Consider the following 57,671-nt stretch of genomic DNA (forward strand, 5'->3'; position numbering starts at 1 on the left):
CGAGCGACTCTGACCGGGAGCATGTTACTCCTTACATCCATCAAAACCGCTCGGGCAACGTTGCTTATGCTCACATTACCCGGGAGGCCGACGCTAGCCGCTTGCGTGTAACTTTAGATACACCCGAAGATTTTGACTTGCTGCACACCTTGCTAGCGCAATACCACGCCGATGACTTGTCAGGTGAAGCGTTGATTGCATTGTTGGAAGCACACCCCGAACTAGTGGCTCTGAATGCGGAAATCGAGCAAAAGAAATATGATTTCACGCGGTAATGTCTTCTACTCTATTTTGGAGAGCTAATTAATGCGCCTTGTATTTCGCGCCGATGGCAATGCCACCATCGGGTTAGGTCATATCGTCCGATCACTAGCCCTAGCAAGCATGGTAAGGGCAGGGGAAAATGACTACGTGTTAGCTCGTAATCCGTCGGGTGTAGTTAAAAACTTAGTTCAGGACGCAGGACTACGGCTGGTAGAACTACCAGAATGTGCGCTACAAACAGAAGCTGATTATTTAAGCGCCCAATTTCTCAATGCCACTGATATAGTTGTCCTAGACGGTTATGCATTTGACTATGACTATCAACAACGCATCAAGAGCAGTGGGTGTCGGCTGGTATGCATAGACGACTTGCATCAAGGACAGTTTGTAGCAGATTTGGTCATAAATCACTCGCCAGGAATAACGGCAGACATGTATCATGGGCTCCCAACAACCCGCTTTTGCTTAGGACCCGCATATTCCTTGCTACGTCCACCATTTCTGCAACACAGTCAGTTACCACGTGCTACAGCTCCTATTCATAGCATACTGCTATGCTTCGGTGGCGCCGACCCCCTACAGTTAACTGATCGTTGTGCCGCAATGCTCCTTTCTGCATATCCCTCTATCCGACGCCTCGGAGTTGTTATGGGTGGGGCTGCTGCAACTTCCTCAGCAATAACAGCCCTACAAGGTGCTTACCCTGCTACAGAAGTAGAAGAGTTTAGAGGACTCTCAGCTGCTGCCATGGTGCAGGTATTAGCGAACTACGATGCCATTATTTGTCCCGCTAGCACTATTCTCATCGAAGCCTTAGTATTGGGGGTTCCCGCTATAACGGGATATTATGTTGATAATCAGCATTCATTGGCTGACTATGTTCAGCAAAATTATCATGCTTATTCGGTCGGTAATTTTGTTTCCTTAACTGATTCCGAACTCCACGATGCCCTGCAGCAAGGACTTGAGTGGCTTACGCACGCGTCTCGGCAACCGTACGTCGGCAATTTATCCCCAGAGCAGTTGCAGTACGAGTTTCGGTTATTACAATCAACTCATTAACTGTTTTTTTTCTACTCCCCTTTACTTTCCTAACACTGTCTTATGAAAGATTCTGATCTGATCAAACTTAACCGCCCATACGAATCAGAACATTTGTTACTCCGTAGCCTCAGACCCACTGACGTGAATGAGGATTTCTTGAGTTGGTTCCAGGACGATGGCCTGATGCGTTTCTATACGAATTCACGCCAGACTCACACTCGTGAGTCTTTGCTGGGCAACATTGAGCAGGGTATTGCTACTGGCACTACTTATGTCTTTGCTATTGTAGACAAAGAAACTCAAGCCTGCATTGGCACTATCAAGCTCGGGCCAATTAACCACGACCACAAAATAGCAGACCTCGTAGTACTCATCGGTGACCGACGGTTTCATGGACGGGGGCTGGCAGTGGAGGCCATCCGGCTAGGCAATGCAATTGCATTTCAAGAGTTTAATATCCGAAAGCTGTTTGGTGGGATGTTTGAAACCAACCAAAGCTCTTTTAAAGCCTACACCCGTGCTGGCTGGGTGGAAGAAGGCAGATTGAAGGCTCACTACCTTGTAGATGGGCATCCGGTAGACCGCATTTTAGTAGCTTGCTTTAATCCAGAAGTATTTCCGGAATTATCATAGGCTGTTTTCTGATATAACTTTCATATTAGGCTATCAGTAGTACCTGTGATAAGCTTTAGCACCGGATTGTCTTGCTTGATGCCGATGTGATGACTACTGCTTCGTATTTTTGCCAAATGCAGATTTCTCTTGGCTCTCGTCTTGTTGGTCCTAATCAACCGCCCCTAATTATTGCTGAACTTAGCGGCAATCATAATCAGGACTTAAATCGTGGTCTGGCCATTGTGGACGCAATGGCTGCTGCTGGTGCTCATGCCATCAAGCTTCAGACCTACACGGCCGATACAATGACATTGCCAGGTGTGCATCGTATTGAAGATCCTCATTCACTTTGGTACGGGCGAGAGTTGCATGATCTTTACCAAGAGGCCCATACTCCGTGGGAATGGCATAAGCCCTTGTTTGACCGCGCGCGCGCGCATGGCATGTTAGCCTTCAGTTCGCCTTTCGATGAGACAGCTGTCGATTTTCTAGAGACGCTCGATGTACCAGCATACAAAATTGCTTCCTTCGAAAATACTGACTGGCCTTTGTTACGGCGGGTAGCGGCAACAGGTAAACCAGTTATTATGAGTACTGGAGCTAGTCAGCTTTCGGAAATAGCAGAAGCAGTGCAAATACTGCGCGAGGCTGGTTGCAAAGACTTGGTACTACTAAAGTGTACTAGCACATACCCCGCAACGCCGGAAAATACAAATCTGCGTACGCTACCTCACTTTCAGCAACTGTTTCCAGATTGCCTGGTAGGTCTTTCTGATCATACAATGGGTGTAGGAGCAGCGGTAGCTGCCGTGGCCTTGGGGGCATGCGCTGTGGAAAAGCATGTGACATTACGCCGGGCTGATGGTGGAGTAGACTCTGCATTTTCCTTAGAGCCTGTGGAGGTAGCTCAACTTGTTACGGAAACAGAGCGCGCTTGGCAATCTTTAGGACAAGTACAATATGGAGTGCAGCGCGCTGAACAGAACAGCCGCCTCTACAAACGCTCTCTGTATGTAGCTCAGGATATTAAAGCAGGGGATCTTTTTACAAAGGAAAACCTGCGTGTTGTGCGGCCTGGTGATGGTTTACCTCCTCGTTATTACGACCAAGTGCTTGGAAAACCTGCTCGTCAAGACTTAAAGGCTAGCACCCCTCTGACCTGGGAAGCCTTATAGCCACCTGCGGCTTTTGTTTTTCATGCTTAATTCTGCCGCTACTCGGTTGCGGGATATTCTGCAACTGCGATTTACTGATCTATTTGCCTCGCTTCCAGTCCATATGTTGGAAGCCATTTCTCCGGCTAGTCCGTGGAAGCGGCTTCTCAAGGTGGCGGGGTATGCCGGTGCGCGGCTGATAGGCAATGTGTTTCGGCCGATTCGTAACTCGGAGGATTTGCGGGGTAAGGTTTGGCTATACGTAGTAAGCCAAAATAACTACGAGGCGCTTTCTTTTCTCCGCGAGGCTCGCCCCGATGCCGTATTAGTGGCTGGGCAAAGCAAACAGATTGGCCGCTATACTAAGCAGGTAAACCGGTTATCGTTGCGGCGCAAATTGCTGTATTATGGGCAATTACCTACTGCTTACGCCGGGCTACGGCAACTGGTAGGACGCCGAGCCTGGCGCTTTTTCGACCTGATCTTCAATGCCGTTGGCTATTACGAAGTATACTGCCGGGCATTGCGCCATTACCAGCCCCGGGCCATTGTATTCGCCAACGACCACAACGACGACGCCCGCGCCCTGCTGCTGGCCGCTCGGGCCTGTGGAGTGCCCACGGCCTACGTACAACATGCCAGTGTGAGCACCAACTTTCCCCCGCTCGGTTTTGATTTGAACCTGCTGGAAGGCCAAGACGCGCTGGATAAGTACCGGCAGTGTGGCCCCATTGCAGGCCGAACTGAACTGGTAGGCATGCCCAAGGCCGATGCTTTTCTGGCTACCAAAAACCAGAATCCTACTGTGCGCGGGGTGGCCGTGGCTATCAACATGCTGGATAACATGCAAGCCATAGCCACAACGTTGGCTCACGTGCTAACTACATTCCCAGCCCTCACCTTTACCCTACGCCCCCACCCCGGCGACACGCGCGACTTCTCCTTCCTGCGCGCTCAGCATCCTCAGCTGGACTTTTCAGATGCTCGCCAGGAAAATGTGTTTGCGTTTCTGCTGCGTCATGATGCCTTACTTGCGGGGGATACGAGTACGCATCTGGAGGCCACCCTACTCAACTTAGCCAGTATATACTTCCGCTTCGGTGACCATGGTGTAGCAGAGGACTACTACGGATACGTGGCACATGGCCTTATTGGGCGGGCGCACACCCTAGCCGAGCTTACCGAGCAGTTGCAGCAGTACTCTCAGCATAAGCCTGCCGATTTGTACCGCCGGGCAGCCTACTATAACGCTACGCTGGGTACTCCCGATGAAGGCCACAGCCAGGAGCGGGCAGTCCGGCTGCTTCAGGAATGGCTGGGATACTAGCCGATCAGAATAGTACGCCAGCAGCTACGAACTAGGCTTGCGATAAACGCGGAAGTGTGCTTTAGAACTTACTTTGCCGCTATGACTGCCCCGCCGTTTCCTTGCTCTCCCGTGCCGGTTTCCCCCGAAATACGGTTGACCTACGTACTACAGCACTTCTGGCAGGCCTACGAGGCGGTGCCGCCAGTTTCTATTGGCTACCCTAGTCACCAGCCTCAGATTGAAGTAGCCGAGGCAGCAGGCCCTTTCTTTGAGCAGCAGCATCCCTATCCTCCCGCCCCAACGTGGCGGCAGTGGCAAGGCCGTACCATTCCCTTCTTTTTCGATTCCGCGCCGGACAATCCATTGATTGAGTGGCGCCCCAATGGCCAGGCCATTATTCATGCCGACATTATTTCTGCCGCGTTCTATTTGCTCAGCGGCTGGCAAGAGTACTTCTCGGAAGAGCGAGACCAGCACGGCCGCTTTCCTTACTCGGCCAGCGTGCAGCACCGCTACAATTTCGTAACTATCCCGGTTGTCAACTACTATTTCGACGTGCTGAAGACTGCCGTAGAGCACGCCATCGGCCAGCCGCTACGGCTGCGCCGTTGGGCTGGCAAGGCTACCTGGGCGTGTTGTATCACCCACGATATTGACAACCTGTACAGCGCCTGGAAAGCGCCTGCTAAAGCTGCCCTGCGGCAGGGCAACCTGCGGCACTTTGGCCGGCAGCTATGGCAGCACTTTACTACCCATGATACCTGGGACAACCTAAGCCAAGTACAGCAAATGGTAGCTGAATACGGGGCCAAAAGCACTTTCTTCTTTCTACCTGAATATCGCAAGGCCGCCAACGGTACGCCCAATGCCGACTACAACATTCAGAAAGTGTGGGCCCACGCGGCAACGGCCATTAGTAGCGCCGAAGTTGGCCTGCATGCCAGTGTGGGTACAAACACACAGGGTGGACAGCTAAAAGAGGAAGGCCACCGGCTGCAACGTCTTAGAAACGGCGTGAAGGCCGATGGCATCAGGTTTCACTACTTGAGTTGGGAGCCACGTATCACCCCTGGCCTGCTCGATGAGTTGTTATACACGTATGACTCTACCCTCGGGTTTGCCGAGCATTTCGGGTTTCGCAACAGCTACTGCCTGCCCTTTCATCCATTCGATTTTCAGCAAAGGAACGCCTTCCTATTCCTAGAGATTCCGCTCAACGTGATGGATGCAACCCTTCATCACCCACGCTACCTTCAGCTAGCCCCCGAGGAAATAGCGCCGGCTCTGACGCCCATGCTCCAGGAGATTGAGCGGTTTGGGGGCGTGTGCACGGTACTGTGGCACAATGAAAACTTTGACCCCGCCAACACCCACAACGGCCCGCAAGAGTTCCATACCCTTATGCAGTACCTTTGCAGCCGTAATCCGGCCTTTCTTCACGGCCAAGATATTGTTTTGCACCTGGAGGCGGAGAAGTAACTATCCCGCTTCAGCCTGCGCTACTTCTCACTTTTCATTTTTCCAGATTGGGTATTGTTCAGCGGCAAGGGCTACGTAACACTATTATTTCCTACATCGGGCTGGCGCTGGGCTTTATAAACACGGCTCTAGTGCTGCCCAAATTCTTGGAGCCACAGCAGCTTGGCCTCACGGGCACGCTAGCTTCCATTGCTACCATCTATGCTCAGGTAGCCGCCTTTGGTTTCGCCAGCGTGGGCATTCGCTTCTTTCCGTACTTCCGCAACCGGGAGGCCGGCCACCACGGATTTTTACCGCTGCTGCTTGGCATTCCGCTGCTAGGTTTTTTGGTGGTAACGGCTCTTTACTTTGCCGGCGAGCCACTGATGCTGCACTGGTACGCTAAGGATGCCAACGCACTAGCCCCTTACTACGCTTGGGGAGCGGTGCTGGCCTTGTTCACGCTGCTGTACTCTATCCAGGATGCTTACCTCAAGGCCTTATATCACACGGCTTTTTCTTCCTTCGTGCAAGATATTCTCTTGCGGCTACTGATAGTCGGGGGGGCACTACTATACGCCCAAGGATACCTCTCGTTTCATGGATACGTACTGTGGTTTGTGGGGGTAAACAGCGGAATTGCTCTGCTCTTGGCGGGCTACGTTGCTGCTATTGGCGAACTACATATGCGGCCCACACGGGCTGTGCTGGCCGTACGCCCCCTGCGAGAACTCCTGAGCGTTGGGGGGTTTACGTTGCTGAGCAGCCTATCCGGAGCCATCATCATGTATATTGATACGCTCATGGTCGGCGCCCAGGTAAACCTAGCGGCCGCAGGTATTTACCAAGTAGCATTCAACATTAGCACGGCGCTGGCCATTCCGGCCCGCTCCCTCAACAAGATTGCTTTTCCCCTGCTAGCCGATTATTGGAAGCAGCAAGATTTGGATCGAATGGCTGACTTCTACCGTCGCACCACCCGGCTCAACACGTTGCTGGGTTGCTTTCTGGCGCTGGGCATTGGCCTCAACCTCGACTTCATTTATTCGCTCATGAAAGCTCGCTACGCAGAAGGCACCATAGTTGTGCTCCTGCTACTAGGTAGCCGGCTGTTTGATGGCATTACGGGGGTCAACGGGCTGATTGTGGTTACCTCTCCGCGCTACCGCTACGACCTGATTTTCAATACGTCCTTAGCCGTACTTACCATCATACTGAATACGCTTTTGATTCCGCGGATGGGCATTTCGGGTGCGGCGGTGGCGGCGGCAGTAGCGCAGGTCAGTATCAACTTGGCGCGTACCTGGTTTGTGTGGCACAGCTATGGCATGCAACCCTTCACTTGGCGTATTCCACTTATTCTACTCATTGCCGCCCTAGCCGCAGCCGCAGCATGGCTGGTGCCCACGTTTCCATCTTTGCTGGTTACTACGCTGGTGCGCTCTGTGATGCTTACTGCCGTCTATGGAGGACTCACCCTGCTTACCGGCACGGCCCCCGAAGCCACGCAACTGCTACGCACCCTTCAAGCTCGCTTAGCCCGGCGTTGACATAGCATCGTTTTTCTTTGAAAAATTCAATCCAATAGCTATTATCGGTTGGCAGCTGCTTTAGTTACTGAATGGCTAATCTGAGCTTTATACAGTAAGAAAACAACCCTTATTTAGGACAGTTGTCTTTCTCAATCACCAGACATACAACTAAATACTTGCTTATAACAAACCATATTGAAAATTATTATCGAACGATAGTTTTCATATAAGTAAGTGATAATGCCAAAATCCTGTTTTCAGGATTTTGCTTTTTTGGACAAGTACTTCTTGCCAAAAGAAAATTTGGAACTATTCAAGCTCTGTTCCTATTTTTGCGGTACCAATTCTTTACCACCAAAGGATTGTTTTTATACAGAGGCGTGGAGAGACAGGCTCTACGAAACGCCGGCAACCCTCAGAGTATCTGAAACGGTGCCAAGTCCTGACCATATAAAAACAACAAGCCGTGAACTTCTTCAACTGCACCCTCGCCGCATCTACTACTCGCATTGCTGTACAGCATGGATGTTGTAGCATGATGGAAATGGCCGTCTGTACCGAGCGGGCCATGCAGTGCTGTTGTTAGTACCTCACGCGTAGTTCCTTTTTGGTTTGCGTGCTGCTTGAAACACTTAGGCCCCTTTATTGGTCACTAGGTTTCTTTCCTACACGCGCCGCCGTTTTGCCCGGTAGTAGTTCAGCTGGTCACGCATAGCGCCTCGCTTCAACACCAAGGCAATTTCCGGCCGGACCCTTGCCCCGACCGGCAAGTTTTTCTCCTAGAACACGTCTATTTATGTCCGCAGCTTCTACTGCGCAGGCCGTTCCGAACTTGGACGCCTTGCGCTTACCGCTGACGCAAGCTTCTGCCCTTGAGCGCCTCCGCTTAGTAGCAGAGCATTTTCCCGGCACAGCGGTTTTTTCTACTTCGTTTGGTTTAGAAGATCAAATCATAAGTCATTTGATCTTCAGCAACGACCTTCCTATTCGGGTGTTTACGCTGGATACCGGCCGTAACTTCCAGGAGACCTATTCTACTTGGAACAAAACCCTGATCAAGTATCAGAAGCCCATTGAGGTATTCTTTCCCCGCCAGGAAAGCGTGCAGGAGCTTATGCTTGCCAAAGGGCCCAACAGCTTCTACGAAAGCGTTGACAACCGCAAGGAGTGCTGCTTTATCCGCAAAGTAGAGCCCTTGAACCGGGCGCTAGCGGGGCAGCAAGCCTGGGTAACGGGTATCCGGGCTGAGCAGTCGCAAAACCGCCAAACCATGGACCCGGTGGAGTGGGATGCAGCGCACCAGCTCACGAAGGTGCACCCTCTGTTCGACTGGACGTGGGAGCAAGCGGTGGAGTTTGCCCGCGCAAACAGCATTCCCGTAAACCCGCTGCACCAGCAGGGTTTTGTGAGCATTGGGTGCGCGCCGTGCACCCGTGCCATTCGTCCCGGCGAGGACTTCCGCGCTGGCCGGTGGTGGTGGGAGGACCTGTCCGCTAAGGAATGCGGCTTGCACACCACGGCCCACCACGATGGCCCCGACCCCGTGGTAGAGCCCGTACCCTCCCCTTCCCATTAGTAACCTTCTACGGCCAGTCGGCCCTCTTTGTAGCCGACCTACACGCCCAACTAAATATGAGTACCCCCCAATTTGATTACCTCGACCGGCTGGAAGCCGAAGCTATCCACATCCTGCGGGAAGTAGCGGGCCAGTTTGAACGCCCCGCGCTGCTGTTCTCAGGTGGCAAAGACTCTATTGTACTGACGCGCTTGGCAGAAAAGGCGTTTCGTCCGGGTCGGTTTCCTTTTCCACTGGTGCACGTAGATACGGGCCACAACTTCCCCGAGGTGCTGGCTTACCGCGACGAGTTGGCGGCCCGTTTGGGCGAGAAGCTAATTGTGCGTAAGGTGGAAGACACCATTAAGCGGCAGCGTCTGCGGGAGCCGAGCGGTAAGTTTCCGAGCCGTAACCCCTTGCAGACGTACACTCTGCTAGAAGTAATTGAGGAGTTTGAGTTTGACGCTTGCATTGGCGGGGCCCGCCGCGACGAGGAGAAGGCCCGGGCCAAGGAGCGCATCTTCTCGGTGCGGGACGAGTTTGGCCAGTGGGACCCCAAACGCCAGCGCCCCGAGCTGTGGAACGTGTACAACGGCCGTATTCAGAAAGGCGAGAACGTGCGCGTGTTCCCCATTTCCAACTGGACGGAGCTGGACGTGTGGCGCTACATTCAGCGCGAGAATATTCAGCTTCCCGATATCTACTTCGGCCACGAGCGCACCTGCGTAGTGCTGCCTTCCGGCCAACTTCTGGGCCTTTCGGAGCACCTGCGCCTTGATGAGGACGATGAGATTGTGACCCGGCAGGTGCGCTTCCGCACCGTGGGCGACTCTACCTGCACAGCGGCGGTAGAAAGTGATGCCGCCACGGTGGAGGACATCATTCAGGACTTGCTACTAGCCAAAGTAAGTGAACGGGGTGCCACCCGCCTCGACGATAATATCTCGGAGGCGGGCATGGAAGACCGTAAGCGCAACGGCTATTTCTAAGCGGTGAAATTGTGAGCGGGGAGGCGACGAGCAAGCAAAGCCGACCGCCTCTCCCCAACAAAAAGCACCATTTCACCACTGTACAATTTCACCTCATGGACCTTCTCCGTTTTATTACCTGCGGCAGCGTCGACGATGGCAAGAGCACGCTCATCGGCCGCCTTTTATATGATTCCGAATCGGTTTCGCTTGACGTGCTGGCTGCCCTGGAAAAGCGCCAAGCTTCCAATGGTACCGTTGACCTAGCCCTCCTCACTGACGGCCTGCGGGCCGAGCGGGAACAGGGCATCACCATCGACGTAGCCTACAAGTACTTCACTACCCCGCGCCGTAAGTTCATCATTACCGATGCACCAGGCCACGTGCAGTACACCCGCAACATGGTGACGGGTGCCTCCAATGCCGACCTAGCTATTGTGCTGGTGGATGCGCGCCAGGGAGTAATTGAGCAAACCCGCCGCCATACCTTGATTGCCGCTCTCTTGGGCATCCGTCGCTTTGTACTGGCCGTGAACAAGATGGACTTAGTTGGGTACGATCAGGCGGTATTCGATCAGATTGCAACCGACTACGCCGACCTGACCAACCACTTCCACTTGCCAGCGGCCGTGGCCATTCCGCTCAGCGCGCTGCAAGGCGACAACGTGGTGACGCCCTCCACGCACATGCCGTGGTACACCGGTACCAACCTGCTGGCGCACTTGGAAAGCGTGCCGGGCTCGGAGGAAAAAGCAGCCGATCCTCGCTTCCAGGTGCAGTACGTTATCCGGCCTCAGACACCCGAGCTACCCGACTACCGGGGCTACGCCGGTCAGATCCAGAGTGGTCAGTATCGGCGGGGCGACCGGATATTGGTGCTGCCCTCGGGCCTGGAGTCGGAGATTGAAGCCCTTGAGGTCAATCAGCAGGAAGTAGAGTCCGCTTCGGCCCCGCAGGCCGTTGTTATTCGCCTGCGCGATGACGTAGATGTGAGCCGTGGTGACACCATTGTACCCGTGGCGCATCAGCCCACGAGCACGCGTGAACTGGAAGCTACCCTGTGCTGGATGAGCGAGCAGCCGCTGGCTCCTGGTCGTAAGCTGCTGCTCCAACACCACACGGCCCTCGTGAAAGCGGCGGTTCCTACTATCCTCTACAAGGTGAACGTGCAGACGTTTGAGCACATCGCCGCCGACACGGCCCAACTCAACGACATCGTTCGGGTGCGCATCAAAACCGCCCTGGCTCTGGCTGTTGACAACTACCAGGATAACCGGGCTACCGGTTCCTTTATTCTGGTAGATGAAGTCAGCGGCGATACGGTAGCTGCCGGCCTGGTAGAAGCTGCCAACTCCGAGTACTTCACGGCACCCATAGCGCCGCCGGTGGTCTTTTCTATCTAGCCAGAAGGCGCCGGCTGCTTCGCCCTCACTGCTTCGGCAATGCGCTGGAGCCCCCTACGCTGCTTTCCGCTCCCTTTTCCACTATGCCAATCACCATCACTCCCCGTCTTACGGTGCTAGGCGCCGGCCCCGGCGACCCGGAACTGCTCACGCTGAAAGGGGCGCGGGTGCTGAGTGAAGCTGATGTCATCTTATATGATGCATTGGCCAACAACGACCTGCTGCAGCACGCCCGCCCAGAAGCCCTCAAGGTATTTGTGGGCAAGCGCCGGGGCCTACGCAGCTACTCTCAGGACGAAATCAATGGGCTCATTGTTGAGCACGCTCTGCAGTACGGGCACGTTGTGCGTCTTAAGGGGGGCGACCCATTCGTTTTTGGGCGGGGTCGGGAGGAAATGTTGTATGCCGAGCAGCACGGCCTGCTTACTGACTACGTGCCGGGCATTAGCAGTGCCGTGGCAGCGGCGGGTAGCGTGGGCATCCCCGTTACGCATCGCGGCGCCAGCGAAGGCTTCCGGGTGATTACGGCCACTACTGCTACGGGTGAGCTATCGGGCAGTGTAGCCGAGGCGGCTGGCTCCCGTACCACCACCGTTATTCTAATGGGCTTGGGCGAGTTGGAGCGCATTGTAGAGGTGTTCAGCCTGCATGGGCAAGCCAACACGCCGGCAGCCATTATCCAGAATGGAACCCTACTGACCGCTCGCCTCGTGACTGGCTCCGTAGCCGAGCTACCCGCTCGGGCAGTAGCTGCTGGTATTGGCGCCCCGGCCATTATTGTAATAGGCGAAGTAACGCGGCTTGCTACCCCTGAGGCCTTGTTAATGGCTTTGCCAACTGCCGCATTTACAGCGCCTGCTTCTTACGCTAAAGTAGCCTAGTGCTGCTCCCTCTCTTCTCTGCCAGAACCGAATCGTTACATGTCTTCACCTTCTTTCACTCCTCCCGGCGGCCTTACGGAAGCCAACCTTGAACAACTGGCTACGGGGCTTTCTAGCCAACAGCTGGTTTGGTTGAGCGGCTACTTCTACGGCCGGGCCGCCGGTACTCCGGCGGTGGCGCCTCAGCCGGCGGGCGCTGTTGCAGCAGCCCCCGCCGCGGCCCCCAAGCTCACCATTCTCTACGGCTCTCAAACTGGCAACAGCAAAAAGGCAGCCGGTATTGCGGCCGAAATAGCTCGGCAACAAGGGCTGCACCCCACGGTGCGGGACATGAACGACTACCCCACCAAGGACCTCAAAACCGAGCAGCAATTACTGGTCGTTGTCAGCACCCAGGGAGAAGGCGACCCACCCATTGCGGCAGAAGAACTGCACCAGTTTTTACTGAGCAGCCGCGCCCCCAAGCTACCTAGCCTTCAGTACGCCGTGCTGGCCTTGGGCGACAAAAGCTACCTTCAGTTCTGCCAGACGGGTTTCGAGTTCGACCAGCGCCTAGCCGAACTTGGGGCCCAGCGCCTGACCGAGCGCGTAGATTGCGACGTGGAGTTTGAAGCTGAAACCCGCCAGTGGGCAGAGCAAGTGCTACGCCTGGTCGCCCAGCCTGCTACCGCTTCAGTGCCAGCTAGCGTATCCGTGGGGCAGCCCGCCTTGCAGCCCGCTGGTACCAACTGGGATACTACTACCCTGCCGGAGCCGGAGATATACACCAGCCGCAACCCCTTCGCGGCGCCATTGCTCGATAAAATTCAGCTCAACGGGCGAGGCTCTACTAAGGAGACTTATCATCTGGAATTTTCTCTGGAAGACTCTGGTATTCAGTACGAAGCCGGTGACGCCCTAATGGTGCAGCCGGTGAACCGGCCGGCACTAGTAGAAGATGTGTTGGCGGCTGCCCGCTTGGAGCCTACGGCGGCGGTGCAGGTAGACAGCGCCTCTCTCCAGCTAGGTACGGTCCTCACCGAACGCTTGGAGTTATCGGTGCTGACGCGCGACGTATTGGAGCGCTATGCGGCCCTGGCTCCGCAGCACGCACGACTGCGGGATATTTTGGATGACAAACCTCAGTTGCCCACGTACCTATATGGCCGCGACGTGGCCGACGTACTCACTGAGTTTCCCACTCAGCTGACGGCCTCGCAGCTTGTGGAAGTACTGCGCCCCCTACCCGCGCGTGCCTACTCTATTGCTAGCAGTTTGCTGGCTCACCCGGAAGAAGTGCACCTAACGGTGGGCGCCGTTCGGTACGAAACTTATGGCCGCCACAAGCACGGTGCCTGCTCCGTGTACCAGGCTGACCACTTAGCCGTTGGCGACACGGCCCGCGTGTGGGTTGACCGCAACGAGTATTTCAAGCTTCCTAAGGACAACACCACCGACATTATTATGGTAGGTGCTGGCACCGGAGTAGCACCATTCCGCGCTTTCGTGGAAGAGCGCGCCGAGCTGGGCGCTACCGGCCGCAACTGGTTGGTGTTTGGTAACCCCCACTTCACCACCGACTTCCTTTACCAGACGGAGTGGCAGCAGCACCTGAAAAACGGCACCCTAGACCGGCTGGACGTGGCCTTCTCGCGTGACCAGGAAACCAAGCTCTACATTCAGCACCGCCTGTTAGAGCAGAGCAGCCGCGTGTACGAGCAGTTACAGAACGGCGCCCACTTTTACGTGTGCGGCGACAAAAATCGCATGGCTGCCGACGTGCAACGGGCCCTCATCACTATCATCAGCCAGGAAAGCGGCCAGGATGAAGAGTATGCCGCTGACTACCTCAAGCAATTAAAGAAAACCCGTCGCTACCTCGAGGACGTGTACTAAGCTCCAGGAGCCGTCGTGCGCTGCCCTGGTTGCACGACGGCTCCGGCCTGCTCCCCCTCTTACTTTCCTTTTGCTTCTCCATGCGCGTATTTCAGAACCGATGTTGTAGCTGGTGACGGCCGCTGTGCACTGCACCCAGGCGGCCAACTAGCTTGCTTACTGCCAATGCACGGGTAGCTCAGCCCATGGCCTTGTCCGGGCCGCTGTAGCTCGCTCCTTTATCTTCCTTCTGAAAGTCAACTCCCTATGAAGCACGCGTATGCTTCTCTCCTACTGCCAGCAGCCTTGCTGGTTAGTACTTCCCTCCACGCCCAAGATGCCCTGATTTCCATCAGCGGCACCGTGCGCGAGAAAGGCACCCAACAGCCCCTGCCCGGCGTGAGCGTCAGCGTGAAGGGTAGCTCTACCGGCACACTTAGCGACGGTGAAGGCAAGTTTGCCCTGAAAGCCCGTTTGCGGTTTCCGTTCACGCTGGTATTCAATATCATTGGCTACGATGCCCGGGAATTAGAAATTGCCAGCGGCAGCCAGCCCATTGCGGTTCAGTTGGAATCTAAGGCTATTGCCGTAAACGAAGTTGTCATATCGGCTTCGCGGGTAGAAGAAAGCAGGCTGAAGTCGCCGGTAGCCATTGAGAAGCTCGACATCCGGGCCATTAAGGAAACTCCCGCGCCAAGCTTCTACGACGCCCTGGAAAACGTGAAGGGCGTGCAGATGACCACCTCCAGCCTTACGTTTAAAGTGCCCAATACCCGCGGCTTTAACATCCCCAACAACTTCCGCTTTATGCAGCTGGTAGACGGGGTGGATATGCAGGCGGCGACCCTGGGCGTGCCCCTGGGCAATGCCATCGGCCCCACGGAGCTTGATGTGGCCAGCGTGGAAATTACGCCTGGTGCCGCCTCAGCCCTCTACGGCATGAACGCCATCAATGGCATGGCGAACCTTACCACGAAAAGCCCCTTTGCATATCCAGGCCTAAGCGTATACCAGAAGGTAGGCGTAAACCACGTGGATGGCAAGGATCGGGACCCGAGCGTGCTTACCGAAACGGCCGTGCGCTGGGCTCAAGTACTGGGCAATTCGCAGCGCTGGGCCTATAAAGTAAATGGCAGCTTCCTGCGCGGCACCGATTGGCTATCAGACACACAAAACGACCAGAACCCGCAGAATCTGTCGTCGGCTAACCCCCGCTTTCCGGAGCTGAGCGGCGCCAACAACCCGGCCGCCGACCTCTGGAACCGCTACGGCGATGACAATGCTGGCAACGTGTCCATTCCCATCACCTACAACGGCCGCACCGAAACGTTTAACGTGCGCCGCACGGGGTACTACGAGCGCGACTTGGTGAACCCCATTGTTCGCAACATCAAGGCTGACGCCAGCCTGCACTACAAGCTTTCCGACAAGCTGGAACTAAGCTACGGCTACCGGTTTGGCCTGATGGACGGCGTATTTCAGCGCGGCAACAAGATTCAGCTGGACGGCGTGACGGTGCAAAACCACAAAGTAGAGTTGAAAGGACAGGACTTTACGGCCCGCGCCTATATGCTGGTGGAAAACACTGGCGACTCTTATAACCTGAATCCTCTGGCCCTGAACCTCGACCTACAAAACGGGGCTACGGCTCTCACTGCAGGTAGCGGCCCCAAAACCAGCTGGGGCGACAAGTTTCAGGCGGCACTCCAAAGCCAGGTCAATCAAGGAGTGGGGCTGGCCGCGGCTATGCAGCAAGCCCGTGCCGTGGCCGATGCGGGGCGTGCCGTACCCGGAACTCCGGCCTTCGATGCCCTTAAAAACCAGATTGTGCACACCAACAACTGGGACAGCGGCGTCAATGTAAAAGGCGCGCCCATTCCCGGCGGAGCGGCCCTCACCCAGCGCAGCCATACCTACCATGCCGATGCCGTGTGGAACCTGGGCCAGCGCGTGAAGTTTGCCGACGTGATAGTGGGCGCAGACGCTCGCGTGTACGAAGTGCTCCCCGACGGCAACAACTTTGTGGATTTCAGCCGCCCACTAGCCGAGCGTACCCAGCCGGGAGGCGCAAATCAGTACTACAAGAAAATAGGAGGCTTTGTGCAGGCCACCCGTTTGCTGCTCGACAACCGCCTCAAGCTCACCGCTTCGTTGCGCGCCGATTACAACCCAGAATTCAACCCGAAGCTCAACCCGCGGATAGCGGGCGTATATACACTGGCCGAGAAGCACAATTTCCGCGCTTCCTACCAGAACGGGTGGCGCTTCCCTTCCCTCTTTGAGGCTCTCTCCTTTGTGAACAACGGCAACGTGCGCCGCGTGGGCGGCTTGGCTCGCGTAAATGAAGGCTTGAACTACCTCGACAACTCGTACACGCTGGCTTCTATCTCAACTTTTAATGCCGCGGTGAATGCTTACGTGTCGGCCAACGGCGGCACGGCTTCCCAGGCGGCCTTGCGTCCGGAGATTCGGGGGCTACTAACGGTAGGAAACCTCCCCACCGAGCAGCCCGAGCAGATAAACGCCTTCGAGGTAGGCTACCGCAGTGTGCTGTTTGACAACCGCCTATCCATTGACGCCGACGCGTACTACAACATCTACTCCGGCTTCTTGGGCCAGGTAGAAGTAAGCGTACCAAAAAATGCCACCGGCCAGCAGGTTACCGTAGGATCGGATGAGGCCGTACTGGCGGCCCTGAACTCTAACCGCTCGGCTCGCCAGGACCGCTACCGAGTTTATACGAATGCGCTCAACTCGTACCGCAGCTACGGCTCTACCCTGGGCCTGACTTACAACTTCTACCAGAAGTTCACTGTGGGCGGCAACGTGAACTACAACGCGCTGTCATCTAATAACCAAGCCGACATCTTCGTAACGGGCTTTAATACCCCGCACTGGGTGACGAACGTGAACTTCGGCAACCGCGAAATTGTGCGCAACGTGGGCTTTAACGTGGTGTGGCGCCGCCAGAGCACTTTCTACTGGGAAAGCCCCTTAGCCAACGGCCGCGTACCCGCCTACCAGACGATGGATGCCCAGGTGAACGTGCGTATTCCGGCGGCCAAGACTACCATCAAGGTAGGCGGCGCCAACCTCTTCAATAACCGCTACTACCAGTACGCCGCCGGCCCTACTATTGGGGGGCTGTACTACGTAGCCCTCACGTTTGATAACACGGTACTGCGCTAACGGCTTTAAGCGATGAAACGACTTCTTCCTTTCGGCACATCCTTGCTTCTAGGCTTGCCCGCCCTGGCGCAAAAGCAGTACGTACGCGAGCAGCAAACGTGGGTGGGAGTGTTCAACCAGACCCGCTTCTCTCAACGCTGGGGCTCTTGGACCGATTTGCACCTACGCCTCCACGACCGATACGTGCAGGACCTGTTTCAGGGCGTAGCACGGGTAGGGCTCACCTACTATCTAACCGACGATGTGCGCCTGACTGGGGGCTACGCCTACGTGCATCACTTCCCCGATGGCGCCCGCACTGTGAGCCAGGCCGAACACCGTCCTTGGCAGCAGGTGCAGTGGTTTGCTAAGTTTCCCAAGGCCCGCCTAATGCAGTGGGTGCGGCTGGAAGAACGATTCCGACGCACCATTCAAGGCAATGAGCGCACGGATGACTTCAATTTTAATTATCGAACCCGGTACAACGCAGCGCTGTTTCTGCCGCTAACCAAGAAAGGGTTTAATCCCGGAGGACTACAGGCAGTACTCAACAACGAGGTAATGATGAATTTCGGCAAGGAAATTCGCTATAACTACTTCGACCAGAATCGGTTGTTTGCCGGCGTGGTATACCAGCTCAACCCCCACGCCCAGCTACAGGCGGGCTACATGCACTTGTTTCAGCAGTTGCCTGCGGGCAGCACCTACCGAAACCAGCACACCCTACGGGTGTTTTACTTTCACAACTTTGACTTGCGGCCTACGCCAGTGGCTGCCCCTACTCCTGCTCCATAATTTCCATGATTGATACTAAGAAGCTTTCTGAGGTCGAACACGTCAAGACTGCCAGCAACTACCTGCGGGGCACCTTGGCGGAGAGCATCGTGAATCCCCTCACGGGTGCGCTCAACCCCGATGATACCCACCTAATCAAGTTTCACGGCTCCTACCAGCAAACCGACCGTGACCTGGATAGTGAACGGAAGCGCCAGAAGCTGGAACCCCTTTACTCCCTCATGATTCGGGTGCGCGTGCCCGGCGGCATTGCCACCTCCGACCAGTGGCAGCGCATGGATGAGCTAGCTGATCAGTACGGCAACGGCACGCTCAAGCTTACCACTCGCCAAGCCTTCCAACTCCACGGAGTGCTTAAGCGCAACCTCAAAAAGACCATTCAGGGCTTCAACGATGTGCTGCTAGACAGCATTGCGGGCTGCGGTGATGTGAACCGCAACGTGATGCTTAACCCCAACCCCTACCAAAGCCCCGTGCACGCCCAAGTGTACGAAATTTCGAAGGCTATCAGCGCCCACCTCACCCCACGCACGTCGGGCTACTGGGAGCTGTGGCTGAATGGCGAATCAAAGCACAACAGCTTGCTTAGCACGGGCGGGGAAGATGAGGAGCCCATCTACGGCAAAACCTACCTGCCTCGCAAGTTCAAGATTGCGCTGGCCATTCCGCCTCACAACGATACCGACATCTTCGCCAATGACTTAGGCTTAATTGCCATTGAGGAAAATGGCGAGCTGCTGGGCTTCAACGTGGCGGTGGGCGGTGGCATGGGCATGACCTTCGGCATGGCCGATACCTATCCCCGTCTCGGCGACCTGATTGGCTATATCCCCGCTGACCAGGTAGTAGACTTGTGCGAGAAGGTAGTAACCATTCAGCGCGACTGGGGCAACCGCGAAAACCGCAAGTTCTCCCGCCTAAAGTACACCCTAGACCGCGTGGGCCTGGACACCTTTAAGCAGGAGCTAGACCTGCGCCTGGGTTTTGCGCTGGAGGCTCCTCGCCCCTACGAGTTTCGCTCCTCGGGCGACGCCTTCGGCTGGACTACCAGCCCCGACGGGCAGTCGCACCTGACGCTGTTTGTGGAAGGTGGCCGCGTGGCCGACCGTCCGGGGTATGCCCTGAAGACGGCGCTACGCGAAATTGCCCGCTTCCACACCGGCGACTTCCGCCTCACCGGCAACCAAAACCTGATTATAGCCAACGTGGCCCCGGAGCACCGCCTTTCGGTACAAGCTCTGCTGCAAGAGCATGGCATCGTCCTTGACGCCAACGATGTGCACTCGGCGCTCCGGCGTGGGGCTCTGGCTTGCGTAGCCCTCAATACTTGCTCATTGGCGTTTGCGGAGGCCGAGCGCTACCTACCCCAGCTCATGGACCGGCTAGAAATTATTATCCGGGAGCAAGGACTGGGAAATGAAGGGATTCTGCTTCGCATGACGGGCTGCCCCAACGGCTGCGCCCGCCCTTACTTGGGCGAAATTGGCCTAGTAGGTCGCTCCGTAGGTCGCTACAACCTGTACTTGGGAGCAGCTTTCAACGGAGAGCGGATGAACAAGCTTTATAAAGAAATGCTGGATGAGGACGGTATTGTAGCGGAGCTCACCCCACTACTGGCTGCCTACGCTCAGAATCGCCAACCACAAGAACGCTTCGGCGACTTTGTTATTCGTCAGGGTTACGTGAAGGCGACTACTCACGGGCTGGATTTCCATCAGTAACCCACTTGCTTCGGCCAAGCCAGAGTAACCAGAATACGTGCGCGGGGGCTTTTTAGCCCTTCTAACGCACTTTTGGCACGCGTAGCTTGGCCGAGGAAGTGTATCTTACCCTCGTTACTAGCTCCTACCCCCAACCATCATGCCTTCTTCCAACGAATTGCTACCCCAACCGGAACCGCCGCCGTCTGCCCCGAACGGGGCAAACCGCTTGTTTCCGGTTTTCCTCAAGCTGGAGCAGCTGCACGTGCTGCTAGTGGGGGGCGGGGTCGTAGGTTTCGAGAAACTTTCGGCTATGCTGGCTAATAGTCCGGCCACTGCCGTGACGGTGGTAGCCACCTACTTCTCGCCAGAGCTGAAAGTCCTGGCCGAGCGCCACCCGGCCGTGCAGCTCCGCGAGCAGGCCTACCAAACCACTGACTTAGTGGGCCACGATATTGTGGTGGTAGCTACCAACGACAAGGAACTCAATCTTCGCATCAGGACTGATGCTACGCGCCAGCGCCTGCTCTGCAACGTGGCCGATACGCCCGAAGCCTGCGACTTTTACCTGGGCTCCATTGTGCAGAAAGGCGACTTGAAAATTGCCATCAGCACCAATGGCAAGTCGCCGACTATCTCTAAGCGCCTGCGCGAGATGCTGACCATTGCCCTTCCCAACGAGTTGCATGATGTACTACAGCGCATGTCTATTATTCGGGAGCAAGTGGGGGGTGATTTTGCGCATAAGGTAAAATCCCTCAACGCCGTGACGGCTGAGCTAGCGGGAGGGCCAGCCTATGAGTCGCCGGCGGCGGCGCGGTGGCGCCGCCGGGCTACGGCGGCCCTGGTGGCCTTTGCCGCAATGCTGGTGCTTAATATTCTTTCCTTCTACTTCACCTGGCAGCAGGTGTGGCACGCGGCATCCAATGCTGAAATGTTTTGGATTTTCGTGGCCATCGGCTTTGGTGCCCAGATTGTGGATGGGCTCTTGGGCATGGGATACGGGGTAGTCACGGCCATCAGCCTCATGAGCCTGAACATCACCCCCGCCGCCGTGAGTGCCAGCATTCACACGGCTGAAATGTTTGCCAGCGGGGCCTCGGGCTATCATCATTACCGCTTCGGCAACGTGAATAAGCGCTTGTTTAAAGTGCTACTTATTCCGGGGATTCTAGGAGCCGTTACGGGGGCTTTCCTGCTTTCCAAGTTTGGCGAAACCTACGCTGGCTACGTGAAACCCTTCCTAGCCATGTACCTGCTGCTGCTGGGTATTCGCATTATTTCAAAGGCTTTCTCAAAGCCTGCACCGCGCAAAAAGCACAAAAAGCTGGGGCTGCTGGCTGCGGTTGGTGGCTTCCTCGACTCCTTCGGTGGAGGTGGCTGGGGCCCGCTAGTAACCAGCACGCTCATTGCGGGCGGACGCACTCCGCAGTACGTAATCGGCTCCGTTAGCGTCACTGAGTTCTTCGTAACCTTTGCCAGCGCCGTTACCTTTTTCGCTACTCTGGGCATCTCGCACTGGCAAATTATCCTGGGGCTGATTGTGGGAGGCGTGGCCGCTTCTCCCCTAGCTGCCCGCCTAGCTGGGCGTATTCCCGTGCGCTGGATGTTTGTGGGCGTTGGCTCCATGGTGATTATTTGGAGCTTGTGGGCGCTTCGAAAGGTGGTCATGACTTACCTGCTGTAGTAGCACCTATACAAGGCAAAAAAGCCCCGAAAAAACACTTTTTCGGGGCTTTTTTGGCTATAACCTTATACCGCCCTAGAACGGTCATTATAGGTAGTTGGAGACAGTGCTATTGGTGGCGTAAGGGGCGCCTGTGGCTCCTCGTCAGTAGTCAGTGGGGTAGTAGTCTGCTGCACCCGCCGTAGAATAAGTATGAGTACGAATCCGCTCAGCAATACGAGGCCTGCGTACGCGAAAGGCCACTTAAGCAGCATAGCTTCTGGGGAGTCAGTGCTCTTTCCACCTTCGGTAAGCATAGACCCGAAAGCTACTAGGTTGTTGAGCGCATGCACCGTCATGCACAGCCATAAGGAACGGGTGCGGTAATAAAGCCAGCCTAACAGCATCCCGATAAGAGCGGCATTGATGCTCTGCGCTGGGTTGAAGTGGATTATCCCAAATAGCAACGCCGACTGTCCAATGGCTACCCAGGGCTTATAGGCGCGGAGCAGGCCTTGTAGTATCACGCCTCGAAACACCAATTCCTCTAGCACGGGCGCAATAACGACACCCAGCAGAAAGGCAACTACGGGCGTCCGAACCAATTCCTTGAAGTAGTTACTAGCCAAATCTGGAAGCCCTAGTAGCTGCACAACTGACAGCACGCCGAGCATAGCAAGGACCAGCACTGGAAGCAATGCATACAACCATACTTGCTCGCGGCCGGCAAACTGCAAGGGGCGCCACCGTTTGCCTGCTTTCCAGCGTAGTAAGCCCAGAAAAGCCAGGTTTGTAGCCAAGGTCATGACCATGCCAACTACGGGCTTTGAAGCATGCGCCACGTTCTGAGCAAGAAGCATTACGGGGAGGCCCACCGCTCCGATGGCTAACAAGAACCACCCCAGAGCACCCCAGCTTTCCTTCAATGTGGGGTAGGCGCGCACTGGCGTTGCCAGCGGGCTAGCGGAGGCTTCCAACAAATTATTTTCCACGTATAATGGCGAGAAGTAAGAATACCTAATGCACCAAATCTAGCCAAACAACGGCATAAAAAACAGCAAGCCGAAGCAGTAGCGTCGGCTGGCTGTGGTACTAAATAGAGTAGGTTGAAGCTGGAGGGCTACCCAACCTGGCGCTGAGCTTGCTGCCGGCCCAGTTTACTGTGCTTACGACCGTAGCCGAAGTAGATAGCCAGCCCGATGGCCAGCCACAGGGCAAGACGCAACCATGTTTCCCAAGGTAAGGACACCATCATTACCAAGCAGGTCAGAATGCCCAGAATGGGGACGAGCGGCACCAATGGAGTACGGAAGCCGCGAGGAGCGTTGGGCTCCCGTTTGCGCATAATGAGCACGCCCAAGCATACCATTACAAAGGCCAGCAGGGTGCCGATGCTGGTCATCTCCCCTACCACTGAAATAGGCACGAAGCCGGCAAACAAGGCAATGAACAAGCCAAGCAGCAAGTTGGACTGCAAGGGCGTGCGGAACTGCTCGTGGATGCGCGCAAACACAGGCGGTAGCAACCCGTCTTTGGCCATGGAAAAGAACACGCGGCTCTGCCCCAGCAAGTCCACCAGAATCACGGACGTATAGCCGATGATAATAGCCAGAATTACGGCCGAGGACAGCCAGGCGTAGGGCGTTTTTTCAATGGCAATGGCTACTGGCGCGGCGCTGTTCTTGAACTCGGTGTAGTTGGCCAACCCCGTCATGACGTGGCCAAACAGCACGAATAGCACTGTGCAAATCAGTAGGGAGCCGATAATACCAATGGGCATGTTACGCTGGGGGTTCTTGGTTTCCTGGGCCATGGTAGCCACAATATCGAAGCCAATGAATACGAAGAATACAACCCCGGCTCCCCGCAGGATGCCGCTCCAGCCAAACTCCCCGAACGTGCCGGTGTTCTGCGGAATGTAGGGTTGGTAGTTGGCGGGGTCAATGTACTGCCAGCCCAAGGCAATGAACACGAGCACGACGGCCACCTTCAAGGTGACTACCAGCGCATTAAACCACGCCGAGCCTTGGGTACCACGAATGATGATGAGCGTAATAGCTAACACAATAAGCATAGCGGGCACGTTTACAAAGCCATGCACTACGCTACCATCCGCCAGCGTGGAGGTTTCAAATGGCGACGTCACCAGCTGGGGCGGCAAGTGGATACCGTACTTGCCCAGGAACTTCAGCAAGTACTGCGACCAACTGATGGCTACCGTAGCCGCGCCCACGGAATACTCCAGCACCAGGTCCCACCCAATAATCCAGGCAAATAGCTCGCCCATGGTGGCGTAGGCGTAGGTATACGCCGAGCCGCTTACCGGGACCATAGAGGCAAACTCGGCGTAGCACAGGGCCGAAAAAGCGCACCCCACGGCTGCCACCACAAACGAGAGCGTAACGGCCGGGCCCGCATTGTTGGCGGCCGCAATACCCGTGAGCGAGAATAAGCCCGCCCCAATAATTACCCCAATACCAATGGCAATAAGGTTGAAGCCATTGAGACTTCGTTTAAGCGTGTTGGCGCCCGTTTCGGCCGCCTCCTGCCGTAGCAGTTCCAAGGATTTTCTGAGCATGATATAGCGCCAACTCTGGATTGGCTAAGAGTGAGAAATTCAGTTATTTCTAGCCTAGGCGCACAACAGCTCCTAGCGGTTTATACTAGGCCTTTGCAGCGCACACGCGTAGCGTTTGCGGCTACGCCGCACCAGGCAATGAAAAACTGATAAGGGAAAGCGAAAATCCGCAGCACCGGCAGCTAGCTACGCCGCGCGCCACCAGCATTGCCATGGGGCTTCAACAGCAACAACATCTTTCCCAACTACACTGCCGCGCGCTGACTGCAATACGGAGAGAAGCAGCAAAAACTACAGGATAGTTGAGGGAGCGGAAGCGAAGCACCACGGTACGTTGTTTTTATATGGTCAGGAATTGGCACCGTTCCGGCAGTTGCGGATGGTTGCCGACGCGTCGTAGAGCCTGTCTCTCAGCGCCTCTGTATAAAAACAATCCTTTGGCTAGAAAGAATTGATGGAACAAAGGTAAGGGCCGCTTCGTGGTCCTGCAAGCAGCTCGGCAACTAGTCGGTCGTGCCCCCGGTTTACCTACCGCAGCTAGCCAAAGGCACTCTTCTCTCAACTCACTATCTAGGCTTAGGGGCGTTGCCGCTCTTTTGGTTTATCGTAGAGCCCGCGAAAGCAGACAGAAAAGTGCGGAGAAAAGTCAAACCGTACGTCAATGGGTTCGTACTTGCGCCTACGTTCTTTCTTGTGGTGGCTGCAAGCATGCAGCAGCCCTCCCACCGTTGCCTCTTTTACATGAACTCAGGAATTCAGAAAGCCCTGAAAGCAACCGGCTACGTGGCCGGTTCTGTGGGCGGCGCCCTCGGCCTCTACCTCACAGCTGCCGCTGTACTGTCGCGCATTACGGTACCCAAAGCCAGCACCGATCCGCGGGAGGACCTCGATATCTACATCTTTTCCAATGGTGTGCACACCGATATTGTGGTACCCATCTGCACACCCTACATTGATTGGAGCGAGACTATTCTGTTAGCTAACACCAAATCCAAGACCCCTGGCATGCGCTACATCGGGTTTGGCTGGGGCGACAAGGGTTTCTACCTCGATACACCCACTTGGGCAGAGCTTAAAGCCAGCACCGCCTTCGTAGCCATGTTTTACTTGGGCACCTCCGCCATGCACACTACCTTCTACCAGGACATGCAGGAGAGCGAGGATTGCATAAAAATCAGTATTAGCCACGTCGACTACCAGAAGCTCATTCGCTACATTCAGGAGAGCTTCCGCTACGACGAACAGGGCCTGCCTATTTATATTCCCGGTCATAGCTACGGCTCCGATGACTCTTTCTACGAGGCCCACCGCACCTACGGCTGGTTCTATACCTGCAATACCTGGGCGAACGATGCGCTCAAGTACTGCGGACAAAAAGCCAGCCTCTGGACTCCCTTCGACACAGGCATCTTCTATCAATACCGTTAAAGCGCTTTTCCTACTACTGTTTACTGCACGAGGTGGTACTGATTATCCGCCCTCTTTTCAGTGTTCAGCTAATGCACCTGGCACAAATCAAACTGATGAGTCAGTGTTGAAATAGCGCATGCGGTAGCAGTTCATAGCTGTAGTGCCGAGCTGCTCCAACAGGCGGTAGTTGGCGACGGCTCCCACGGCCGCCCCAATTACGGGTACTAGCTGAGCCATTTTGGCTAAGTCGATGTAGTCCCGGTATTCCTGCTGAAAGGTGCGCCAGTCAAACTCGTTTACATCTTGGGGCAAGGTATGGCGGTAGGTCTCCCAATTGGCTAAGCGCTGATACACCTCATTGCGGGTATGCTGGCTGCTGAAAGCCAGCTGAAAGATGTGCAATAGGTACAGGCGCTCAGTATAGTCTTGCACATCGTGGCCGTAGAGGGCAGCTACATCGTAAAGCAGTTTCAGCTTGATGCCCAATAGCAGCGGAAAATCGGCGAGGCCCAGCAAGAACCCGCCGGCCCCAGTTACGGCCCCTTCGGCCGCAGCCGTATTACGATAATTGCGCACACTAGTGCGCACGGCCACTTCTCGGGCTTGCAAGGTAGCATCGGCCAGGGGCCGGCGCGTAATGTACCCGGAGCCAAACAACACTCCACGCACCATCTGTTTGATAGCGGTGGTGATGGCCGCGTGTACTTTCTCGGGCAGTAGCGCATTCAGCCTCGCTTGCAGGCGGCGCGCCAGCCGGTTCAGCATGGACGGGCGTTGCTGCATTTTGCGTTGCCAGTCTTGCAACTCGGCGTAGGCATCTTGGTCGGAGGAATTCATACGTGCAAGATGCATCTACAGCGTAACCCGTTGCCCAAGTGGCCCTATAGATGGCGCAAACTATAGATTCGCTCAATTATTTCTACCACTTTCATTCCTTCCAGGGCATTGGTAGTAGCGAAGCTGCGCTTTTGCACGGTCTCTACCACGTTGTCAATTACCTGCACGTGATTAGCAGCACTACCCTGATACGGACCGTAGTCGTTGGCAGGGTTGGTGGGCGGTAGTTGGGGCAGTTGATAATCCTTTATATGGCAGTACTCTACCTTGTCCATGTATTGCCCTCCAAGACGAAGGCTGCCGTTTTCTGCCACCACGGTAAGGGAGCTTTCCAGATTCCGGTCCCACACGGAAGTGCTGTACTGTAGCGTGCCGCTACCACCGCGCACTAAGTCAAAAGTGACCAGACCACTATCCTCAAAGTCGGTGATGCTGGCGTGGTTGAAGTCGCAGAAGCGGGCGGAAATATTGGTAATGTCGCCGAACACCCAGTACAACAAATCGACGAAGTGACTAAACTGCGTGAATAAGGTACCGCCATCTTGCTGCTGGCGGCCCTTCCAGCCGCCAGCCTGGTAGTAGCGGGCGTCGCGGTTCCAGAAGCAATTGATTTGCACCAAATACACCTGACCCAGCCGTCCTTCCACCACCACTTGCTTAAGCCAGGCAGCCGGCGGTGAGTATCGATTTTGCATGACGCCAAATACCAAGCGCCCCGTTTGCAAAGCCGTGTGCACAATAGCCTCCGCATCGTGCTTGTGCAGGGCAATGGGCTTCTCGACCACTACGTGCATCCCATGCCGTAGGCCAGCTATAGCTTGTAGCGCATGCTGGTAATTTGGTGTAGCTATAGTTAGAATATCAGCCTCGTAACCACCACATTGCAGGTAGTCCTCCAAAGACGTGAAGAAGGGTATGCCAGGAAACTCAACTGCCAGTGCGGGGGCTAGCTCCGCTTTCACATCAATAAGAGCAACGAGCTGCGCACTAGGATGGCGAGAAACCAAAGCAGCGTGACGACGGCCAATATGCCCTACCCCACAGATAGCAAAACGTACGGCAGCACTGGCAGACACAGAAGAAGCGGGTTGGGATAGCACGCCGCAAGCTCAGAAAAAACTGCGTTTGTTTCTTACAAAACAAAGCCCATAGCTCCTTTTTGAGGGCTATGGGCTTTTTGAGGGGCACAAATTGCGGCGGCACTTGGGGCTAGAGCAGCCGCTTTAGCTCATTGAAGTTGCTATTGTTCACGCTACGGCCAGTGCAGCCTAGCTGCTGGGCACTACGCTGGATGCTAGTGATACGCGAGCCTGGGTTGGGGTGAGTACTCAGGAACTCGGGGGTACCTCCCCCACCGGCCTTTTCAGCCTTGATGAAAAAACCAGCGGCACCGTCGCAAGAGTAGTAGCGGGTACCATTGAGGTATATGGTCGAGTACTTGTCGGCTTCGGTTTCAAAGCCACGGCTGAACTTGAGCTGTCCCAAGCCAGCCGCAATCTGGACCAACTGGCCGGAGGAGCGCTTGCCCAGAATAAGACCAAGCAAGATGCTGCTGCCGTATTGCTGCTGCAGCTGCTGGGTGCTATGGCGCCGGTCGGCGTGGGCAATTTCGTGCCCCAGTACCCCAGCTAGCTGGTTTTCATCATCGAGGTACTTAATAAGGCCCGAAAACACGTAGATGTGGCCGCCGGGAGTAGCAAAAGCATTCTGGGTTGCATCATCCTTGATGATCTGTACATCCCAAGGAAACTGAGTACGGTACTTGATATTGCCGTTGTCGAGGACGCGCTTTACTACACCATCAAGCAATTGGTAGGCCCGGGCGTTCTTGGAGCGCTCCATCAGTTGCCCCTTTGCGCGGTATAACGAATCAGTTTGCTTGGCTACCTGAGCCCCCAGGGCAATATCCTGGTTGATAGAAAACAGGTTGATTCCTTGCTGGGGCGAGGTGAAGGCAGCTGAAGCTAACACAGAAACAGCAGCCAGCGGCAGGAAGAGGGTCAGAAAAGGGCGACGCATGGAAGAGAACAAATGAAAGTAAGCGGACAGTAATACGGTCAAAAGAAAAAACAGTGCCAGCTATCCGCTCAAATACTGAACTGGCACAGGTCTCTACCAGCTTTTAGTACGTCAAACAGGTAGCCATGCCCGGAGCACATCCCCTACGTATGATACCTGATCTACGGTAAGCGTAGGATGAATGGGCAGCGACAGTACGGTACGACACAACCGCTCCGCCACGGGAAACTGACCAGCCTGGTAGCCTAAATGCGCGTAGGCGGGCTGCAGATGGTTGGGCTGAGGATAGTACACTACGCTGGGTACTTTATGCGCCGCCAGGTGCTGTTGCAGCGCCGCACGCTGGCCCGGCTCATCGGGCACCTGCACGGTGTACTGATGGAAAACATGCGTGCTGCGCCCATCCCGCGCCGGGGGCACAATGCGTGGGATAGTAGCCAGTGCCGCATCATACTGAGCTGCTACCTGTTGGCGCGCCGCAGTCCAGGTGGGCAAATGGCGCAGCTTCACGCGCAGTAGTGCAGCCTGTAACGTGTCGAGACGAGAGTTAAGGCCAATATGTTCGTGATGGTACTTACGGGTTTGCCCGTGGTTGGCAAGTTGACGCAGGTAGGTAGCCCGAGCTTCATCACGGGTGAACAGCGCCCCCCCATCGCCAAAACCTCCCAGGTTTTTGCTGGGGAAGAATGAAGTAGTACCCACCTCCCCTACGGTGCCGGCTACCCACGTTGTGCCCTGGCTGGTAGTAAATGTGGCTCCAATGGCTTGGGCATTGTCTTCGATGAGAGCGACGCCCTGGCGCTCGGCAATAGCTCGCAAGGCTTCCAAATCTGCACATTGCCCAAACAAGTGCACGGCAATAATAGCACCGGTGCGGGGGGTGCATGCCGCTGCTGCCGCCACCGGGTCCAGGGCAAACGTATCTGCTCGTACGTCAACGGGTACGGGCACGAGCCCTAATACCGCCGCCGCCTCTAGGGTAGCCACATAAGTAAAAGCGGGCACCAGCACCTCTGTGCCAGGCGGCAGGCGCAAGCTCATCAGTGCCAGTTGAAGGGCGTCGGTACCGTTGGCACAGGGCACTACGTGGGGCCCACCCAGGTACTGGCTTACTTCCTGAGCAAACTGCTGCACGGCTGGCCCCTGAATATAAGCTGCTTCGGTAAGCGTTGCTTGCCAAGCGGCTTCCAGCTCAGCCTGAATGGGTGCGTGCTGAGCAGCAAGGTCGAGCATTTGAATAGGCGAAGGCGGAGCAGAGAGAAGAGTAGGCACAAGCGAAAACCAGAGAAACAGAACCACGTCAAAGATAGAGTCCGGGGTAGAACCCACTGCATATACCCCACGTAACCTGATAGGAAGTGATGCCGTTAATCGCCTCAAGCTCGGCCATAACGGTAGGCTTGCGCTGTTTCCTCCCTCCTATTCCCCAACACTACTATGCTCAGGAAAACTGTCACCCTCCACGCCCTGTCGGCCATGCTGCTGCTCGGGGGCGTTGCTGCTACCACCAGTTGCAACCAAGGTCAGAAACAAGAAATTTCGGCCGAAAGTGATGAAGCGTACAACGACTTCAAAACGTTTGTAGCCAACACAGAAACTGCCGCTGACAGCGTAGGAAATGAGATAGAGGCCGACTACGACCGGGAGACGGCCCAGTTGAAATCAGACTTTGATACCAAGGTAGCCGCAGTAGATAAGTACGCCGACCAGTACGACGACACCCGCCGCCAGGAAATTGAGCAGCTGCGTACGCGCTACACCACCGCTTACGACAGGCGCGAAATGGCGTGGAAAAACCGTCCGGGTAGCACTGCTACTAGCACCAGCGGCAGCACTGCCAACCTAAAGCCCGGGAAATACTACAAGCCCATGTCGCCAGCGGCCCAACTAACGGCAGCTAACGCCCGCACTACCTACGAGTCGTTCGTGAACAACATCAAGCAAAACGAAGACAAGTATGACATTGACGACTGGCGCTACATTAACTCCGAGTGGCGCGCCTTGGATGAGGCCTACGACGACGTCAAGAAAGACATCTCAGCCCGCGACTTGGCCGAGATTCAGAAGGAAAAGTTGAAGTATGCCGCCTTCAAGTCATTCGACAAAGCGGAAGCTCGCGCCGCTCAAGGTGCCGACGCTGTAAGCAGCGAGGCCAAAGAAGTATCGGCCGAAACGGCCGATGAGCGTAGCAAAGTGGGCCAAGCCGCTTCCAACACTGCCAGCGACGTGAAAGAAGCCGGCAAGGACGTAGGCAAAGGTGCCGCGAAAGTGGGCAAGAAAGTAGGAGGCGCCGTGAAGGACGTTTTCGACGGTAAGGACGACAAGAAAAACTAGTCTTCCTTTATAAGTAACTTAGGCTGGGCGCCGGCTTTCCTTTAGGAAGGTCGGCGCTTTCAGTTGGTATTGGAACGGCTGCGTTAGCTCCTCCAGCAACCAGTACAATTTCAAGGCGTCAAGCTGGCGCAGGCTTGGATTCTGGGAAAGCAAGTTGCTACGCACGTGGGCTTCTCGCAGCCGAAAAGCGGTGCATACAGCTTCGCTCAGCCCCCAGCGCTGGAGGCGTAGCGCAGCTTGCAGTAACTTGGTTTCTGCTCCCAGACCTTCTGCCTTATAGAGCTGCACGAGGTTGCGAACGGCATCGTGGGTTTTGGCTAGGAAGACAGTGGCCGGCTCCAGTCCATCATGCAGCACTGGGTTATCCACGTGCACCACATTCACCCCGTGCTGGCGTAGCAGCCACCCAAACTTGGTGTCTTCGTGCCCATAACGAGTCAGGCTTTCGTCGAGCCCAAAGCGCCGGAACAAATCAGTCTGAATCAGGAGGTTGTTGAGGGTCAGCTGGCCGTGGGGGGCCCGCTGACGTACGGCCGCCGAGCGGGCTTCTCGGCTTCGACCATAAAGCCAACGCAACCGCAATGATGCATCGGGCGGGGCACTACCTTCGTAGGCCGTGCCACCCGAAAGCACAGGTGCTAGGTCGCGGGCGGCGGCGTACCGGGTCAGGAAATGACCATCGGGTAGTAGGCTATCATTGTCGAGCAACAGCAGCCACTCATAGCGGGCTTTGGCGGCCAACCGATTGCGCACCGCCGAGCGGCCTACATTATAGCCCAGTTCCTCATACTCAACCCCAGCAATGGTTGTTAGCATCCGATTGCGCAACCGGTACTCTGGCGCCGAGCCGTCATCTAGGCAGTGAATCTCAACGAGCTCGCCCCAAGTAGCCGCCTGCACCAACAACCGACGCACGAGAGGCGTCACGTCGCGGTTGTATACCGGAATCAATACTGAAAGCCCGGGGTGATTCACTGAAAAGGAGCGTTAAAGGGTAGAAGTAGCAGCTAGTAAGCCCAGCTGATCAGGCAGGCTATACCTCTCTCCTTTTAGCTATCTGCGTGCAGATGAAACGGTTTGGTAGCGGAATCTAGTAGCTGGCCCTGCTCACATTTGAGCACGCGCTTAGGGTACTTGTTGATAATCTGGTAGTTGTGAGTAGCCATAAGCACCGCAGTACCTGAGTTGTTGATTTCCACAAACAAGCGCATAATGCTGTCGGCCACATCCGGGTCAAGGTTGCCCGTGGGCTCGTCCGCAAGTAGCAACAGAGGCTCATTGAGCAAGGCTCGGGCTATAACTACGCGCTGCTGTTCGCCCCCGGAAAGCTGATGCGGCATCTTAGAAGCCGCGTTGGCTAGCCCTACTCGCATAAGCACTTCTGAAATGCGCTGCTGCTTGCGCGCTTTACCTCTCCAACCGGTGGCATTCAGGACAAAAAGTAAGTTATCGGCAACGCTCCGATCAAAAAGCAGCTGAAAATCCTGGAAAATGATGCCCAGCTTCCGCCGCAGGTACGGAACCTTGGTGCTACCCGCTAGCTTGGGCAAGGGAAACCCAACTACCGTACCCGTACCCGCGGGCAAGGGCAAGTCGGCATAGAGAGTCTTTAGCAGGGAGCTTTTGCCCGAGCCCGTACGTCCCACTAGGTAGGCGAATTCGCCTTTTTCGAGCGTAAACGTGACCTTCTGCAGCACGGTGTTCACGTCCTGCATCACATACGCATCGTGCAGCTCAATAACGGACATAAGCGGTGGGTTCTTGCGGACTCGGGAGCAGCGGAGGTAGGCTACGTACGACTAGTGTTAGACTTCCAGCTTTTGCAGCTTCCCAAACTCCAGGTTAGAAATGACAGCGGCCAGTTCGGTTTCCTTGTTCTCTAGCCCGTAGCGGTGTAAATCCTTCAGAGGCCGATCAGCGCGGAAATAGGCGATGAGCACAAAGTGCTCATCACGCAGCTGAATGTAATCCGGAATCTTGGCCTTGCCTTTTACTTTGATGATGTACATAAGTACGAAGTGCGAAACGTGAATAAGTGAGAAATGTGACAAGGGCTTTCTACTGCGTTCAGCACATCTCTCACAGTATGCACATTACTTCTCTACCCGTTGACCTTCTTGTGGTCGGCCAGGAAAGTAGCTAAGCCTTTGTCGGTGAGCGGGTGGCTAAGCAAGCCAGTAATAACGTTGAGCGGACACGTCACTACATCGGCTCCAAGCTCAGCGCACTGAATGAGGTGAGGAACATGGCGCACCGAAGCGGCCAGCACCTGCGTGGGGTAGCCGTAATTTGAGAAGATATCTACAATCTGCTGAATCAGTTGCAGGCCATCATGTCCGATGTCGTCGAGGCGACCTACGAAAGGCGACACGTACGTAGCGCCTGCTTTGGCTGCGAGCAACGCTTGGCCCGCCGAGAAAATCAGCGTGCAGTTCGTTTTAATACCTTTCTCGGAGAAATACTTGATGGCCTTGATGCCATCCTTAATCATGGGCACCTTCACCACAATGTTGGGGTGCAGGTCGGCTAGCGCCTCCCCCTCCCGGATGATACCATCGTAGTCGGTAGCAATTACTTCGGCCGAAACATCGCCGTCCACCAACTCGCAAATCTGGCGGTAGTGGCTCATCACTGCGTCCGTACCCTTAATGCCTTCCTTAGCCATCAGCGAAGGGTTGGTGGTCACGCCGTCGAGCACGCCCAGCTCTACGGCCTCCTGAATGTCCTTCAGGTTAGCGGTGTCAATGAAGAATTTCATGCGGGTAGGTTGGAAACAAAGATGCCCCAAAGCTAATCACGGATTTATCGGATTAAACGCATTGTCCGGATTTTGTAGCTGGCTTGTCGTGTACAGCCATAACGGAATGGCCTCGAACGCAGAAAGGCGCCCCTTGCGAAGCGCCTTTCGTTTTGTATGCGAGTAGTTCTCTTTATGCCGCCTAGCTAGCAGACCAGACAAAATGGAACTGTAAGGACAAAAAAAAGCGAGCCAAAATCGCACCGCTCAACCACCTACCCTTGCTACCTTCCGGTCCTGGGGGAGTTCAGCAGGAGCTGGTCGTTCTGACTCGCCGGTGCAAAGGTAAGCACATATTTGGCGGATTAGGACAAGCAGGCTCATATTTTTTTCACAATACTGCTGCCGTTCCTATACTACCTGGATCTTGTTCTGGGAGTAAGTAGCTAGGTAATAATCTACTAGCCAGACTACGCAACCAGGGGCTGCCCAGAAATTTTAGCGCTTCCGATAAGCTTTGTTTGCAGCCTTACTTTGCTGCTTGAGCTGCTGGGCATAATTCCGGATGGGCTGCATTTCCACCGAAACTGGCCGTCCTGAGTCCACAGTTACTTGTACTTGCTGGTATCCGGCGTAGCTCACTATCAGGGTTGGCGCGGTGGCCGTGGTACGCAGCATAAACATCCCGTCAGCATTGGTGCTGCTGGTATGACTTCTTTCCAAGGCTAGCTCTACAGTAGCGCCCGCCAATGGCACTCCACTCGTGCTAAGCACGATGCCACTGATAACGTGCGACGCAGGAGTAGCAGACCCCGCTACCTTGGGCGCTGCGGTAGCAGGCTGGGCGGCTATAGTGGCCATGGCAGCCGGGGGTAACTGGGTAGGCTTGGCCGCTCGGGTTTGGGCGAGCAGGGTCAGCGGCAGCAGCAAAAATAGTGCGAGCAGATAACGTAACGTTTTCATTGCGAGCAGAAATGGAAGGAGAAGGAGCCATCTAAACTACCGAAAAACGAGCTTCGGTTGGCTATGATGTTGAACAATATTACACGGGGCTTTTATTCTACGAATTGAGTTCTCGCCCAATGCACGCAAATCCTATGCGAGCAGGCATTTTAGGGGAGTTCAGATGTAGAAAGAACACGCGCGGATTTTGTACGCCCCGGCCAGGTACTTACTTTTGTGCCATGCCTCAACAAATCCTGATTCTTGATTTTGGGTCGCAGTACACCCAACTCATTGCCCGACGCATCCGGGAATTGAATGTTTACTGCGAAATCCATCCGTATACGCACGCCCCGGACCTCACTGAGGACATCCGGGGCGTGGTGCTTTCGGGCTCGCCCTGCTCCGTACGCGACGCCAATTCGCCCAATCCTGACCTGAGCAAGTACCTCGGCCAGGTGCCCGTGCTGGGCGTATGCTACGGCGCCCAATTGCTGGCGCATCAGCAGGGTGGCGATGTAATGCCCGCCACCATTCGGGAGTACGGCCGCGCCCGCCTGGCCCGCGTACACCACGATTCACCCTTGCTGCACGGCGTGCCTACAGAGTCGCAGGTATGGATGTCGCACGGTGATACCATCAAGACGCTCCCAGCCGGCTTCGACATCATTGCCAGCACCCCCGAAGTAGCAGTAGCTGCCTTCCACATTGCAGGCCAGCCAACCTACGGTATTCAGTTCCACCCCGAAGTAACGCACTCGACGGATGGCAAAACCCTCCTGCAGAACTTTGTGGTGGGCATTTGCGGGCTTGATCAGAGCTGGACGCCGGAGCATTTTGTGGATAGCATGGTAGAAACCCTGCAGCGCACTATTGGCGAGGAAGACCAAGTAATTCTGGGCCTGTCGGGCGGGGTAGACTCTTCGGTGGCGGCTTTGCTCCTGCACCGGGCTATCGGCCCGCGTTTGCACGGCATCTTTGTCAACAATGGCTTGCTGCGCAAAGACGAGTTTGAAGATGTTCTTCACTCCTACCAAGACCTGGGCCTTAATGTGCGCGGCGTAGATGCTTCCCAGGCATTCTATGACGCGCTGGCTGGCCTCACCGACCCCGAGCAGAAGCGCAAAGCCATTGGCCGCACCTTCATCGAAGTATTTGATCAGGAAGCGCAGAAGGTACAGGGTGCCCGTTGGTTAGCCCAAGGTACCATCTACCCCGATGTAATTGAGTCCGTGTCAGTGAAAGGCCCGGCCGTGACCATCAAGAGCCACCACAACGTAGGGGGCCTGCCTGAAAAGATGAACCTCCGCATTGTGGAGCCGTTGCGGGCCTTGTTCAAGGATGAGGTGCGTGAAGTGGGCGACACGCTGGGCTTGCCCCACAATATTTTGCACCGCCACCCCTTCCCTGGGCCTGGCTTGGGTATTCGCATTCTGGGCGATATCACCCCCGCGAAAGTAGACTTGCTTCAGCGCGCCGATGCCATCTTCATCAATGGCCTGAAAGCGCACGGCCTGTACGAGAAGGTGTGGCAAGCTGGCGTGATGCTGCTACCCATTCAGAGCGTGGGAGTGATGGGCGATGAGCGTACGTATGAGCAGGTGGTAGCACTGCGCGCCGTAACCAGCGTGGATGGCATGACGGCCGACTGGGCTCACCTCCCCTACGAGTTCTTGGCCGACGTATCTAACCGCATTATCAATCAGGTGCGCGGCATCAACCGCGTGGTATACGACATTAGCTCCAAGCCACCAGCAACTATTGAGTGGGAATAAGCAACCCCACGGCGTTCGTATAGGTAATTAAAACGGTGAGGTGAATGGTCAGAAGCAAAGCACTGCTTAAGACTATTCACCTCACCATTTTTCTTTTTGGTAGTTTCCAACAGTAACGTAGCACCCTAATCGAGCCAGGCAGCAAACTGCTTGGGCCTGTTGGCTCAATCCTATGCGCTGGGTAGATTTCCCGGTTAGAATAGCCGCCCTACTTCCCCAGATAAATAGGCGCCCTCCTGCTAGCTGTACCGTTCAGCTACTTTCTGCGTAGAAGTGCCGGTACTCACCTTCTCTTGTCTCCCTCCGCTCCGGTATGAAACGCCCTTCCTTCCGTCAACTACTAGGTCTGGGCGTGGTAGTGCTTGTGGTGGCGGTAGGAGTTGTTGCAGGCCTGCTGGGCTCTAGTTGGGGGCGAAGGCAGATAGAACGGCAGGTTCGGGAGCGACTGGCGCAAAACTCCGACCTAGTGCTGGCACCCTTTCAGGTTGATTTCTCGCTGCTGCGCGACTTTCCGCATCTGACAGCCTCTCTGCATCACGTGCAGCTTACCGACACCGCCTACCGGCACTCGGTGCCTGTCCTGCGCATTGGCCGCGCCGATCTGCGCCTAACAGTTAGCCAGTTGCTATGGGGCCGCGTTCAGATCGACCATATTACAGTGGAGGACGCCGAGTTTCGGCAGTACACTGATGGGCAGGGCCGCGACTGGGGCCTGCACGGTCGTGGACCCCGCAAAGCCACTCCTACCATTCCGCCCGACTTTGACTTGGCATCTTTGACGGTCCGCAACCTGCACGTAACGGACCGTAACGACTTGCACCATAGTGGCTACGCGGCGCACGTAGCGCAAGCACAGTTGGTGGCCCGGACGCGCAACGGAGTAGCCCAGGTGCGAGGCACGATGCGGGGGCAGCTGCAATTTCTACGAAGCGGGCGAGGCAACTTGTTTGAGCAGGAGCCCGTGTGGACGCAAATACGGTACGCCTACAACTTTGGGGAGCGCCAAGGTACGTTTCAACGGACCCGAGCGACGCTCAATGGCGACACGGTCCTGATTTCAGGCACCCACAAGGCAGCAGGGCTGGGCGAGCGGCGGGGCACCCAGTTGAATTTAACGTTTGAAGGTACCCAACCACTCTTGGAAGTGCTACGGGTAGCATTGCCTACTAACCTGCACCGCTTTGTGGCAGAGGCCAAAAGCCCTAGCCGCGCGCACATTCGCTACACCATCCGCGGCCTGAGCGGGCCGACAGTCCGCCCGCGTACGGTCTTGTCGTTTCAGCTGCGCGACGCCCAAATTCAATGGGCCGACTCTGGGCGGCGCATTCGGCGGTGGGATGCGCGCGGGGTGTACGATAATGGCCCCGGCCACAACCCGAAGACAACCTACCTTACCTTTCAGCAGTGTCGCCTTTACTCGTCAACTGGAGAGTTGGATGCGGTGCTGACGGTACGAGACTTTACCCGGCCGGCTCTGAGTGGGCAGGTGCGCGGCCGCACCGACTTGCAAAACCTAGCGGCTATTGTGGCTCCCGAATTATGGAGAGCCCGCGGAGGTGAGGCCACGCTGAACCTGCGGCTGAATGGCCCACTACCCGTTCGCCCAAGCCAAGCAACGGCTGATTCCTTGCTGCTTCCGCTGGCGGCGCGGGGTACTGTTACCCTACGAAACGCCTCTTTCACAATACCCAGCCGAGGAGCCGATATGTCGGGGCTGAACGTACGGGTAGGGCTGCGCGACAGTCTCTGGACATTGGAGAACTTATCGGGCAGGCTAAACGGGATGAACGTGCAAGCTAACGCCACTACTACTTACCTACTGGCGTATGCATCGGGCCAGCATCCTACAACTACCGTGACAGGCACGTTTGCAGTTGACAAGCTGTTCCTGCCCCAACTCCGGCGACTGTTGGCTGCACCTTCGCGCCAGCCCAAGCCAACTCCGCCTCCCCTGCCTCCGGGCCGCACCCGCAACCAGCAGCTAGCATCTCGTGCCCTCAATATTTTGCCGCCCGGCCTGCGCCTAAACATCCGGCTGCGGTGTGCGCAGTTCATCTTACCGGCAGACACCCTCTACCAACTTGCCACCACGGTTTACCACGATGGGCACCGCGTGCAGTTACGCAACATTCGCGGCCAGGCCTGGGGTGGGCAGGTAAGCGGAGTCGTTAGCTGGCCTACAGACACTATTCATTTGCAGCCCGTGGCGGCGCAACTACAAGTGCACTTTGGCACGCTGGAATACCGGCGGCTGCTCTCGGTGCTGCGCCGACCTACGCGCACTACCCGCTCTGGTCCTTCCGACCCCACCCTGCGAGAGGTGCTACTGGCCGCCAACGGGCAACTGCTAGCTTCGGTGCAAACAGTGCGCTTACCCGGCAGTGAGTCTTTGCGCAACCTGCGCCTGCGCCTCGACAAAACAGCTACCAGCTTTCATGTGCCCTATCTCACCTTTGCCACTAGCGCGGGTGGGCGGGGGCGCATTACTGCCAGTGCCCGCGTGCACGAAAAACAGCTAGCCGCCGCCACTGCTAACCTCGACCTACACTACGCTACGCTCGATATTCAGCGGTTACTTCAGCTTTTCGCGGGATTAGCACCACCGCCCGCTCCTAACCCGGGAGGAGCAAGCCCAATGGGCCCGCGTAATGAAACGTCGCCGATTCTAGACGGCACTATCAAGGCGCAAGTGCGGGTTTCGGCCAACCAGGTGCGGTATGCCGTTTTACGAGGCAGTGAGTTCCGCTTGACTACTCGCCTGCGGGCGGGCCAGGCTTTACTCGATACTTGCTCGCTCCTTGCCTTTGGCGGTAAGATTTCCTTACGCGGGCGGTTAGAAACTAATAATCCCAATAACCAGCATCCACTGCATGCGCAGATGCGTTTGCAGCAAATTCACCTGCCAGACCTATTTCGGCTGGCGGAGGCTCTGAACTTTGATGTCCTAACGGCGGCCAACATCCGGGGTAGTATGCAGTGTGATGCCGATGTGCACACCGCCCTCGACAATGACTTCCTACCCGATCTGACCTATACCCACGCCTACCTCAAAACCGACCTGCAGAATCTGGAGCTGCTAAACGTAACGGCCATTGAGCAGGCGCTACGATTTCTGCGGAAGGAGCGCACCAGCCATCTATACTTCGAGCCCGTAAGTCCCCGCTTTGTGCTGGACGGCCGGCGGTTGCTTATTCCCGATTTGCACTTGAACAGTAATCTAACGGATATGGCCGTGAGCGGCGAATACTACCTCGACGGGCGTGCCAACTTATATATGGGCCTGAGCCCACTACAGGCGCTTTTCGGCAACAACACCAAACGTATAGATGAGATTAAGAGCGGGGCCGCCGCACGCCAGCCCAGCCGGGGCCTTATCTTCGTAAACCTGCACCGCACGCCGGGCAGCAAGTACAAAGTGCGGCTATTTAAGAAGCAGGAGCAACGCCAGCAGCAAGACCGCCTGTGGCGGCAGTATCAGCAGCTACTTCGGCGCCAACCGCTTGATACCGTCTTGCGCCAACTTCCCTAGAGCACTGCCGGCAGGGCCAGATTATGGCGGTTGGTTTTCTACTACCCTGCTGGTTTTAGCGGGGCAACCCTACCGTGAACTCCGTAAAAATGCCCTCTGCGGTTTCTACCCGTATGGTACCGCCATGTCCTTTCGTGATAATGTCGTGAGCCAACGACAGCCCCAGGCCCGTACCTACACCCACGGGCTTCGTCGTGAAAAAGGGCTGAAACACTTTGTTTTTGATTTCCTCGGACATGCCCGTACCGTTGTCTCTGACCCGGATAAAGACGTGTTCACCTTCTTGGCTACTACTCACACTCACGGCAGGTGCGTAGCCTTCGGGTTCTAAGAGCATGCGGGCCGTAACGGCGTGGAAGGCATTGGTAAACAGATTCAGGAGCACGCACCCAATTTCCGTGGCTACTACACTCACCTGCCCCACCTGGGGATGTAAGTCGGTGGTGAGCGTGGCTTGGAAGGAGGCATCCTGCGCCTGTAGTCCCTCGTAAGCCAGGCGCAAATACTCTTGAATGAGGCCATTTAGGTCGGTGGGCTGGCGCTGGCTGGTGCCGGTGCGCGCATGGGCCAGCATATCGGCAATGATGGCCGAGGCCCGCTGCCCGTGCTGGCTAATCTCTTGCAGGTTTTGACGTAGTCCAGCTACTATCTCCTGCTGAAGGTCGGAAGCATCTTGGCTAGCAGATTCCTGACTGAGCAGTCCCACACTTACCTCAGCAAACTTCTTCATGAAGTTGAGTGGATTTTGCAGCTCGTGCGCAATACCGGCCGACAACTCCCCAACGAACGCCCACTTCTCGGAAGCCACCAGCTGTTTCTGCGTGGCTATCAGCTGGGTCTGTTGTTGCTCTAGCAGCGCGTAGGCCCGCTGTTTCTGCTGGTTGTTGCGCCACAAAACCGCACTCAGCCCTCCTACCACCGTCAGCCCTAGCAATGCAACTCCCAATAGCCACTGTTGCTGGCGGTTTTGCTGCCGAATCTGTTCGGCGTGCTGGGTCAGCTGCTGAATGCGCACTTGCCGGCGCGACAATTCGTAGCCGTACTGCAAGGCGGCCGTCCGCCGGATAAGCTCCCGGCTACTCAAACTATCCTGATAGATGCTCGACAGGCGCTGGTAGCGGTAGGCGTCCTGATAACGGCCCAGCTTGGCGCTGGCTTCAGTGAGCACCCGGCTTACGTCGCGCACGTTCTCTTTCACCCCACTGCGCAGGCTTGCTGCCAAACTGGCCTGACCATACACCAGGGCACTATCGGGGCGGCCGGTGTGCAGATGGGCGCGAGCCAGCACTAGCTGCGTCCAGGGTAGATAGCCAATTACATCAAGCTTGCGCAGTTGCGCCAGGGCCCGGTAACCAACGGTGAAGGCTTCGGGATAGTGCCCTTGCCGCTCGTACATATCGGCAATGTTGAATTCTTCTACCAAGTGCCCAGGCACATCACCCAAGCGAGAGGCTAGGGCCGCATCCTGCTCATAATACTGCCGTGCAGTATGCCACTTACCTTGCGTGCGATACAAGTCGCCGAGCCCACGCAAGCTCTGGGAAACGCCCGATTGGTTGTTATGCTGCGCGGAGAGCTGCCGGCAGTGCAGAAGGTAGAACTCGGCCTTTACGTACTCTCCTAGCTGGGTGCTAATGATGCCTAACTGGGCGTTCATCAGTACCAGCCAGTGCGGGTTATTGAGCTTTTCAGCCAGCGACAATCCTTGCTGAGCGTGCGACAGGGCCTGCGCATAGTTGCCCTGGCCGAAGTAGATGTAGGCCAGATTATACACGCACGCCAGGTGGTTGAGGGAATCATGCACTTGGGCAAACCCTTGGCGGGCACGCTCGGTGTAGCGCTGAGCCGGGCCATGTTCGTTGCGCTTGCGGTAGTAGAACCCAAGCCCCAACTCCGCCTTTGCCCGCCCAAACGTGTAGCCTAGCCGCTTAGCTAGCCGCAACGCTTCTTCAAAGGTTGCTTTAGACTCGCGCGGGGCAGAGGAACGCTGCTCGAACGCCAGGAGGTTAAGCCGGTTGACTCTTCCGGTATCTTGCTGGGGGTGCGCCTGTAGCTGCGTCTGTATTCGTTGAAGAGAAGTTCCTTGCCCCCAGGTAACCGGGCTGGCAAGCAGCAGCAATAGGAGGAGCCAATATTTCACGAAGGTCGGCAAGTCAAGAACTATGCAAACCTAACTATATTCTGGGCTATTCCTGCACACTACAGTTCTGCTTGCTGCATTCTAAATCAGCACCATAGGGTACGCTTACCTAGTAGTTATCAGAATATTTTCGGGAGCTCAATCCCCCGAATAGTTCGGAATAGGCTCATTGCATTTTGGTCCGTAAGGCCTCCGATGTAGTCCGTAAGCAGTACAATTTGCTCGTAGGCTGAGGTGCCTTCCTGGGGGCCAATAGCTCGGAATTGCTCAGGTAGCAGTTGTAGCAGCCGGCGCGAGCGGGCACTGGCTTGCGGGTCGAAGGTGGCGTGCAGGAAGGCATCGAGCAGACCGGCCAGTACCTCGAAGCCGGCCGCCTCGGTTTCCAGTACTGGGCGGCTCCGGTAGAGATGCTCCATGGTAAGCTGGTGCATATGCTGCAACTGAGGCCAGCAGTCGAGCTGCTGCACCAGGGGCTCATCAGAATGCCCCCGCAGCAGGTCGTCGGCCCGGTCGGCAAACAGACGAGCGGTTTGCTGCACCAAGCGGTTGATGAGGCGAGCCCGTAGGTAGCCGAGTTCCTCGCGCCAGTCGCGCCACTCAATGGAACCACGCCGGCCGGGAGCGTCGCCTAGCAAGTCGCGCAGTAGTTGTAAGCCGGTTTCGCATGGAATCAGGCCCAGCTTCAGGCCGTCTTCAAAGTCGATGATGCGGAAGCACAGGTCATCGGCTGCCTCCACCAAAAAGGCCAGCGGGTGCCGATGGTAGAAGCCTCCTACGTCGGTGCCGGGCGGCTTGGGTAGCAGGCCAAGCTCCCGCGCTACTTCCTGAAAGCGGGGTGCTTCCGTCTGGAAATAGCCGTACTTCTTCTCACTGGTGCCCCGCGTGCTGCCGGCCTCATCTAGAATAGAAGGCCGGGGGTACTTCGTGAAAGCCCCTAGCGTAGCGTACGTAAGGCCCAGGCCAGCCGAGCCCGAGCTATGTGCGGCGTAGGTATGGGTAAGGATGCGAAAGCCCGCGGCATTGCCCTCGAACTGCTGCAAATCGGCCCGCTGAGCGGCGTTGAGCACGCGCACAAACGGCTCGGCGGCGGGGCTGCGGAAGTAGGCTGATATAGCATCTTCCCCGGAATGCCCAAACGGAGGATTGCCAATGTCGTGCGCTAGGCAGGCCGCCGCCACAATATCGCCCAAGTCACTATCGAAGTGAGGCAGCAGTTGAGCTAGGCCCGCCGTTTCTTCCAGCAGCAGTCGGCCGCCCAAGCGCCCCAAGGAGCGTCCTACGCTGGCCGTTTCCAGCGAGTGCGTGAGGCGAGTATGCACAAAATCAGTTTCAGGCAGCGGCATCACCTGGGTTTTGCGCTGCAACCGCCGAAACGCTGAGCTGAATACCACCCGGTCGTAGTCGGCCACGAAGGCCCCACGAACGGGCGGGGCGTCGGTTACTACGTGCAGTTGGGGCTGATCGGGGTAGCGGCGGCGGCTCAGGAGTCGCTCCCACGTCATGGTGGGGGCGTCGGGCGAATCGGTTTGCAGGTGCATCATGGGAGAGGCAAGGTAGCGGGCCAAGGTGATTTTTGCAGTACGCAGCCAGCAGATAAACTATGGGGTTCCTGGGCCCTTGTATTTTAGATTGCTTTGCCTTCTATCTTGCCAACCTGAACACCACGGAGCCTAGCGCTCTCAGAACCAGCAGCGAAGCAGGTAACCCGCTACTTCATACACGGCACTCCACAAGCGTTTTCCCGGCGCCCGCACCCTTTCTGATATGAAGTACCTAGCAAGTGTTTTTGCGTTCTGCTTACCTGTCAATTTTGCGCAGGGGCAGTCTCTTGCTAGTAGCCAGCCCACGTTGGACAGCCTGATTCAGGTGCATAGGATTCCGGCGTTGCTTGCCGCCGTGATAGAGCCTACTGGTATTCGCTACCTGCACGGGGGCGTGCGCCAACAAGGGAAGCCCGCACCAGCCGCCTTTACCGACTTTTTTCACATTGGCTCCAATACTAAGGGTATTACCAGCTTTATTGCTGCCAAGCTGGTAGAGCAGGGCAAAATTCGGTGGGATTCGCCGCTAGCGGCAATAGTGCCCGAACTGCGCGGCAAGGTTCGGACGGAGTACGCCGCCATCACGCTTGCCGACCTCCTCTCACACCGTGCCGGCATTCGTCCCTACGCAAGCGGGCCAGAAATAGACGCCCTACCTTCTTTCAGTGGTTCGATTTCCCAAAAACGCCTGCAATTTGCCTTGCACACGCTACAGGAAAGCCCCGCAGTGCCCAACCAATCGCCATTTGCTTACTCCAATGGTGGCTACGCACTGGCGGCTCTCATGCTGGAGCGGGTGAGCCATCGTTCGTGGGAGGAGCTGGTGGCGCGCACATTCCGCACCCTAGGCTACCGGCACCGGATAGGATTTCCTAATCGGCAGGATGCTACCCAACCCTGGGGCCATTGGCTGGAATCCCCTACCGACTCGGTGTTTACGGCGCTGGAGCCATCCATACCCTACCATATTCAGGATTTCCTGGCTCCTTCCGGGGACGTGGCTATGCCCCTACCCGATTACGCGCGCTTTGTACAGCTGCACCTACTGGGGCTCCTGGAGCAAGCTAACTACCTTCGGGCAGCTACCTACCAGCAGCTACACTTTGGTCAGGAAGCTTATGCGTATGGTTGGGGCAACGGTACGTTTACGGGTTCGGGAGCTAGATTTAGCTTTCATGACGGCACGGTGGGCACCTTCTTCTGCCACACCTTTACGGTCCCAAGCCAGAAGGTAGCCTTCGTGGTCATTACCAATGCCGGTGGCGCCCCGGCTCAAGCTGCCTGTTATGCATTGCGCCGGCACCTTTTACGGCGCTTCACCGCCCATACACTCTAGTTACCTAGCTGTCTCAGCACCTTCTCCTACTTGCCCCATTAGGCGCACAGTAGCGTAGCCAAGCAGCAGAAACACCCCGTACAGCACAGTTACGCCCCAGGCATCGAGGTGGGCCCGGGGGTGCAAAATGCAGCTGATGATGTCGTAAAATAACGCTAGCGGGTTGGTCACCACGTCCCAGCTGTTGAAACGTAGGTAGCGGCCCAGGAAGATACCAAAGGAGCTGAGCACCAGGGCTACCGTCGCGAAGGCCCAGCCACTCCACCAGCCCAGGCGGCGCGCCACGAGCGCGTGCATGTCGCTAAGGGAGGCATAGGCCAGCATTACCCCGTTCCAAGCGCAGGTAAGAATCAGGGCGAGGTCGTACCAATAGGGTACTGCAGCGCGGGGCTCTAAGTGAAATAGGTCGGTAAGTATGTAAGGAGCGTTGGGGAAAAACAGCAGCCACACTGCTCCCACTGGCAGCAATACACGCGCTTTCAAGCGCCCGGCCGACAGTCCGAGCATGGTGCTCAATCCAAACGGTATCAGGGCCAGAAACAAATTCCACAGCAGGAACACAAACGTAATCTGGTGCGTCAGGAACACCCGAAAAGTAATCAGCACTACGCTAAGCGTGAGCGAAGCACCCAGCACCAGCATCAGATTCAGGCGCTGACGAATTTGGGGCAGGGATAGAGTGGCTAGGGACATTGGCATATCTACAAGTAAGACAATTTTAATCGACGATGGTAACGGTGGCTGAAGCCGAGCAGTATTGCTGGGCCAGAAAATTTTATTGTAAGCAAGCCCACTACCCCCAAGGCGGAACAAGGAACCACTGGGTCAGGCCTTACACTAGGTAGGTAACACACCACATCTTCCGCGGCGTTCCTGCGTACCTTTGCGCGAGCGGAGCGTGTTGTTGCGCCCCATCTGTTTCTCCCGCCACCTCTTCCCTGGCCCCTCTGCTATGAGGTATCTACCTGCCCTCCGGCTTGCTGCTTGCTGCGCTGGCTTCGTTCTGACGTTGACGGCCCATGCCCAACAGCCAGCTGCCAAAAAGCCCGCCACTACCCCGCCGACCACCTCTACCAAACCGGCAGCGGGCACAAAAGCTACTACTCCTGCCAAGGCCCAGCCCGCTACTACGTCGGCAGCGAGCAAGGGCAAGGCAACCCCAACGACTACCAAATCAGCCGCCACAAGGGCTGCCAAGCCCACCCCTACCTCGGCTACTACTACGAAGCCCGCTGTTACGCCATCGGCCCGGCCAGCTGCTACGGCCGCCAAGCCGGTAGGCCCTCCCCTCCCCACCAACATGGGCTCGGCAGACCCCAACATACGCTACAAGAACGGAAAAACGCTTATCGACCAGGCGCGCTACGACTTGGCCATGCAAGAGCTGGAGCCGGTGGCAGCCAACGCGCAGTTTGGGCGAGCTCCGGAGGCTGCTTACCTCTACGCGGTAGCGGCCAGCCGGGCGCAGAAATGGGCCGAGGCTGAGCAGATGCTTAACCTGCTTCGCAATCAGTACCCACAGTGGTCTAATCTGCCCGAGGCGTTTTTCCTGCAAGGACAAGTTTCGTTTGAGCAGGGCGACTTCGACAATGCCTTGCGCGTACTTGCGCAGCTACCTTCAGACCGCCTCGCCACGGAGCGAGAGAACATGAAGGCGGTGTATCTCCCGCGGATAAAAGATAAGGCTACCTACCTGAGCCTACTCAAAACCTACCCTCAGGAGGCCGCCCTCGGCCGTGCCTACGCCGATAAGCTAGCCAACGGTGGGTGGTACACCGACGACGACCGGACCCAGCTCGACCAACTTATTGCCCAGTTTTCGTTGGACCGTGCCCGCTACACGCCCCGCCCCCGAGCCCAAAAGAAGAGCACGTATAATATTGGCGTGCTCCTACCCTTTGAGTTTGGTGACCCCAGCTGGGAAACACGCCGCAAAAACCAGTTTGTGACCGACCTGTACGCCGGCCTGCGCATTGCCCAGGATTCACTGCAGCGGGAAGGCCGCCCAGTACAGCTATTTGCCTACGATACAGGCGCCGATACGCTGCAGCTCAAGCAGGTGCTTGCCCTGCCCGAGCTGGCAGGTATGGACTTGATAATTGGGCCGGTATACAAATCGGGCAGCAAAATTCTAGCGCGCTACGCTCAGCAGAAGCAGATTGTGGTAGTAAACCCCCTTTCTGAAGACGGTGCGCTGGTGTTGGACAACCCCTGGCACTACCTCTTCGAGCCCAGTGCGGCCACGCAAGCCCGGCAGGCTGCTCAGTTTGCTTTTACACGTTTAGGCGGCCCTCGCACAGCTCTGGTACTCTACGAGGATAACAAGGACGAAGCCGCTTTCGGGCAGGCATATAAGCAGACGTACGAAGCCCTAGGGGGCCAAGTAGTACAGTTGCGGCGTATCAACTCCGATGTGGAAGAATCCTTAGCCGCGGGCTTTGCTGGAGTTGACCTCAAAACGATTGGGCACCTTGTGGTAGCATCCAATGGGAAGAAGGCTGGTCCCTATACATTGGGCTTGCTACAAACCCAAACCCCGCGCCCCCCTCTTATCACCTACGCTTCCTGGCTTGAAAACAACCGCGTGAGCTTAGGCCAACTTAATGCCCGCAGCGTGTACTTTGTGCACCCCAAATTTACAGACAAAACATCTGAGGGGGTGCGCCGCTTCCGCCAGCTCTACACCCAGCGCCAGAACTTACCACCGTCCGTCTTTGCCTTCACTGGCTTCGAGCTGCTGTATTACTTCGGCAACCAACTCCACCAAAACGGCCCGGCCTTTCAGCAGGCGCTGGCTACTGGTGGCCCGGTGTCGGGGTCAGTATTTCAGGGCATTGGCTACCCCGGAGGTGCGCACGATAACCAGTACGTGCCCATTACAAAACTTGAGCGCTTAGAGGTGGAAGTACTGAACCCCGTAGGCATTCGCTAGGTTGTACTATAAAGGCTGGGCATCAGCTCAGCCGGCCCCCGCGCTATCATTTCATGCTGTTTGCGAGGCGAGTATGCCGCTTCGACTTCTCCCTTTTTCTTATGTCTTCTTCAACTACTGACACCCCCAACCTTACCCTCACCACTAGCGACACCTTGTTCACGCGCGCTAAGGAGCATATTCCGGGCGGCGTAAACTCACCGGTGCGCGCTTTCCGGGCGGTGGGTGGTCACCCGGTTTTTATGCAGTCGGCTAAGGGTGCTTGGCTGACCGACGTGGATGGCAACCAATACTTGGACTTCATCAACTCTTGGGGGCCCATGATCTTAGGGCACGCCCCTGATCTGGTACTAGATGCCGTGCAGCAAGCCGTACAAGGTTCCCTGTCGTTTGGTGCGCCCACTCGCCGCGAGGTAGAAATGGCCGAGCTGATCAAGCAAATGGTGCCCAGTATTGAGAAGGTGCGCCTCGTGAATTCGGGTACGGAGGCTACCATGTCAGCCATTCGGGTAGCGCGAGGCTACACGGGCCGCAACAAAATCATCAAGTTTGAGGGCTGCTACCATGGCCACGGCGACTCCTTCCTGATTGCGGCTGGCTCGGGTGCCCTTACCCTCGGCGCCCCCGATTCGCCGGGCGTGACCCAGGGTGTAGCGCAAGATACGCTCACGGTACCCTACAATAACTTGGCGGCAGTAGAAGAAATCATTGCGGCTAACCCCAACCAGGTAGCGGCCCTCATTCTGGAGCCGGTAGTTGGCAATATGGGGCTTGTAGCGCCGCAGGAAGGCTACTTACAAGGCCTACGCGACTTATGCACCAAACACGGCATCGTGCTGATTTTTGACGAGGTGATGACGGGCTTCCGTTTGGCCCGCGGTGGCGCTCAGGAGCTCTACGGCATCAAGCCCGACCTCACGACCTTAGGTAAAATCATTGGGGGTGGCATGCCAGTGGGTGCCTACGGTGGCCGCCGCGACATCATGGACCAGGTAGCGCCAGCAGGCAAGGTGTATCAGGCCGGCACTTTGTCCGGCAACCCTATTGCTACGGCCGCGGGCATCGCCCAGCTTACCTACCTCAATGAGCACCCTGAACTCTACGACGAGCTTAACCGCATCACGACCCGTATTGCGGATGGCACCCGCAACATTGCGGCCGAGCTGGGCTTAAACTACACGGTAAACCAGGTAGGCTCCATGTTCAGCCTGTTCTTTACCGATCAGCCCGTCACGGATCTGGAGTCGGCAAAGGCTTCGGATACTGAGGCTTTTGGGCGCTACTTCCGGGCCATGCTGCACCGGGGTATCTACTTAGCGCCAGCACAGTATGAAGCGCTGTTCGTGAGCACTGCCATTACGGATGAGCTAGTAGAGACCTATCTCACGGCCTGCCGCGAATCATTACTGGAAGCGCACGGCCTGTAAGTCCGTCCGGCTACGCGCCAACGCTCCGTAGAAGACCTTCTTGTGCCGATACCCGCCGGTAGTCCGACGAGTGTTTCAGCACGGGAAGGTCTTTTCTGCGCTTGACTACTGCGGTTTTCTTGCGCGGGCCGCCAAACCGCATGGGGAAGCGCTTACCTTTGCGGCAAACCTGCGTAGCCTTATGTTCCGATTTCGTCAGCTGTTCCCGTTGTTTTTGCTGGTTTGGCTTGTGATTCCCGGCCAACTCCGTAGTCAGACTGAAACACCCGCGGCCGCCAACAAGCGCCTCTTCGACCGGACCGTGGATGAGCTGAACTTTCGCACCATGGAAACGGTGTACGATAAGTCCTTTGCTCGCGGCAAGTTTCCTTCTTCCTTGCGCACAACCAAAGCCCGCCGCGAGTTCGATAACTTCCCTGGACGTCCTGACCTGGAAAAGCTCTTTCAGAACTACAACAGCGTGTCTGAACGGTTCAAGAGCCGCTTTGGGCAGGGTCGCACCGATTTAGTTGAGTTCGAGAAGCAGCTGAACACCATTCTGGTTGATAAGAACTTCGAGTTTTTCATTCGGGTGCTACCGCGCGATGAACGGATATCCATCATTCGAAGCTTGCAGCGCGCCATTAAGCAAGCCGCTGCTCAGTTCAATGCCTCTCAGGACCCCGCTCCGGAAGAATTAGCCGCCGATGGTGCTACCGTTCCGCCCGCCGTAGATGGGGAATTGCCCGCTAGTGCTGTTCCCCGCACCCCCGCATCCACGGAAGACCTGCAGCCTGAGCCCGAAGTATCCTTGCCTACCGAAACGGCCATCGGTTACACCGGCCCCCGTTCCCTGGACGTGGCTCCGCGCCACGATTGGATGGACTACCTCACGCTTATGCTGACAGGCGGCTCCTTCCTACTAATGCTGTACATCATCACAAGCGTTCTGCCCGATCTGCGCACCCGTATCGACAGTCTGGCAGAGGAGCAGGACCAGGCACTAGCTAAAAAGCGCACTCGCACCCGGACTGCCCTCCCCGAAGACCGGTACGAGGACGAAGAAGAAACCACCTAAAATCTAGTGGAGCCCAGTTGCTACACCGTCTGCTTAGTAGTAGGCCTCTTGTACGCCGCCGAGCCGCCCAGATTTTTGACGCTTACACTTTATTCTCTCACATGATTCTCACCGACCAGCAGATTCTCGCCGAAATTGAGCGGGGCAACATCATCATTGAGCCCTACGACCGAACCTGCCTTGGCACCAACTCCTACGATGTGCACCTAGGTCGCTACCTGGCTACCTACCGCGACGCCGTGCTGGACGCGCGTAAGCACAACGAAATCGACGTATTCGAAATCCCTGCGGAGGGCTTTGTATTGCAACCTGGCACGTTGTACTTGGGCGTGACGGAGGAGTACACCGAGAGCCACGCCCACGTCCCCTTCCTGGAAGGGAAGAGCAGTGTTGGCCGCCTTGGCATCGATATTCACGCTACTGCGGGCAAGGGCGACATTGGCTTTTGCAACACCTGGACCCTGGAAATTAGTGTGTCGATGCCGGTGCGGGTGTACCATCTCATGCCGGTAGGCCAGCTTATTTATTTTGCTGTGCAAGGGGATGTAGAAACGTTTTACAACCGCAAAACCAACGCCAAGTACAACGAGCGTACAGACAAGCCCGTGGAGTCCATGATGTGGAAAAACCGGTTCTAACCCGTACGCATTAAGCCCCAGATTGCCGGCACGAACTGGCTATCTGGGAAGTGCGAGCTACCGTCTACCTCGGCCGTAATAGGAAACCAGCTGGCTAAAACCCAGAGAACGAGGCAGCAGGTTTTTTAACTGGACTAAACTCGTTGGCATAATTTTTCGTTAGGCATACAAGACAGCGGCACTACCTAGCTCGGCTTTTTTACTCCGAACTTCATCTGCCGCTTTTCTTTTTTAGAAGCTCAACGCCTTAGATACCGATGAGAAAGCAACTTGCCACTGCTGCCCTGCTGCTTACCGCCACCCTCGGCGTTCAGGCCCAGCAGAAACCTTCCCTAGTACAGCCCCAAGATAAGACCCAGCCTTCCCCACGCCTCAACCCGGTGCAGGAGCGCGCAAAACGCCTCTCCGACCAAATGGCTCGTGAGCTGCGTCTCAATGGCTACCAAGCTACTCGTTTGCGCGCCATCAATGAGGATAAAGTAGCCAAGATGGCGGCTATCGAGAAGAAGAATGCTGGAAATCAGAAGCTCATTACGCAGCAGTGCGACGCAGTGTGCAAAGAGCGCGACCGGGAATTGCAAGCAGTGCTGTCTACTGACCAGTACAGTAACTACTACGACTCCCGCGCTACGTTCCGAAAATATGATAGCGACTACGCTGCACGAGCTGCCGACGCTATTTTCGTGAACTCCGTGCAAAATCCTCTGCCAGCTAGTAGCCGCGGTGCCATCTTAGCCCCCGCTCGTACCACAACTACTCCCGCCAACAACGGTCGGTAGGCCATATGGCTCTATATAAGAAAAGCCCTGCCGGTGATCCGGCAGGGCTTTTTTTGTTTACTCACGGGTGTAGCAGCACTTACTTCTGATTGCGCTCCTCTTCCTCAATGTGGTCCATGAGTACGCGGCACAGGTCGCGCATCTTAGTAGCCATTACGGAGTCATTCGTAGCAGTTACAATGCTCTCGGCCATGGCGCCCATGGTGTCCACGTAAAAGCGCTTCATCTCGTCTACGGGCATCTCCTTAGTCCAAAGGTCGATCTTCATAGTGCCCCGCTCGTCCCGATCCCACAGGGCAATGTTAATGGCCTTAGCGAAGTGAATGTCAGGGCCCGCGTCGGTGGCCGACCAGCTAATAGCCTCGGGCACCTTCTGATCATCGAGGGCGATGCTGAAGCGGATTTCAGATTTTTTCATGCGAAAGAGGTAAGAAAGAACGTCATGCTGACGAAGAGAAAATCTCGCCGAAGGTAAGTTTATTACCGTGACACGCGAGGTGCTTTCTTCGTCAGCATGACGTTTTGAGTTGAATGATCTGGTAAACCGTCGTTACACGTAGTTGTTTAGCATCACTGGCATTACCAGCATCAGAATGCTCTCGTTATCGTCGGGGGTAGTAGGCATGAGCAGGCCGGCACGGTTGGGAGTGCTCAGCTCCAGGGTAATTTCCTCGGAATCGATGTTGCTCAGCATCTCGGTCAGGAATTTGGCGTTGAAGCCGATTTCCATGTCCTCACCATCGTATTGGCAAGCCAGCTTCTCGTTTGCCTCATTCGAGAAGTCCAGATCTTCGGCCGAAACTGTCAGTTCCGAGCCAGCTAACCGCAGGCGTACTTGGTGAGTAGTCTTGTTAGAGTAGATGCTGATGCGCTTCACCGAGTTTAGCAACTCTTGGCGGCTGATAATGAGCTTGTTGGGGTTAGATACCGGAATCACGTTTTCGTAATCGGGGTAGCGCTCATCAATCAGACGGCATACCAGACGCATCTGGTTGAAGGAGAAGAAGGCATTGGAGTTATTAAACTCTACCCGCACGGTAGTTGTCTCGGAGGGCAAAGCCCCCTTCAACAAATTGAACGCTTTGCGCGGAATGATGATGTTTGCCGTTTGGCCCGCTCCTACGTCGGAACGACGGTAGCGCAGCAAGCGGTGACCATCGGTAGCCACGAAGGTTACCTGGTTGTCGGCTAGCTGTACCAAGATGCCCGTCATAGCGGGGCGCAGCTCGTCGGTGCTAACGGCGAAGATGGTTTTGTTAATAGCCCGCGACAAAGAAGACGAGGGCATTTCTACCGGGGCCGAGCCCTTCACTACCGGTACACGGGGGAAGTCGGTAGCATTTTCGCCAGCTAGCTTGTAGCGGCCATTGGAGCTGGCAATTTCGATAGTGTAAGTTTCCTCATCCAGCGTAAACGTAACGGGCTGGTCAGGCAGGTTCTTGAGCGTGTCGAGCAGGATGCGGGCGGGGGCAGCAATACGGCCGCTTTCGCGGGCCTCCACGGGTAGCTCCGTCATCATGCTGGTCTCCAGGTCGGAGGCCGTAATCGTCAGCTTGCCGTCCTCAATCTCGAAGAGAAAATTCTCCAGAATGGGCACCACGGGGTTGTTCGTAACCACGCCGTTGATGCTCTGCAATTGCTTGAGCAAGGCGGAAGACGAGACGATGAACTTCATATAGGCGGATGGTTTGGCAGGCGTTTGGGGAAGAGGACAAAGATAGGAAACGGGCGTGGGGTTTTCTAGCGCCCTAAGAAGCCGAAACGGCCCAAATCCTTACTTTACCGTTGATTTCTTTCGCCCAGCTTTATAGTGCTTATTTCTATGCTTTCAGACCAGGAGATACTCCATACGCTTGACCACTCCAACGATGGATACTATAGTAGGTTCATTCCGCTAAACCATCCTTATTGCTATCTACTAGACACGCGGCTGAACTTATTCCGCAGCCAAGACGGATGGGCTATTGCGGCAGAAATACTAGGGTATAGCCCGCGCGGTGGCAGCATTGAACTACAAATTTTCTACTACGGCAACTGCCTCATCAACCTCGAACAGTACAACGGCTGCAGCGTCAATAACTCTACCGTGTATCCTATCAGTGAGGCGTCTTACGCAGCTGCTACGGCGCACGGGATGCTTACTCACGATGCAACCACCCTGAGCATTCGCGGTCAAGAAGTTGCACTCAGCCATAACAAGGCTGACTATGCACGAGCGGGTATTGAATTGGTCGAGTTCGAGCCAGGCAGCATTGATATTCAAGAAGCCGGCCGACTACTTATCACCGAGCACCAGCACTTATTACGGGCCACCGATGCAGAGCTCTATACATGCATCCCCCCGCACCTCGATAAGATTTTAGTGCTCGATGAATGGTACCATAAGGATTTTACGATAAGCTCGCCCAAAATCATGACAGAGGAAGATATCAGGCAAGCGTACGATCTTAACCACCCTATTGGCGGCTTGCATGGCATGAGTTTCGAGACGTTGCGAAGCACCATTCGGGCTCAGGAGGAACGTACCAACCAACAAGCTCTCCAAGACTGGAATGAGAACCGCCCAAGCAGCTACGAAACGTGGCAGCAGCTAGCGAAGGTGCTGGCTACCGGCGACCCAGTGCACTACAACCCAACCGTAATGCCTACTACACACTGGTCTAACTGGCCAGAATCAGGGGAGCTATAGTTTTATTTCCCGAATGAAGCATACCGCCGCTTGCGCAGCCAAGCGCGCACGGCCCCAAAGAGACCTAAGAGCGCCAGAGGCAGCACTAGGTTCAGGAGCTGCCAGCGGCGGCGTTCCTCTACGGCACGGAGCTTGTCGAGGGGGCGCAGGGTGACTTGCTTGCTACGTACGGAGATGAGGCCCGACTCATCGAGTAAGTAATCAACGGAATTGAGCACCAACTCCCGGTTGGCAAATTCGGTATTGGCCAGGCGGTCGAAGCCGAGGCGGTAAGGCCGGTTGGTTTTCGCGTCTACCTCATTGCGTACGAAGTCACCATCGGAAATCACTAAGATTTTAGATGCCCGCGCCCCAGATAAGCTTTCTGGTTGGAAGCGGGTAGTACCTGGCTCGGCGCGGTTGGCAAACAAGGAGCGGAATTGGCCTTCTAATAGATAGCCAACGGGCTTGAACTGCTGCTGGTATAACTTCTGATCGGGTTCTAAGCGGGCATCGTTGAGGTTCACGGGCACCGGGGAGGGCAGCACCCGAGTGTAGCGCGAGGTAAACAGAAGCGGCGTCTTACGAATACCCGCGGCCTTTACCGTATCAATACTGCTCACAAACTTGGTGTACACAGCATCGAGGTTGCGGGTAATGGGGTGCTGGCTGAAGTTGTTGATGAGCGGATAAAATTGCCAGGGCATGGGCTCCACCTTGGGCTTGTCGCCGAGGGCGCCCGTTACCAGCGGAATCACCCCGGAGTTCAGATCGAGCAGTAAGTCGGGGTTCACCCGTACCCCGTACTTAAATAGCAGATCATCCAAGTTTAGTTGCAAGGGGAAGGACAGCATGCCGCCGCGGTTAGCACTATCCAGATTCACGCGCATGGCGTCTACAAAAAACAAGGCATTGCCCCCTTGAGTGATAAACTGATCCAGCTTGAATTTCTCGGGTTCCGTATAAGCGGCGGTAGGTTTAGCAACTACAAGAGCGCTAAGCGTTTTCAGATCCTGGGGGCGCGACTGGGCCAGATTTACCCGAAACACGTCGTAGAACTGCCCAAGCGAGCCGATTAGGTCGCCGGCTTCCAGGTTGGTTAGCTCACCATGGCCCTCCACTACCCCAATGCGCTTGCGCCGACCAGGGTTTAGCTTGCGAATGGCGCTGGCCAGTTCGTACTCTAACCCTTCAATGCTCTGATTTAGGCGCACATCGGAGGGGGCGGCTTGGTTGCCACGCAGCAGTAGCACCTGTTGCTCTTTACCACCAGCCGCCACCGTAGCCCAAGGGAAAATGATTTTCTCTACCCGCTTCCCATTCTCATTGGCGCCCAAGTTGGTAGGACGCAGTCCCTTTTTCAGGAGAGCAGTGTAATAATCATTGCGGGCCTTTTCTGTACCGGCCGCGGAAGGGTCCACGAATACATAGTGCAGGTTAGAGCCGCCATACACTTGCATCTCATTGAGCGTTTCCCGAACCGACTGCTGCAGACGGCGAAAGGCGGGCGGAAAGTCACCGTCCAGATACACCGTCACTGTTACGGGCTGCTTCAGGTTTTCCAGGAGCTGCTTTGTAGCCCCTGCCATGGTATAGCGCTTTTCCTCCGTGAGGTCGAGGCGAAAGAAATAGAGCCCACCAAGAAAATTAAGCAAGAGCAACGCCAGCAGCGCCACGCCAAAGCGCGTCAGGTCGCGGCGCTTGCGAGATGTAACCGGAGTAGTTGTATCAGGTACAGGAGAAGCCATACAGTGGCAAATTCAAAATCAGATTCTGGGTAATGAAAGCAGGTAGTAGCGGCGAAGTGCCTATTGAGGGCGCAGCATACCACGGGGCGGCTGGGTACTATTACCCACAAAGGAGAATGCGGCCCAAGGGTTACCAGTTCCGGCTCTGCAACACCAGGCGCGTACCCAGTAGCAAGCCCGCAACTAGGCTGAAGAAATACAGCAGGTCGCGGGAGTCGATGAGGCCTTTGCTGATGTCACGGTAGTGGGCCGCAATGCCCAACTGGCTGATATAGTAGGCCAGTGTACCGTCGAAAACCGATGCTAGCGAATCGAAGCCGGAGTACACCAGAAAGCAGCCGACTACCGCCACCAGAAACGCAATAATCTGGTCGCGCGTGATGGCCGAAGCCAAGATGCCAATGGCTGCAAATACCGCCGCCAGCAGCGCCAGTCCCAAGTAAGATCCTACCGTAGCCGCCGAGTCGATATTTCCCTGGGGGCTACCCAATTGGTATACCGAGTAGTAGTACAGCAGCGTAGGCACCAGCGCCAGCAAGGCCAGCAGCAGGCAGGCCAGATACTTCCCTCCTATTATCTGCCCATCGGTGAGCGGGCGAGTAAGCAGCAGTTCAATGGTGCCCGCCTTCTTTTCCTCGGCAAAGGTGCGCATGGTGATGGCGGGAATCAGAAACAGAAAAATCCAGGGCGCCATGTTGAACAACGTTTGCAGGTCGGCATACCCGTAATCCAGCACTGAGCTGTCGGGGAATACCCACACAAACAGCCCCGTAGCCACCAGAAACACCCCAATAACAACGTAGGCTACCGGTGAGCTTAAGAAGGCATTGAATTCCTTGCGAAGTATAGAGTACATCAGCTAGATGTGGTAATAGTGAAAGGAGTAGGGTGCTGACACTGAGTTGCAGTGGCGTTCTAGCATACCGGCCCTACTTAAGCGAAGAACCAGTTAAGAAGCTACTTGGTCAGGGACTGAAACACCTGCTCCAACGACTGTTCTTCCTGCCGCAGCCCCAGCAGCACCCAGCCATGGGAGGCAGCAATTCGAGAAATGGCAGCGCGTTGATCAAATTCCGCACGAATAAGGTAGGTGGAGTCCTTTTCTAGCACCACACTATTGACCCCATGCAGCATAGCAAGAATATTTAAGTCAACAGGCTGCTCAAATTCAGCGCGGATAACCATCTCGCCCGCGGCGCGAGCCCGTAGCTCGGCTACCGGCGAATCGGCTACCAATTGGCCGCGGTTGATGATAACCGCGCGGGAACATAAAGCGGCTACTTCGGGCAGAATATGGGTGCTGAAAATAACCGTCTTATCCTGGCCCAGTTCCCGAATCAAGGTGCGAATTTCGCCAATCTGGTTTGGGTCAAGGCCCGTGGTGGGCTCGTCGAGAATAAGCACTCCGGGGTCGTGGATGAGCGCCTGGGCTAGCCCCACGCGCTGACGGTACCCCTTCGACAACGCCCCAATAAGCTTGTTCTGCTCTCGCCCCAGCCCCACGCGCTCCACCATTTGCTGTACGCGCTGGCGGCGCTGGCTTCCTTTCAGGCCGTGCACCGAGCCAATAAATTCCAGGTACTCATGCACGTACATGTCTAAATACAGCGGGTTGTGCTCGGGCAAGTAGCCCACCCGACGGCGCACTTCCAGGGGGGCTGTTTGCACGTCGTAGCCATCTACTACTACCGTACCGGCCGAGGGAGGCAGGTAGCCCGTGGCAATCTTCATGGTAGTGGACTTACCGGCCCCGTTCGGACCCAGAAAGCCTAAGATTTCGCCCTTGCCCGCCGTGAAACTGATGTTGTTCACTGCCACTTGGGGGCCAAACGTTTTTGTCAAATGCTGTACTTCTACCATATACTACTAAGTGAAGCG

46 protein-coding genes, 1 other RNA gene and 2 riboswitches (1 of these 49 only partly in view) are annotated in these 57,671 nt (G+C 56.1%); of the genes, 27 read left to right on the forward strand and 20 right to left on the reverse strand.

What is annotated here, in order from left to right:
• From CHB83_RS02920 to CHB83_RS02995, 16 genes are all read left to right on the forward strand, one after another.
• A protein-coding gene (locus tag CHB83_RS02920) for a glycosyltransferase family protein (RefSeq protein WP_245855277.1) crosses the window boundary here: on the forward strand, positions 1-275 show its 3' end. 430 nt of this gene lie to the left of the window's left edge; 275 of the gene's 705 nt are visible here — the last part of the coding sequence; its start codon lies off the left edge, out of view; it ends in the stop codon at positions 273-275.
• 31 nt (positions 276-306) lie between these two features.
• Positions 307-1,326, forward strand: a complete 1,020-nt coding sequence (gene pseG, locus CHB83_RS02925; protein WP_089331596.1) for a UDP-2,4-diacetamido-2,4,6-trideoxy-beta-L-altropyranose hydrolase — start codon at positions 307-309, stop codon at positions 1,324-1,326.
• Positions 1,327-1,368: 42 nt separating this feature from the next.
• The gene (locus tag CHB83_RS02930) at positions 1,369-1,941 is read left to right on the forward strand and encodes a GNAT family N-acetyltransferase (protein WP_045688181.1); all 573 of its coding nucleotides are present in this window, start codon (positions 1,369-1,371) and stop codon (positions 1,939-1,941) included.
• A gap of 116 nt (positions 1,942-2,057) precedes the next feature.
• The gene (gene pseI, locus CHB83_RS02935) at positions 2,058-3,098 is read left to right on the forward strand and encodes a pseudaminic acid synthase (protein ID WP_089331597.1); all 1,041 of its coding nucleotides are present in this window, start codon (positions 2,058-2,060) and stop codon (positions 3,096-3,098) included.
• Positions 3,099-3,120: 22 nt separating this feature from the next.
• A complete protein-coding gene (locus tag CHB83_RS02940; protein WP_245855262.1) occupies positions 3,121-4,404 on the forward strand; it encodes a hypothetical protein in 1,284 nt (427 codons plus the stop codon).
• 81 nt (positions 4,405-4,485) lie between these two features.
• Positions 4,486-5,865 carry a DUF7033 domain-containing protein gene (locus tag CHB83_RS02945; protein WP_089331598.1) on the forward strand — a complete coding sequence of 460 codons (1,380 nt, stop codon included), beginning with the start codon at positions 4,486-4,488 and terminating at the stop codon, positions 5,863-5,865.
• Between the two features lie 47 nt (positions 5,866-5,912).
• Entirely contained in the window at positions 5,913-7,394 is a 1,482-nt protein-coding gene (locus tag CHB83_RS02950; RefSeq protein WP_089331599.1) for a lipopolysaccharide biosynthesis protein, read from the forward strand.
• A gap of 347 nt (positions 7,395-7,741) precedes the next feature.
• Positions 7,742-7,833: riboswitch (SAM riboswitch) on the forward strand.
• A gap of 339 nt (positions 7,834-8,172) precedes the next feature.
• The gene (locus CHB83_RS02955) at positions 8,173-8,952 is read left to right on the forward strand and encodes a phosphoadenylyl-sulfate reductase (RefSeq protein WP_045688183.1); all 780 of its coding nucleotides are present in this window, start codon (positions 8,173-8,175) and stop codon (positions 8,950-8,952) included.
• A 56-nt stretch (positions 8,953-9,008) separates the two neighbouring features.
• A complete protein-coding gene (gene cysD / locus CHB83_RS02960) occupies positions 9,009-9,920 on the forward strand; it encodes a sulfate adenylyltransferase subunit CysD (RefSeq protein ID WP_089331600.1) in 912 nt (303 codons plus the stop codon).
• A 95-nt stretch (positions 9,921-10,015) separates the two neighbouring features.
• The gene (locus CHB83_RS02965; RefSeq protein ID WP_089331601.1) at positions 10,016-11,302 is read left to right on the forward strand and encodes a sulfate adenylyltransferase subunit 1; all 1,287 of its coding nucleotides are present in this window, start codon (positions 10,016-10,018) and stop codon (positions 11,300-11,302) included.
• A gap of 83 nt (positions 11,303-11,385) precedes the next feature.
• On the forward strand, positions 11,386-12,183 hold the full coding sequence (gene cobA, locus CHB83_RS02970) for a uroporphyrinogen-III C-methyltransferase (RefSeq protein ID WP_089331602.1): 798 nt from the start codon (positions 11,386-11,388) through the stop codon (positions 12,181-12,183).
• 39 nt (positions 12,184-12,222) lie between these two features.
• The gene (locus CHB83_RS02975; RefSeq protein ID WP_089331603.1) at positions 12,223-14,058 is read left to right on the forward strand and encodes an assimilatory sulfite reductase (NADPH) flavoprotein subunit; all 1,836 of its coding nucleotides are present in this window, start codon (positions 12,223-12,225) and stop codon (positions 14,056-14,058) included.
• Between the two features lie 246 nt (positions 14,059-14,304).
• Positions 14,305-17,226, forward strand: a complete 2,922-nt coding sequence (locus CHB83_RS02980; RefSeq protein ID WP_045688187.1) for a TonB-dependent receptor — start codon at positions 14,305-14,307, stop codon at positions 17,224-17,226.
• Between the two features lie 12 nt (positions 17,227-17,238).
• Positions 17,239-18,000, forward strand: coding sequence for a DUF2490 domain-containing protein (locus CHB83_RS02985; RefSeq protein ID WP_089331604.1), 762 nt, complete (start codon positions 17,239-17,241; stop codon positions 17,998-18,000).
• 5 nt (positions 18,001-18,005) lie between these two features.
• Positions 18,006-19,721 (forward strand): NADPH-dependent assimilatory sulfite reductase hemoprotein subunit, encoded by a 1,716-nt coding sequence (locus CHB83_RS02990; protein ID WP_045688188.1) that lies wholly within the window; start codon positions 18,006-18,008, stop codon positions 19,719-19,721.
• Positions 19,722-19,860: 139 nt separating this feature from the next.
• A complete protein-coding gene (locus CHB83_RS02995) occupies positions 19,861-21,387 on the forward strand; it encodes a TSUP family transporter (protein ID WP_089331605.1) in 1,527 nt (508 codons plus the stop codon).
• Positions 21,388-21,452: 65 nt separating this feature from the next.
• On the opposite strand, the gene CHB83_RS03000 is transcribed toward CHB83_RS02995, so the two are convergent.
• Both CHB83_RS03000 and CHB83_RS03005 read right to left on the reverse strand, forming a co-directional pair.
• The gene (locus CHB83_RS03000; protein WP_089331606.1) at positions 21,453-22,358 is read right to left on the reverse strand and encodes a CPBP family intramembrane glutamic endopeptidase; all 906 of its coding nucleotides are present in this window, start codon (positions 22,356-22,358) and stop codon (positions 21,453-21,455) included.
• Between the two features lie 128 nt (positions 22,359-22,486).
• On the reverse strand, positions 22,487-23,944 hold the full coding sequence (locus tag CHB83_RS03005) for an amino acid permease (protein WP_045688191.1): 1,458 nt from the start codon (positions 23,942-23,944) through the stop codon (positions 22,487-22,489).
• Between the two features lie 337 nt (positions 23,945-24,281).
• A riboswitch (SAM riboswitch) is annotated at positions 24,282-24,374 on the reverse strand.
• 311 nt (positions 24,375-24,685) lie between these two features.
• Between CHB83_RS03005 and CHB83_RS03010 the strand changes: the two genes are divergently transcribed.
• Positions 24,686-25,372, forward strand: coding sequence for a TIGR02117 family protein (locus CHB83_RS03010; RefSeq protein ID WP_089331752.1), 687 nt, complete (start codon positions 24,686-24,688; stop codon positions 25,370-25,372).
• A gap of 87 nt (positions 25,373-25,459) precedes the next feature.
• On the opposite strand, the gene CHB83_RS03015 is transcribed toward CHB83_RS03010, so the two are convergent.
• The 4 genes from CHB83_RS03015 to CHB83_RS03030 all read right to left on the reverse strand — a co-directional run bounded on the left by CHB83_RS03015 (position 25,460) and on the right by CHB83_RS03030 (position 29,482).
• Complete coding sequence (locus CHB83_RS03015; protein WP_045688192.1) at positions 25,460-26,191, reverse strand: EcsC family protein; 732 nt, start codon at positions 26,189-26,191, stop codon at positions 25,460-25,462.
• 44 nt (positions 26,192-26,235) lie between these two features.
• Positions 26,236-27,267, reverse strand: a complete 1,032-nt coding sequence (locus CHB83_RS03020; RefSeq protein ID WP_089331607.1) for a Gfo/Idh/MocA family protein — start codon at positions 27,265-27,267, stop codon at positions 26,236-26,238.
• Positions 27,268-27,400: 133 nt separating this feature from the next.
• The gene (locus CHB83_RS03025) at positions 27,401-28,210 is read right to left on the reverse strand and encodes a M48 family metalloprotease (protein ID WP_089331753.1); all 810 of its coding nucleotides are present in this window, start codon (positions 28,208-28,210) and stop codon (positions 27,401-27,403) included.
• A gap of 111 nt (positions 28,211-28,321) precedes the next feature.
• Positions 28,322-29,482: a DegT/DnrJ/EryC1/StrS family aminotransferase gene (locus tag CHB83_RS03030; RefSeq protein ID WP_245855263.1), complete on the reverse strand. Its 1,161-nt coding sequence runs from the start codon at positions 29,480-29,482 to the stop codon at positions 28,322-28,324.
• Between the two features lie 165 nt (positions 29,483-29,647).
• Here CHB83_RS03030 and CHB83_RS03035 point away from each other — a divergent pair, with 165 nt between their 5' ends.
• Entirely contained in the window at positions 29,648-30,544 is an 897-nt protein-coding gene (locus tag CHB83_RS03035) for a hypothetical protein (protein ID WP_045688194.1), read from the forward strand.
• 18 nt (positions 30,545-30,562) lie between these two features.
• Here CHB83_RS03035 and CHB83_RS03040 read toward each other — a convergent pair whose 3' ends face one another.
• The 6 genes from CHB83_RS03040 to CHB83_RS03065 form a co-directional block, all read right to left on the reverse strand.
• Entirely contained in the window at positions 30,563-31,519 is a 957-nt protein-coding gene (locus CHB83_RS03040; protein WP_089331609.1) for a glycosyltransferase family 2 protein, read from the reverse strand.
• Positions 31,520-31,593: 74 nt separating this feature from the next.
• Entirely contained in the window at positions 31,594-32,292 is a 699-nt protein-coding gene (locus CHB83_RS03045; RefSeq protein ID WP_045688195.1) for a cell division ATP-binding protein FtsE, read from the reverse strand.
• A gap of 57 nt (positions 32,293-32,349) precedes the next feature.
• On the reverse strand, positions 32,350-32,553 hold the full coding sequence (locus tag CHB83_RS03050) for a hypothetical protein (RefSeq protein ID WP_045688196.1): 204 nt from the start codon (positions 32,551-32,553) through the stop codon (positions 32,350-32,352).
• 92 nt (positions 32,554-32,645) lie between these two features.
• A complete protein-coding gene (gene fsa / locus CHB83_RS03055) occupies positions 32,646-33,302 on the reverse strand; it encodes a fructose-6-phosphate aldolase (protein WP_055562350.1) in 657 nt (218 codons plus the stop codon).
• 220 nt (positions 33,303-33,522) lie between these two features.
• Positions 33,523-33,619: signal recognition particle sRNA small type (gene ffs, locus CHB83_RS03060), an RNA gene on the reverse strand.
• A 160-nt stretch (positions 33,620-33,779) separates the two neighbouring features.
• Positions 33,780-34,244, reverse strand: a complete 465-nt coding sequence (locus CHB83_RS03065) for a carboxypeptidase regulatory-like domain-containing protein (protein ID WP_089331610.1) — start codon at positions 34,242-34,244, stop codon at positions 33,780-33,782.
• Between the two features lie 221 nt (positions 34,245-34,465).
• On the opposite strand from CHB83_RS03065, the gene guaA reads away from it, so the two are divergent.
• Together guaA and CHB83_RS03075 are read left to right on the forward strand one after the other, a co-directional pair.
• On the forward strand, positions 34,466-35,998 hold the full coding sequence (guaA, locus tag CHB83_RS03070; RefSeq protein ID WP_045688198.1) for a glutamine-hydrolyzing GMP synthase: 1,533 nt from the start codon (positions 34,466-34,468) through the stop codon (positions 35,996-35,998).
• Positions 35,999-36,311: 313 nt separating this feature from the next.
• Complete coding sequence (locus CHB83_RS03075; protein WP_089331611.1) at positions 36,312-39,527, forward strand: AsmA family protein; 3,216 nt, start codon at positions 36,312-36,314, stop codon at positions 39,525-39,527.
• 55 nt (positions 39,528-39,582) lie between these two features.
• Here the strand turns inward: CHB83_RS03075 and CHB83_RS03080 are convergent, their stop codons facing one another.
• Complete coding sequence (locus CHB83_RS03080) at positions 39,583-41,667, reverse strand: ATP-binding protein (protein WP_143436976.1); 2,085 nt, start codon at positions 41,665-41,667, stop codon at positions 39,583-39,585.
• A 119-nt stretch (positions 41,668-41,786) separates the two neighbouring features.
• Positions 41,787-43,208: a dGTP triphosphohydrolase gene (gene dgt, locus CHB83_RS03085; RefSeq protein ID WP_089331613.1), complete on the reverse strand. Its 1,422-nt coding sequence runs from the start codon at positions 43,206-43,208 to the stop codon at positions 41,787-41,789.
• A 223-nt stretch (positions 43,209-43,431) separates the two neighbouring features.
• On the opposite strand from dgt, the gene CHB83_RS03090 reads away from it, so the two are divergent.
• Positions 43,432-44,544: a serine hydrolase domain-containing protein gene (locus CHB83_RS03090; protein ID WP_089331614.1), complete on the forward strand. Its 1,113-nt coding sequence runs from the start codon at positions 43,432-43,434 to the stop codon at positions 44,542-44,544.
• On the opposite strand, the gene CHB83_RS03095 is transcribed toward CHB83_RS03090, so the two are convergent.
• Positions 44,545-45,243 carry a DUF1361 domain-containing protein gene (locus CHB83_RS03095; protein ID WP_082455414.1) on the reverse strand — a complete coding sequence of 233 codons (699 nt, stop codon included), beginning with the start codon at positions 45,241-45,243 and terminating at the stop codon, positions 44,545-44,547.
• A 253-nt stretch (positions 45,244-45,496) separates the two neighbouring features.
• Here CHB83_RS03095 and CHB83_RS03100 point away from each other — a divergent pair, with 253 nt between their 5' ends.
• The 5 genes from CHB83_RS03100 to CHB83_RS03120 all read left to right on the forward strand — a co-directional run bounded on the left by CHB83_RS03100 (position 45,497) and on the right by CHB83_RS03120 (position 51,377).
• On the forward strand, positions 45,497-47,476 hold the full coding sequence (locus CHB83_RS03100) for an ABC transporter substrate-binding protein (protein ID WP_089331615.1): 1,980 nt from the start codon (positions 45,497-45,499) through the stop codon (positions 47,474-47,476).
• Between the two features lie 101 nt (positions 47,477-47,577).
• Entirely contained in the window at positions 47,578-48,903 is a 1,326-nt protein-coding gene (hemL, locus tag CHB83_RS03105; RefSeq protein ID WP_045686912.1) for a glutamate-1-semialdehyde 2,1-aminomutase, read from the forward strand.
• Between the two features lie 181 nt (positions 48,904-49,084).
• Positions 49,085-49,960 carry a hypothetical protein gene (locus tag CHB83_RS03110; protein WP_143436977.1) on the forward strand — a complete coding sequence of 292 codons (876 nt, stop codon included), beginning with the start codon at positions 49,085-49,087 and terminating at the stop codon, positions 49,958-49,960.
• Between the two features lie 101 nt (positions 49,961-50,061).
• Positions 50,062-50,598, forward strand: a complete 537-nt coding sequence (gene dcd / locus CHB83_RS03115) for a dCTP deaminase (RefSeq protein WP_045686910.1) — start codon at positions 50,062-50,064, stop codon at positions 50,596-50,598.
• A 257-nt stretch (positions 50,599-50,855) separates the two neighbouring features.
• The gene (locus CHB83_RS03120) at positions 50,856-51,377 is read left to right on the forward strand and encodes a hypothetical protein (protein ID WP_052694872.1); all 522 of its coding nucleotides are present in this window, start codon (positions 50,856-50,858) and stop codon (positions 51,375-51,377) included.
• Positions 51,378-51,456: 79 nt separating this feature from the next.
• Here the strand turns inward: CHB83_RS03120 and gldC are convergent, their stop codons facing one another.
• Both gldC and dnaN read right to left on the reverse strand, forming a co-directional pair.
• Positions 51,457-51,795 carry a gliding motility protein GldC gene (gldC, locus tag CHB83_RS03125; RefSeq protein ID WP_045686909.1) on the reverse strand — a complete coding sequence of 113 codons (339 nt, stop codon included), beginning with the start codon at positions 51,793-51,795 and terminating at the stop codon, positions 51,457-51,459.
• A 132-nt stretch (positions 51,796-51,927) separates the two neighbouring features.
• The gene (gene dnaN / locus CHB83_RS03130; RefSeq protein ID WP_045686908.1) at positions 51,928-53,052 is read right to left on the reverse strand and encodes a DNA polymerase III subunit beta; all 1,125 of its coding nucleotides are present in this window, start codon (positions 53,050-53,052) and stop codon (positions 51,928-51,930) included.
• A 147-nt stretch (positions 53,053-53,199) separates the two neighbouring features.
• Here dnaN and CHB83_RS03135 point away from each other — a divergent pair, with 147 nt between their 5' ends.
• Positions 53,200-54,066 carry a DUF7003 family protein gene (locus tag CHB83_RS03135; protein ID WP_045686907.1) on the forward strand — a complete coding sequence of 289 codons (867 nt, stop codon included), beginning with the start codon at positions 53,200-53,202 and terminating at the stop codon, positions 54,064-54,066.
• A gap of 2 nt (positions 54,067-54,068) precedes the next feature.
• Here CHB83_RS03135 and gldG read toward each other — a convergent pair whose 3' ends face one another.
• From gldG to gldA, 3 genes are all read right to left on the reverse strand, one after another.
• A complete protein-coding gene (gene gldG / locus CHB83_RS03140) occupies positions 54,069-55,793 on the reverse strand; it encodes a gliding motility-associated ABC transporter substrate-binding protein GldG (protein ID WP_089331617.1) in 1,725 nt (574 codons plus the stop codon).
• Between the two features lie 130 nt (positions 55,794-55,923).
• Positions 55,924-56,649, reverse strand: a complete 726-nt coding sequence (gene gldF, locus CHB83_RS03145; protein WP_045686905.1) for a gliding motility-associated ABC transporter permease subunit GldF — start codon at positions 56,647-56,649, stop codon at positions 55,924-55,926.
• Positions 56,650-56,750: 101 nt separating this feature from the next.
• Positions 56,751-57,653, reverse strand: coding sequence for a gliding motility-associated ABC transporter ATP-binding subunit GldA (gene gldA, locus CHB83_RS03150; protein ID WP_089331618.1), 903 nt, complete (start codon positions 57,651-57,653; stop codon positions 56,751-56,753).
• Positions 57,654-57,671 lie beyond the last annotated feature (18 nt).

The sequence above is a fragment of the Hymenobacter mucosus genome (assembly GCF_900188255.1).
GTDB classification, from domain to species: Bacteria; Bacteroidota; Bacteroidia; order Cytophagales; family Hymenobacteraceae; genus Hymenobacter; species Hymenobacter mucosus.

Excerpts from the sequence above, each read along its gene's own strand:
- pseG (WP_089331596.1), top strand. The coding sequence starts at position 307 with ATGCGCCTTGTATTTCGCGCCGATGGCAATGCCACCATCGGGTTAGGT.
- CHB83_RS02930 (WP_045688181.1), top strand. The coding sequence starts at position 1,369 with ATGAAAGATTCTGATCTGATCAAACTTAACCGCCCATACGAATCAGAA.
- pseI (WP_089331597.1), top strand. The coding sequence starts at position 2,058 with ATGCAGATTTCTCTTGGCTCTCGTCTTGTTGGTCCTAATCAACCGCCC.
- CHB83_RS02940 (WP_245855262.1), top strand. The coding sequence starts at position 3,121 with ATGCTTAATTCTGCCGCTACTCGGTTGCGGGATATTCTGCAACTGCGA.
- CHB83_RS02945 (WP_089331598.1), top strand. The coding sequence starts at position 4,486 with ATGACTGCCCCGCCGTTTCCTTGCTCTCCCGTGCCGGTTTCCCCCGAA.
- CHB83_RS02955 (WP_045688183.1), top strand. The coding sequence starts at position 8,173 with ATGTCCGCAGCTTCTACTGCGCAGGCCGTTCCGAACTTGGACGCCTTG.
- cysD (WP_089331600.1), top strand. The coding sequence starts at position 9,009 with ATGAGTACCCCCCAATTTGATTACCTCGACCGGCTGGAAGCCGAAGCT.
- CHB83_RS02965 (WP_089331601.1), top strand. The coding sequence starts at position 10,016 with ATGGACCTTCTCCGTTTTATTACCTGCGGCAGCGTCGACGATGGCAAG.
- cobA (WP_089331602.1), top strand. The coding sequence starts at position 11,386 with ATGCCAATCACCATCACTCCCCGTCTTACGGTGCTAGGCGCCGGCCCC.
- CHB83_RS02975 (WP_089331603.1), top strand. The coding sequence starts at position 12,223 with ATGTCTTCACCTTCTTTCACTCCTCCCGGCGGCCTTACGGAAGCCAAC.
- CHB83_RS02980 (WP_045688187.1), top strand. The coding sequence starts at position 14,305 with ATGAAGCACGCGTATGCTTCTCTCCTACTGCCAGCAGCCTTGCTGGTT.
- CHB83_RS02985 (WP_089331604.1), top strand. The coding sequence starts at position 17,239 with ATGAAACGACTTCTTCCTTTCGGCACATCCTTGCTTCTAGGCTTGCCC.
- CHB83_RS02990 (WP_045688188.1), top strand. The coding sequence starts at position 18,006 with ATGATTGATACTAAGAAGCTTTCTGAGGTCGAACACGTCAAGACTGCC.
- CHB83_RS02995 (WP_089331605.1), top strand. The coding sequence starts at position 19,861 with ATGCCTTCTTCCAACGAATTGCTACCCCAACCGGAACCGCCGCCGTCT.
- CHB83_RS03005 (WP_045688191.1), bottom strand. The coding sequence starts at position 23,944 with ATGCTCAGAAAATCCTTGGAACTGCTACGGCAGGAGGCGGCCGAAACG.
- CHB83_RS03010 (WP_089331752.1), top strand. The coding sequence starts at position 24,686 with ATGAACTCAGGAATTCAGAAAGCCCTGAAAGCAACCGGCTACGTGGCC.
- CHB83_RS03015 (WP_045688192.1), bottom strand. The coding sequence starts at position 26,191 with ATGAATTCCTCCGACCAAGATGCCTACGCCGAGTTGCAAGACTGGCAA.
- CHB83_RS03025 (WP_089331753.1), bottom strand. The coding sequence starts at position 28,210 with ATGCGTCGCCCTTTTCTGACCCTCTTCCTGCCGCTGGCTGCTGTTTCT.
- CHB83_RS03035 (WP_045688194.1), top strand. The coding sequence starts at position 29,648 with ATGCTCAGGAAAACTGTCACCCTCCACGCCCTGTCGGCCATGCTGCTG.
- CHB83_RS03045 (WP_045688195.1), bottom strand. The coding sequence starts at position 32,292 with ATGTCCGTTATTGAGCTGCACGATGCGTATGTGATGCAGGACGTGAAC.
- CHB83_RS03050 (WP_045688196.1), bottom strand. The coding sequence starts at position 32,553 with ATGTACATCATCAAAGTAAAAGGCAAGGCCAAGATTCCGGATTACATT.
- fsa (WP_055562350.1), bottom strand. The coding sequence starts at position 33,302 with ATGAAATTCTTCATTGACACCGCTAACCTGAAGGACATTCAGGAGGCC.
- CHB83_RS03065 (WP_089331610.1), bottom strand. The coding sequence starts at position 34,244 with ATGAAAACGTTACGTTATCTGCTCGCACTATTTTTGCTGCTGCCGCTG.
- guaA (WP_045688198.1), top strand. The coding sequence starts at position 34,466 with ATGCCTCAACAAATCCTGATTCTTGATTTTGGGTCGCAGTACACCCAA.
- CHB83_RS03075 (WP_089331611.1), top strand. The coding sequence starts at position 36,312 with ATGAAACGCCCTTCCTTCCGTCAACTACTAGGTCTGGGCGTGGTAGTG.
- dgt (WP_089331613.1), bottom strand. The coding sequence starts at position 43,208 with ATGATGCACCTGCAAACCGATTCGCCCGACGCCCCCACCATGACGTGG.
- CHB83_RS03090 (WP_089331614.1), top strand. The coding sequence starts at position 43,432 with ATGAAGTACCTAGCAAGTGTTTTTGCGTTCTGCTTACCTGTCAATTTT.
- CHB83_RS03095 (WP_082455414.1), bottom strand. The coding sequence starts at position 45,243 with ATGCCAATGTCCCTAGCCACTCTATCCCTGCCCCAAATTCGTCAGCGC.
- CHB83_RS03100 (WP_089331615.1), top strand. The coding sequence starts at position 45,497 with ATGAGGTATCTACCTGCCCTCCGGCTTGCTGCTTGCTGCGCTGGCTTC.
- hemL (WP_045686912.1), top strand. The coding sequence starts at position 47,578 with ATGTCTTCTTCAACTACTGACACCCCCAACCTTACCCTCACCACTAGC.
- CHB83_RS03110 (WP_143436977.1), top strand. The coding sequence starts at position 49,085 with ATGTTCCGATTTCGTCAGCTGTTCCCGTTGTTTTTGCTGGTTTGGCTT.
- dcd (WP_045686910.1), top strand. The coding sequence starts at position 50,062 with ATGATTCTCACCGACCAGCAGATTCTCGCCGAAATTGAGCGGGGCAAC.
- CHB83_RS03120 (WP_052694872.1), top strand. The coding sequence starts at position 50,856 with ATGAGAAAGCAACTTGCCACTGCTGCCCTGCTGCTTACCGCCACCCTC.
- gldC (WP_045686909.1), bottom strand. The coding sequence starts at position 51,795 with ATGAAAAAATCTGAAATCCGCTTCAGCATCGCCCTCGATGATCAGAAG.
- dnaN (WP_045686908.1), bottom strand. The coding sequence starts at position 53,052 with ATGAAGTTCATCGTCTCGTCTTCCGCCTTGCTCAAGCAATTGCAGAGC.
- CHB83_RS03135 (WP_045686907.1), top strand. The coding sequence starts at position 53,200 with ATGCTTTCAGACCAGGAGATACTCCATACGCTTGACCACTCCAACGAT.
- gldG (WP_089331617.1), bottom strand. The coding sequence starts at position 55,793 with ATGGCTTCTCCTGTACCTGATACAACTACTCCGGTTACATCTCGCAAG.
- gldF (WP_045686905.1), bottom strand. The coding sequence starts at position 56,649 with ATGTACTCTATACTTCGCAAGGAATTCAATGCCTTCTTAAGCTCACCG.
- gldA (WP_089331618.1), bottom strand. The coding sequence starts at position 57,653 with ATGGTAGAAGTACAGCATTTGACAAAAACGTTTGGCCCCCAAGTGGCA.